The organism is Acidithiobacillus caldus ATCC 51756 (assembly GCF_000175575.2).
Taxonomy (GTDB): Bacteria; Pseudomonadota; Gammaproteobacteria; order Acidithiobacillales; family Acidithiobacillaceae; genus Acidithiobacillus_A; species Acidithiobacillus_A caldus.
In genome coordinates, this window is record NZ_CP005987.1 from 114,220 (window position 1) to 170,866 (window position 56,647).

Sequence of the window (56,647 nt, forward strand, 5' to 3'; positions counted from 1 at the left end):
GCCCGACGATTTCCTGCTGAAACCCCTCCGTCCAGAGCTGCGGGTTTTCCAGCTTGATCTGGTTGATGAGGTCGATGCCGAAATTGCAGTGCATGGACTCATCGCGCAGGATGTACTGGTACTGCTCCGCTGCCCCCACCATCTTGTTCTGCCGGCCCATGGCCAGAATCTGGCTGAATCCGACGTAGAAGAACAGGCCTTCCATGATGGTGGCAAAGACGATCAGGGAGCGCAGGAGTTTCTGATCGTTCTCCCGGGTCCCCGTCTGAAAGTCTGGGTCCGCGAGGGTTTCGATGAACGGGATGAGAAACTCGTCCTTGGCCCGTACCGACGGGACCTCGTGGTACATATTGAAGATCTCGCCCTCGTCCAGCCCCAGAGACTCGACGATGTACTGATAGGCGTGGGTGTGGATGGCCTCTTCGAAGGCCTGCCGCAAGAGATACTGCCGGCACTCGGGCGCCGTGATGTGGCGATAGGTGCCGAGCACAATGTTGTTGGCCGCGAGGCTGTCTGCGGTCACGAAAAAGCCCAGGTTGCGCTTGACGATGCGCCGCTCGTCCTCGGTCAGGCCCTTGGGGTCTTTCCAGAGCGCGATATCGCGTGCCATCTGCACTTCCTGGGGCATCCAGTGGTTGGCACAGGCGGCCAGGTATTTGTCCCAGGCCCACTGATACTTGAAGGGCACGAGCTGATTCACGTCGGCCCGGCCATTGATGATGCGCTTGTCCTCAACGCGGACGCGCGCGGTCGCGAGGTTTTCCATGGAAAACTCCTTGGTCGATTGTACGAACGATATAACGGGATTGGATCTTCTCTCGAAGGCGAGAAAAGACCGTATTGCGCAGCCGGTACCAAACGGCGGTTTTCCAGAATACTGGATGGTGGTAAGAGCCTATACCATACATCCCGTTAAGGCCTTTCGCAAGAGCGACACATCGTGGTCTTGACGGGGAACCGCATAGGTCGTCACGCGACCGGCGGCGAGCCACTTCTGCAGACGGCTGGTTGGGACCGGGGCGCGCTCTGGCCGCATCCGTTCTCCATCGACAGGCGGTCCATCGTACACCTCGCAAAGGCTTCCAACCGGACGATAGAACCGCTGTCCATCCGTGAACCAATGCCCTTCCAGGTTCGCCGCGGCCTGGGCCTCGGCTTTTTCGCGCAGCGCCGCTTCCTGCGGCGATAGCGTCGTGGCAGGGCGTTTGGTCTCCCAGACCGGCTCGTCACCGGTGGTCATACGCCGTAAGGTGCCCAAGAGGTAGGCTTGCGGGTGTGTAGCCTGCCGTAACCGCTCACCGATGGCGAGCAGCACCGCGCTTAGGGTCGTGCCTGCCTCCCGAGCCCGCTTCATGCCTGTTGCGAGTACCGCAGGCGCAATGCCTCGATCGACCCAAGGCTGGAGATCCGCAGGCAACGTATCCTTTCGGGCAAAGTGCGTGCGCGCGTTCGCGACTGTGCTTTTACTGATTTTGTTCTTAATGGTTGTGTTCTCTATAGCGTGTATCTCTGAGATACACGGCCGTGTATCCAAGCCATCCCCGTGGATAGCCTGTTCGGTGGTGTCTGAGCGCAGGTTTTGCCCGGCGCTCTCGGTGGCGCTCAAAGCCTGTGTAACGGCCTGTGGCGCGTTTTTTGGGAGTGTGGTGTGTGGCGGGATTGGCTCGGCCAGGGCGGAAACCGGCTCGCCGGGCTGCAGGAGGCCTGCGATCTGCAAGACCGAATCGGAGATTCGGGTGCGCACGGTACGAAAGTTCCCCGTCCGCTCGGAGTGTTCCTGATGGAACCGTTCGATCAGGCCAGAGCGATGGAGCCGGACCAGGGCGCGCCGCACGGTTACGCAGGCCAGATGGAGTTTTTCCGCCAGAACCGCGGCGCGAGGGTGCACGGGCTCCCTGGGATTGCGCAGGGAGACGTAAGAAAGCAGCTCGATGAGGACGGACTGCTCGGTCCGGCCAAGGTCGGGCAAGGCGGTGTGGCGCAAGGTGTTCATTGCGCGCAGAACGACTGCAGGAGGTGCCATAGCGAATCTCCATGATTTTGGGCAAAACCTCTCCCTTGACACGGATTCGCTCTTTTGAAAAAATTGCAGCTGTTCTGGGTTGCAATTCTTTTGAGCGGTTTGCTCCAGTGTCCAGCTAGAGCGGTCCGTATCTCAGGTACCAAAGTCAGAGGCTGGGGTTTCCAAGACCCTAGCCTTTGATGTTTTCTGTATCTCTTCTTACGTCCTCATCTATGCCTCCTGGTGCCCGTATTCAGTGTTCGACTGAGCAGGCGCTAAGTGTGAATATAATGCATAGCACTTTATCTATACAACAGTATATGAGCTCCTGTGTCAACAAAGCTGGCCACGGCGTTCGCATTTTCACGGTTATAATCTAACTATCTGATTTATATGAGTTAATTAAAAATAGTCTGAATCACCAAGCGAAATTTGGCCAATCATTAGCCAGGCGGTTTTAATAGTATCTATGGCTATATGTCTTGATCCTGTATATCTGATTTTTTCTTTTAACGATAAACCATAACGGAATATATGATCGACCTATATTCATGGGTCTGTTTAGCATATTGCTCTCCATGCGGTCCTTGCGACGTGGTAAGACGGTTCTTCGGTGCGGTGTGACGTTGGTTTTTGCGACGTCGAAAAAAACGCGACTACTGAGGTAGGGTGTTTGTCTGTGGCAGCGGCCCGATACGGCGGAGGTCTGCTGGTGTTGGCTGTGCCTTGACGGGCGATTGGTTTTGCGACGTGGAAAGACGGTTCTTCGGTAGGGGGCTGCGTTGGTTTTTGCGACGTCGCAATAAGCGCGGCTACTGAGGTAGGGTATTTGTCTGTGACAGCGGCCCGATACGGCGGAGGTCTGCTGGTGTTGGCTGTGCCTTGACGGGCGATTGGTTTTGCGACGTGGAAAGACGGTTCTTCGGTAGGGGGCTGCGTTGGTTTTTGCGACGTCGCAATAAGCGCGACTACTGAGGTAGGGTATTTGTCTGTGACAGCGGCCCGATACGGCGGAGGTCTGCTGGTGTTGGCTGTGCCTGACTGGCGATGGGTTTTGCGACGTGGAAAGACGGTTCTTCGGTAGGGGGCTGCGTTGGTTTTTGCGACGTCGCAATAAGCGCGACTACTGAGGTAGGGTATTTGTCTGTGACAGCGGCCCGATGCGGCGGAGGTCTGCTGGTGTTGTCTGTGCTTGTGGGCCATGGGTTTTGCGACGTCGCAAAAATGGTTGGTTTGGTTAAGTCTCCTCAGACACTTCTTTATCGTGGCCGGCGTCTTTTTCATCGGCAGAGAAGTCTTTCAACAACCGAATTGCTGCTTCCCTCAATGAGTCCAGGATCTTTCCCTCGTTATCTTTATCTGTGTATGCCGATAACAAAAACTCAACACGTCCATATCCATCAAAAACTGCGCTTGCTCGAATATTTTTTGATTCTACAATGTTTACCCTTTTTGTTTTTCTACCGTTAATGTCCTTTTCTGCAAGCCCACGTGCCAAAACTTCTTGTAACTGTTTGATAGTTACCGACTTAGAACTGACTTTCTCTGCCAATTTTAGTCCAACATCTGCGCCATGTCGTTCCTGTATTTTGAAAATCAGTTCTGCGAAGTTATAAGTAAATCTTTCAGGATTCTGTAATACGATCTCCAATATTTCTTTGGATAATTTAGTATAGCAAAGCATTCTGGAAACCATGCTATCCGTCGTGCCCATTGCTCCTGCAAGATCGGATTGAGACTGGAAAACTCCATCGTTTATCAATTTTCCCCAATACAAACCGATGTCAACATCATAATGATCGTTTCTTTTTTCATTTTCCATGAAAGCGAGAACGGCTATTTCTTTCACATCCTTGCTTTTGTGAATTATTGCAGGTATCGCTTGCAAAGATGGAATATCTTTTAGGTATTTCGTAATCGCTTTTAGTCTAGTACGTCCAGCTATGACTTGGTAGAAGCCACTTTTTTTGTCATCCGGTACGACGTGTATTGGGTTTATAAGTCCATGAGCCCTGATCGAATCGGACATCATTTTTATTTTATCTTCTTCGTACACGCATCGTGGATTGTATTTATAGTCGATCAGTTTGTGGATGGGGAGAAGGTGTACGATATCTTCTTTCTGATCTGCCTGGCTTTCTGAGTTTATGTCGGTTTGGTAATCCGCGAGACCGCGAAGACCGGAATCAGCTGCTTTAGCTCCGGAAACTGGAAGTGGTCTTGTCAATCCCATCGGCTTATCCATGATTCTCATCCCCTCTGTCCAACATTGCTAGGGTTTCTATTTCTCGAGAAAGCTCAATAAACTTTTGCGTTGTGAGGGATAGTGGTTCCGCCTCCAGCAGCGTCTTTTGACCATCCTCGTGGCCTTTTGGTCTCGCCAACCCGACGTATTCGGGTATGACCGTTGCGGTTATCCCAACCTTCGATGACGACTCTGAGTCGATAGATGCCCGGATAATGTCTAGCGTACTGCGGGTGTGGGGCTTTCCGCCATGCAGCATGTTCGGTATAAAGGTTATTGGGACAACTCTGCCTGTTCCTTTTTTCAGCTCTCTGGCTAACTTGAATAAGTTCCCTGACGCTTTTATTGCCATCTTTGATAATTGAACGACAGATATGATTCGGTTCGATGCTGCGACAGCGGAAAAAGAAAGACTATTCACAGATGGTGGGGTATCTATGAGTACAAAATCGTATTCTTCGAGCAGCGCTTGATTGCAAATGAAAACTTGCTCTACCAGCTTCTCCCTATATTGTGCCTGCACCATTAGCATGTCGGTCCAGACAAGACGATTGTCCGCTGGTAACAAATCTAACTGAAGGTCTTTTATTGGACGAATAAGACCCTTTCGGAAGTCTGCCGGTTTGTCGTGTATAACCGCTTCTACGGCATCCCCCAATGTGTAAATCTCCTGATCGACGTCGACGTCGAAAAGTAGCGAGAGTGATGCTTGAGGATCTGTGTCGATTAGCAGAACGCGGTTCCCTGCGGCCGCCAAGGTGACACCTATGTTCGCGCAAATAGTAGTCTTGCCGACGCCGCCTTTCGAGTAGAAAAAAGCCAAGACTTCCGGTCTGTCAAACCTTGGTAAAGGCCATGGCGCGTCAACCGCTCGGATCTGTCTAGAATCGTCCGCCGTGTAGAGTTTCTTCCCGCCCTGTACCGGATAGGAGCCAGCCTGGAGTTTTTCGATGTGCTTGGCTAGCCGGCTCTCTCCTTCGAGACCATATCCAGTCAGGTTGGCAAGCACCCGGCGCTTGAAGTGTAAGACCCTCTCTTCCACGATGTTGTCTCCGTTCTCCTAGACATGTCTAGGCTACACGTTTTTGGTATCGCTGGTCAATAAACGGAGACGCGATGATTATTGAGTTCTTTGGCGATCTCATGGTTATAAGCTAATATCAAACAAAACAGGCAGTTATGTTTTTTTTGAAATATAGATGCGGGATCGGTTTTCGTTCTACTGACGCGGTATGGTGGTCTGGACCCCGATGTGTTCGAGAGTTTTTTCGACCTTTCTCACGGTTTCCTCCGCCTCCCGAACCCAGTCCGGATGCCGCTCCCAGGCCTTGTCGCTGGTGTGAAAGTGTTCGGGCTCGAGGTCCGCGGCCACGCCGAACCGGCGTAGCTGGCCGCGAACATAGTCTTCGATCTGCTCGGGGTCGTAGGGGAGGAGGGTGAGCCGCTGGCCGTTCGGGCGGAGTAGCCCGCCCGTTGCCAGCGCCTGGTGATAGCGCATCCAGTAGTGCAGATACGCCGTGAAATACGGCTTTTTGGCGACCTGTGTACGCGGAACCCCATCGCGCTCCCAGGCCTCGAAGACCCAGCGCTCGATGACGCTGCGGGGCCGAGCTGGAAAGAGTCCGTCCTCTGGCACTCCTCCGGCTTTCTCGTACAGGGAAACACACGCCGGCACCGGATGGCGCACGATCACTACCCATTCTGCCAACGGCCCAAAGGTTTCGCGGAAGAAGTTGCCCATGTACACCATCTTGGTGGCCTTTTTGACCAGCGTGGGCAGGCCGTCCACGGGCCGCTGCAACTGCTCGCGGAAGAAGTAATCGGCCATCACCAGCCATTCGGCGGTCTGCTGGATGGTCGTTCTCGTGGCCGGCACGTCCTGCCCGTCGCGGCTGGTGTACCAGTTCGGGCTGCAATCGGGAAAGCCGTCGTGGGCAATGTAGTTCGGTACCTGGCTGGGATCGATGCCGGTTGCCCGATACAGCTCCTTGGTGAGGTACGATCCACCGTGGCGAGGCGCGCTCACCACGAAGATATGCCGACGCTTTTGCAGGTTGGCCAAAGTGCCGGGATTGCCCACCAGAAGATCCCCAAAAAGGTTGTACGCTCGCATGGTGAGATCCCGCCCAACGGGCGTATTGAAAGCTCGGTTGGCCGCGTCGCGGACGATCTGGCGGAACTCGGGCAAACTGGCCCCGGGTCCGTGCATTTTTTCGGTGATCTGATCCCCCCAATCGAGGTTTGGCGGGATGCTGCTCTTGCCGAACGCCGCGAGCTCCAGAAATAGCGCAAAGGTGCTGGAAACGGGGAAGTGCTCGCTGGTGAAGTGTAGGCCGGGGACGACGCGGGTCGGATTTCTGTTTTGCAAGGATCAGTCCTGTGGTGTGGGCGGCGCTAATGGGCTCGAGCGCCGCCTCTAGCGCGCTGGCTCAGAAGTTGATGCCGAGCCCGCCGCCGTAACTGACAAAAGACCCGCCGCTCGCAAACTGGTGTGCGACGACATCGATGCCGAGATGCAGCCAGCGCCATGGGTAGTACAGCGCCGCCAGTTGTTCCCGGTATTCAGTCGTCGAACGGTACACGGTCGTGTGGGTGTCCGTGGTGTTGTCGAAAGCGTAGTATCCCTGCCGGTAGAAGCTCGCATCGAACTTCGGATTGATGACGAGATAGTTCGTTGGAGCCCACTGCACGCCGAAGCCGCCGCCCAGATTGTAACCAAAACGCACATGTGCATCGTTGGTTCTGTGTAGACTGCTCCCGGCATAGGTGTCCTGCGCAACGCCCGCTACGCGGACGTAGGGAACGATCGCCAGGTTGCGGGTGATCGGGAAGATCCAACCGGGCTCGAGCCCCAGACTGTAGCGGTTAGCCTTAAAACCGTGGATGCGGCCGAAAGCAAAAGAGACCGAATCGCCGAGATAGAAATTGCCGAAATGGGAACTGCCGAACGCCCGGATTTGCGGAGTGCTTCCGCCGCCGCTATAGGTGGTAGCGCCAAACGTGATGGTCTCGGAATCGTTGTATCGATTGAGTATCCTGCTCAGACCATCGTGGGCGAAAGCCGCTGGCGCGATGGCAAACAGGGCGGCTGCGGTGATGATTGCTTTCTTCTTCACTACATTTCCTCTTGTTGCTGAGTGGTTGGAATGCCAGCGCGCTGGACTTGCTGTGCGCTGGCGGTAGACCGCCTCAGTGGGCGGAAACGCTGGCCGGGACGGTGACGCCCAGATCGGCGGGCGGGGTCTTGCCGGCGGCGCGGAACAGGGCGTCGATGACCTGGGGGTCGGTGACGATTTGGTTGACGGCCTTGTTTAGTAGATCCTTTGCAATCTGTGACCGATAAGCTACCGTTGAAAAGTTGAGTATATTATCGTCAAAAAGTTTTTTGTGGACGAGGACCTTTTTTGATAAAAAAGTTTTTTTGTTTGACTTTACCGTTATCGTTATATCCGCTTCTCCTTTTTGCGTTAGACCGGAAAATCCATTTGTCTCATGTGAAAAGAAATGGTTTATCACTACTACCATTTTGTCGCCGTGATCCTTCGACATGGCAAATCCGCGATCGGTAAGCGCGGCCTCCAAAGCTGTCTTGAAATCTTTGGCGACGTGCATGTAGACTCCGGCCATTGGAATATCGTAACCGTCCTTCTCGACGCTAATTTCGTTTTTATGTTTTTTATCATTTTGCACCAAGACGTACACGCGAACATTTGACGCGGGTGCGATCCTTGTGTCGGCCGTGTTCGGCGTGTACGTCGGGTGTACCGTATCCGGCACGAACGCGCAGCCAGCAAGCATGGCAGTTGAAATGAGGATTGCCGCCTTCGCGGTAATGGTTGTCTTGCGGGACATGGTTTTCTCCTTATTTTCGGGTTGCCTTTAGCTATTATACCATGTTACGAAGGTCCTCCCGATCCGCCGACCGTCCCGGCTGAACCACCGCCGAAGAACGGATTGCCCTGGGCGTCCTTCTCCGCGAGTTGGCTCATCTGTTGCAGGCTTTCGCCTTTGGCCGCTTCCGATTTGTTGTTTCTAAACTCCTGGTATCCCGCACCGAATCCCGCCGGATCCTGGTTCGGATTGCCCTCGGTCTCGGCGGCTGCCTGCGGCTGGTAGTCCCACTGGCCGGTGGATTGGGTTGGGTTCGTATCCACAGTCAACGACTCCGCCCTAAAGGACGGAGCTTGCATCCAGGCTCCACCGCAATTCCGCGTATCTCGAAAGACGCGCGGCTTTGGTTTCATCGCCTGATGCTTCAGGGGCGGCTGACAATCGCCCCGTCCTCACCCAGTCCTGCCGGATGAGGAGCGTTCGCATGCTGATGTTTCTGGCAGCCACTAAATCGGCATGGAGAGTATGACCGCATTGGGCACACACAAACAGCAACCCATGATCGGGCCGATTCTCCTGCCCGATATGTCCGCAAATTGGGCACGTTTGGCTGGTATAATCCGCATCTACCCAAATCGGTACGCCACCCGACAACCGGGTTTTGTATGCGGTTTTGGCTTGTACATCCGCAAAACTCCAACTGCTCACTTTGCGATTGGCCTTGCGCCGTCTCACCGAAGCTTTCTTCGAGTGCCGACGCTCGGTGCGATTGCGGATGTCTTTCAGCCACTCCAAACCCACCATCGCGTGTGGCTCCGCGATGGCCTTGCTCACACAGTGCGCGGTATCCGCGTTCAGCCGTCTTTCTCGCAGTACCAACTTTCGCAAAACGGCTTTGGCCCCGCGAGTGCCCTTCGCTTGCAGCGCACTCCGTGTACTGGCGACACGTTCAGCAAGATGCCTCCAGTATCCGCCAGGATAAAAACGACATTCCCCTCGTGTATTGGACTCCACTGCGATGTTCCGGCGGTTCAGGTCCACACCCTTGACGGTGGTTATGCTGTCCATCGCCATGGGGTCCAGCGACTTTTCGATGGAGACCAGCAGATACCACACCTTGGATACCGGGTCTTGCCAGAGCTTGGCGGCACCCAGGGTAATACCGTGGTCTATCGGGTGTGCAAGCCATTCCAGATGCCGGTTCCAACCTTCGTACCGGCACCGGATTCTGCCGGTCAGCGTGCCAATACTATTAACCAGGCCCTTAAATATCCGATAGTAGTTTGCTATACTGAGGGTCATGGAGCGGGTAGATGTGCGTAAATTGACGGTGGATGGGCGCAACATACTGCGGCAGATGGTGGTGCGGTTGCGCCAACAGTCGGGCATGCGAGTAGAGGACTTGGCCAAGGTGTCTGGTGCCCATCCCTCGACGATTCGCGGTTGGTTGGCGCGAGCCAAACGAGAAGGAACCAAGAGCCTTGAGGAACGCCCGCGGGGGCGGCCGGTTGGGGCTTGCCGTAAATTGACTCTGGCGGCAGAGGCTTGGATTCGGGACCAGATCGTGCAAAAGGATCCACGGCAGTTGCAGATGCCTTTTGCGCTCTGGACGCGGCCTGCCATCCGGCAACTGATTCGGGAGCGTTTCGGGATCGATTTGCAGGTGCGATTGGTGGGCAAATATCTCAAGCGCTGGGGGTTTACTCCCCAACGTCCGGTCAAACGAGCGCTGGAACAGAACCCGGAAGCTGTACGGCAGTGGCTGGAGGTGGAGTACCCCAGGCTTCGGGCGCGTGCCCTGCAGGAAGGTGCGGTCATTTACTGGGGCGACGAAACCGCCGTCAAAGAGGATGCCCACTGGGTCCGGGGATATGCCCCCAAGGGGCAGACCCCCATCCTTGAGCATCCGGCACGCTGGACCACCCTGTCGATGATTTCGGCAATTTCCCCGCGCGGAGAGATCGCCTTCGAGATCGTGGAGGGCAGTATCCATGCGGAGCGTTTTATCGCCTTTCTGGAAAAGCTGATCACCGGCGCGCCGCGGAAGGTCTTCCTGGTAGTGGACAACCTGCGGGTACATCACGCCAAGGTGGTAAGCGCGTGGCTGGCCGACAAACAGGACCGCATTGAGCTCGTATTTCTGCCGCCCTATGCGCCAGAGTCCAACCCCGACGAGTATCTCAATCGCGATTTCAAAACCGCTCTGCGTACGGGCCCCATGAGCACAGATACCCAAAGCTTGCTGGAGAAGGCAACCACTTTCATGAACGGGCTACGCCAACTGCCCGAGAAAGTCGCGCGCTATTTCCACCACCCCGCAGCACGCTACGCGATGTTAGATATTTAAGGGCCTGGTTAATAACGGTTTGTTCTTTTCCCAAGGACCAATCCCGGCGATAGTTCAAGGTAACGGTCAGAGCGGTGAATCTGGGGGCCTTGTCGAGGCCCTTGTAACGGCGTTTGGTCCAACCCTTCGCTTTATGTGCGACATTGGCTCTCGCCCGTTCCCAGAGGGTTTTGTATGCCGCTGCCACTTGCCGTGGGGCGTTGCAGGCCATCTGGGATGGCAGCCCGAAGCGTTTCCGCAACTCCTGGTACACCAGCGTTTGCAGTTTCATGCCTTGCGACATCTTCCCATTGGCAAAGGCGACGGTGGAGGCATGGTTCAGCGCGTTACGGTACGCCAACGCCGTGCGCCGGACCGCTTCTGCCTGCTCTTGGGTCAGCAGCAGTTTCAGCTTGCACGTCAACGACTGGGTGGTTGGCAATTCATCCATGTTCACAATAATGCCAATTTATGCTGTACTTGTGAAGTAACGCCGCTGTGCGGATGCGCTATCCCTCCCCGCCCTGAACGGCGGGGACTCCCGCGCAAAGTGGTTGATATAGCCTTCCTGGAATCCATCATATTATTGCTGAGTGGTTGGAATGCCAGCGCGCTGGACTTGCTGTGCGCTGGCGGTAGACCGCCTCAGTGGGCGGAAACGCTGGCCGGGACGGTGACGCCCAGATCGGCGGGCGGGGTCTTGCCGGCGGCGCGGAACAAGGCGTCGATAAACCCCTGATTAGCGAACACCTTGCTAACGATGTGACTTAGCATGTTTTTGGCTGTTGCTTCGCGGTACTGTGTAAATAGCCCGCTAAGATCCCGCTTTTCGTAATTGTAGTTAAACGATCTATTGTAAATTTGTTTTCCGTCTTCCTCTACCTTTACAGAGATATTGGCATTCCCCGTTTGTGAGCCCGACCAGAGGCCTGGGTGAGGAGTAAAATAGAACTTATGTACTACCACGACAACAGTTGCACCACTATTTTTCTGCGTTTGAAAGCCTCTGCTCTTCATGGCTGTTACAAATGCACGCTTAAAGTCCTTTCTGACGTGCATGTAGACCCCGGGTGCGCCATAAAATAGAATTTATTAACAGCAATTATAACCCGCACATCGGCATTGCTTGAAACATGGAACCCCCTCTCTGAAAGAGCCTTTATAAAGGCGTTTCTAAAGTCTCTTTTTATGTGCATATAAACATTGGCCATTTTAATCCCGTACGCGTCTTTCGTTACGCTAACAACCGAATGGTTTTTCTTGCAGTTTTTTGCGGTTATGGAAACCAAAACTTGATCTGCCTGTGGTATTTGGTTGGCTTGAGGCAAGTGTGTGTACGTCGGGTGTACCGTATCCGGCACGAACGCGCAGCCAGCAAGCATGGCGGCTGAAATGAGGATTGCCGCCTTAGCGGTAATAGTTGTATTGCGGGACATGGTTTTCTCCTTATGTTCGTTGCCTTTTGCGATTATACCATGTTACGAAGGTCCTCCAGATCCGCCGACCGTCCCGGCCGAACCACCGCCGAAGAACGGATTGCCCTGGGCGTCCTTCTCCGCGAGTTGGCTCATCTGTTGCAGGCTTTCGCCTTTGGCCGCTTCCGATTTGTTGTTTCTAAACTCCTGGTATCCCGCACCGAATCCCGCCGGATCCTGGCTCGGATTGCCCTCGGTCTCGGCGGCTGCCTGCGGCTGGTAGTCCCACTGGCCGGTGGATTGGGTTGGGTTCGTGTCGACATTGATATAGCCTTCCTGGAATCCATCATAGTTTTGGGACGCGGAGTACGCCGCCGGAAGCGCTACCGGCGTGGCTCCAAAGCCGGACGCATTATGCTTGCCGCAGTTGCCGCCCAACAGATGGGTTTGCAATGTGGTAAAACCTGGGGTGCCTTTTGCGGCAATATCGTAGGTCATGCCCATGATAAAGCCGCCGATAAATCCTGCGGCGGCAGCTTGGGTGGCCAGAACACCGCCCATCAACGGCGCCGCCGCCCCTGCTGTGACCGCTGTGATCACGCTAAGAATGATGTCGAAGAAGAATCCGGTGAATCCCGACTGCGTGGTGGAGTGGAAGAACGATTCAAAGTCGGCTGTTGGCAGTTGCGCGCCCACGCCGGAGGGGACGTAGGCATAGCCGCCGGTGACCTCAAGCTGCCCTAGATACTGGTTGCCGAACTGGGCCACGGCGCTGGTGACAGTGCCGATGGTGTGCGCATTCGTGTCCGCGCTAACCAGAGCGACGGCCCCTTGTTCACTGGGGCTTGCGGATCCCGGGACCGGCAGAAGATAGCCATAGCTGCCACCGATTGCCGCGCCCTCTGGTACTACGGCGGTCCAGGTCGGCGAGGTCTGCAGGCTCTCCTTGTGCGTAACCGAAACCGTAAAGAGACTGGACGAGCTCGAGGTGCTCATGTGCGCGTGGTTGTTATCGGCGGCGATCCAGCCGACATCTGGGGATCAGATATATCGGTACCCGGAGAGTGCATGGGCTGAGATCTGATGTGGGCGGCCCTGCGGTCAACGATCAAATATCCTTGCAAATAAGTGACTAAGACTCCATAATTGCAAGGATAATTACCCGATTGCTTATGGAACCATTACGGCGGGCCGTTGCCGAGTCACCGGCCGTTTGTCTGCTGGGCCCGCGACAGGTGGGCAAAACCACGCTTGCCCTCGATCTTGCCGAACCGCTCGGGGCTGTGTACCTGGATCTGGAATCCGAGCAATATCTGGCCAAGCTGCAGGAGCCGGAGGCGTATCTCGCGATGCACCGAGACCGTTTGGTTATTCTGGATGAGGTGCATCGCCAGCCTGGCCTTTTCCCGATCCTGCGCGGGCAAATCGATCGATCGCGGCGATCCGGGCGGAGAACTGGGCTATACCTGCTCTTGAGCTCTGCGTCCTTGGACCTTTTGCGGCAATCCGGCGAATCGCTTGCCGGCCGTTTGCGACTTTTGGAAATGGCCCCTTTGTCGGTTATCGAACCTACCGGGGCCTCCGTGGAGCGCTTATGGTTGCGGGGCGGATTCCCGGAAAGCCTGCTGGCCGCTAGTGACCTGCTTAGCCTTCGCTGGCGACTGGATTTTATCCGCACCTATCTGGAGCGGGATGTTCCGCAATTCGGGCCGCGCATCGCTGCTGAAACTTTGCGTCGATTCTGGACGATGTTGGCGCATCGTCAGGGTGCCCCCCTCAATGTGGCCGAACTTGCCCGGAATATTGGAGTGGACACCAAAACCGCGGGTAGATATATTGATCTTTTGGTCGATTTGCTGCTTGCCCGCAGACTGCCCTCCTGGCACGCCAACGTGGGGAAACGTCTGGTGAGGGCTCCGCGCTTATACTGGCGCGACAGCGGGATGTTACACGCGCTGTTGGGTATCCAGGACCTGGAATCCCTGCTTGCCCATCCGGTAATCGGGGCCAGTTGGGAGGGGTTTGTTATCGAAAATCTCATTGCCAGCGCCCCGGAGGGTACGCAGGCGAGCTATGGTCAAGATTGGTGTATGAGCATTTGCTAACACGATTCAGGCGGCGTCCTGTTGAGGATCCAGCCGGGTTTCGTTGGCAGGCATCCCATCGACAAATGTCACCCCGGCAAAGAGCTCGCGCAGTCTTTCCGGATGCTGAATCCCGCGCCAGTGTCTCTCTGCCTGCTGGATGAGCTTGTAGCTCAGGCCAAGGAAAGTGGCTCGAGAGACACAGTTTTTAGTGCGGCTGCTGCGTTGCCGTACGGTGGCGAAGGTCGATTCGATGGCGTTGCTGCTGCGGATATGCCGCCAGTGCTCTGCCGGGAAGTCGAAGAAGGTCAGCAGCACGTCCCGGTCCTTCTCGAGCTTTGCGACCGCTCTGGGATATTTGGCCTGGTAGTCCCGCACGAAGGCTTGCCAGGCTTTCTCCGCAGCTTCACGGGTGTCGGCCATCCAGATCGCCTGCAGGGCGGCCTTGGCTTTCCCCTGAAGGCGCTTCGGTAGCTCGTTGAGGATGTTGGCCGTCTTGTGCACCCAACAGCGCTGATGACGGGTTTGTGGGTAAATCTCGTCCAGGGCGGCCCAGAAACCCATCGCCCCATCTCCTATGGCCAGTAGTGGCGCCTCCTGCAGCCCGCGGTCGCGCAAGTCCCGCAGGATCTCTAGCCAGGAGGCTTTGGACTCCCGTAAACCGTCGGTGACCGCCACGACCTCCTTCTTGCCCTCGGCCGTCACGCCAATAATGACCAAGAGACACATCCGGGGATCGTCCTCCGCCCGCAGCTGGGTATAGACCCCGTCGGCCCACCAATAGGCGTAGCGTTTTCCCTGTAGAGACCGGCGCTGCCATTGGGCATGCTCTTGCGCCCATTCGACTTTCAAGCGTCCCAGCACGGCCGGAGAAAGCCCCTTGGCCTCCTCGCCCAGGAGAACAGACAGCGCCTCGTGCATCCGTCCCGACGATACCCCGTGCAGGTACAACCAGGGNAGCGCTGCGGCCACGGTCCGCGACTTGCGCACGTAGGNCGGTACCAGGNAAGAACGGAACGCCCGAACCGGAGCGGTCTCGCACCTTGGGGACNTGTACAGGCACGGGGCNGACCGCTGTCANGATCTCCCGCTCCGGCAGGATATCNCGTACACCAGATTCGATCATAGCTCTACGCAGGCATACTACTATCGGACAAGTGGTGGCGCGGAGATTGATCTCTTGCTGGCATCACCTGGCGGTAGTAAGTGGGCCATAGAGGTAAAGCGCAGTTTTACGCCGCGTCCCGAGCGAGGATTCTATGCAGGCTGCGAAGATGTGTCGGCGTCTCATCGATTTGTGGTCTACCCGGGAACGGAGAGTTTCCCGCTGCCGCATGGTGTGGAGGCGGTCTCCGTATCTGAGTTTGCTCGTCGATTGCATTTTGGGGGCCATGATGGGTAAATCTGGGGTTATGAGCAAAACTCGGCTTGGACATCCGGCTTCTTGTGGTTCAGCCTCTGCTGGGAAGGCGGGGGAGTTCCGAATCTTTTATCTCAGAAGCGTCGGCAGTTTGGCGGAAGAGGCCCAACGCGGGGTCCAGGCGGGGGAGATAGTCCGAGTGGGACGAGCGATGGGACGCCCCAACGACTACGTATTCCGGGTTCTTCGATTCTCTCCGGCCACCGCGAAGCGAAAGCTCAAAAAGGCGGAACGCATGTCGCCGGAACAATCCGAGCGCGTGCTGGGTCTCGAACGCATCATTGGCCTGGTCGAGGTGATGCTAGAAAAGTCTGATGTGCCGAGTGAATCGTTCGATGCCCCGGTGTGGGTCGCGAATTGGCTGGATCGGCCATGCCCGGCCCTGGGCAATAAATGCCCCGCCGAGTACATGGGCACCCGTATGGGTCAGGAACTCGTTGAGGGGATTCTGGCCCAGATGCAGTCTGGGGCCTATGCGTGATCGTCTGGCGGATCGCTGGGCACGGTGAGCCGCCGGGAGTACGACCGGTGGATCTAACCGATCCCGTGAGCGTGGTCGCATTGTTTCTTTGCCTGCTCTATTGGCCCTCGCCAGCGCCTGTGAAAATACGGAATGCTGTCGCAGAGATCGCCCCCGATCCCTGGCGCGTAAAAGTCGAGGTCACACTGCCGATCGTCGGACGGCAGAAAATAGGGTAGCACAGGCTGAGGTGCAGGCGGGCGGCTTTGAGCCGCCTGGTTCTTGCTGCACACCGTGGAGCGATGGTTTACAACACAGAGATTCATGGTCTCTTCTGCAGGGAGTCGTCATCATGTCGGACAAGTCTTTGACAGTGAAGATTATGGCGAATTGGGATGGAGGGTATCATCAGCTGGCCAGCGGCTATGAAATATCGTCCCTCCGCTTGCTAACGCGAGCTCGGCCAACGGCTGCTGTTTCTTCCGACACGAGCGATGAAACGGCCGCCCGCGTTCTCAAGGCGCTTGAGCGATTTCGCACGGATGAAGATTTTGCAAAAAAAATGATGGTTCGTGCTGGTATTATTGACGAAAACGGTCGTTTTCTGTAACTAAGGACTAATGGTGCGGTGGCATAAATATCAAAAAAAGCCATCTGTTGTGCCAGGATTTCACGGGACCACAAAAACCATTGCCGAATCTGTTTTATGCGATAGCGGGGCGCTCGAAATTTCCAACAATGATTACAATTGGCTGGGCAAGGGCATTTATTTTTGGGAAGGGGATCCTTCCCGTGCTATGCTATGGGCAGAAAATAAATGCGCCCGGCGTGTTCCTGTTGAACAGCCCGCTGTGGTTGGGGCGATCATTGATCTTGGAAACTGCTTAACACTACCAATCAGAGTCGTCTACGATAGCCTTGAGGAGAAGGGTATCTCTGCGGTCATCCACCCGTACACGAATTTGCCCTGGTCCCGGTACTGGATCAGGTGTAGCCCGGCAGGACCGGGATGTACCCAGAGCACGTGGCCGGCGCCGTTGGTGTAGCCCGATACTAGGTGTTGCGCCGCGCTGAGATTGGATCCCCAGGCGGGGGCTGGCAAGATCAAGGGTCCCCAGAAAAGTCGCCGCATGGCGGTCTCCTCCAACAAAAAAGCCCGAACCATAAAAGGTTCGGGCAATCGATCAATGTGCGGTGATGCCGCCTTTCTTCATGACCGTCAGAACATCCTTTAGGAGCTCCGCTTCGGTGTCGAAGGTGCAGACCTCTACCACGCTTCCCAAGGCGGTGATCACCGCCAGATGTGCTCCCGACACCCAGAAGCGGGCGCCGTCCTCGGTGTTGAGGGGCACTTCGACGAAGCCTTCAGGAATATCGCTCCAGTCTTCGTCGCCCTCGAGAAAGCCCAGGTGCTGGCCCTGCTCTTCTCCCGGGTGCGGTGTGTAGCGCTGCACGAAAGTTTCAAAATCCATCCTTTTTCCCTCTTTACTTGGGTAGCCAGCCGGTTCCGGTCAATCGCCCGCCTATGGGCCCGATAGGGTCTCGCCGGAACCGTTGATCAGCGTTTTATCTGTAAACTTCGTGTTGCGCTCTCGACTTCTGCGTCATACAGCGGCCCACGAAACAGCACCTGGGCGTGCGGCCCGGCGGTGTAGTAGATGGTCTGGTGGCCGCCATCGTCCGCCAGATACCCCTGCAAACCGCTTGGACCCGAGAACGTGCAGACGATGTCTGGGGCTTGTGGCCCGAGCAGGTTCGCCGGCAGGTGCGTTGGCGGCAAGCACGGAAGGGCAGAGGCCGCAACCATCCCAGTCGACATATGCACAAAATACCGCTTTGTGCATTTCGTCGAAATTCCCTTTATTCCTATACGGGCTATTGCTAGACTCCTTCTATCGCCATCGCGAAACTTTTCTGAACAGGAGGATACAGTATGCGAAAGACTACCGGAAAGACCGCAACCCCTCGGAAGACGGCAGCCGCTGCGGTTACGGAGCAGCCACGCAAGATCATTCATCGGAACCGCCGCACGCAGGAAGAGCTGCATGCCGCACTGGAAGCGCAGCTGCAGAAGCAGTTGGAGCGGGCGGAGATGATCCGCAAGAAGATCGAGTCCCTCGATAACGCGCGCTTCAGCACGATCGCCGTTCTCAGTAAGGCGCTGCCGGATTTCAAGCGCGAGGCCGGTGAGGATGTGGTGGTAACGCCCGAATTCCTGGTCGGTACCGCGGTGTATCTGCGCAAGGCCATGAACGAAAAACGGGCCGCCTACGATGACGTGGTGGCCTTGGGGCGGCAGCATATCAGCAAGCCGGCCGAAGAACTCTTGCAGATGGTACGCCGGCGCTGAGATCGGGCGGAATGCGGAAAAGGGGCTTCGGCCCCTTTTTCTATTTGTGGGGTCTGCTTGCGGTACACTGTTGGTATGTCTCTGGTTTTGCTGAGGACCGTGCGCCATGTCCCCCATCGTCGCCCTGCTGGCTTTTCTTTCTCTTTTGTATGTCGCCAAGAAACTTCTGAAAGGCATGCTCTATCTTGCATTTTTTGTTGTGATGACGGTCGTGGTTCCGGGCTTTGCCTTGCACACAGCGATCTGCCGGCGGATAGCGGCTCTACAGCGTCGACGAACGGTCTGCTTGTTCACGCCGAACATTGAGGCGTCCTCCTGGTCGGCGTGGCTGTTATCGCTCCGGCAGCGCGCGCAGGGTTCAATTTGTCGAATCCTATAGGGAATAGGCCAATAGCCAGCGCAGGATGCTGAACCACCAGGACGGGACCCATGGGAAAGCATCAAGAAAGAGAATAAAGAGGAGAACGGCAGAACGGATGCGTCGCATAACGGTTTATGCTCCCAAAATGCGGTATCCTGTATGCTATCACTATTTGATCGAGCGAGGTATTTGATATGCCAAACATCAAGAGTATCCGCGACGGTAGCGTGCACCTGTATGGGCAGAACGCGGCCATCGATCGTGTGGATCGTGCGGTCCGCCGCGCCTTCAGCGGCCTGCTCGATACCAAGGGGAAGCCCCGCCTGAGCATGCTGCTGCTGGGCCCCTCCGGTGTCGGCAAGACCGAGACCGCCAAGGCGCTGGCGGAAGCCCTGTACGGCAACCGCGACAAGGTAGCCCGGTTCAATGCCAACGAGTGCGCCACCGAGGGCGGCCAGTTCAAGGCCTTCGGCCCGCCCCGGGGTTACTTGGGGTCGGACAAGGGCGGCCAGCTCACCCAGGACGTAAAGAAGTTCCACGGCCACTGCGTCATCCTGATCGACGAGATCGAGAAGGGGAGCCAGGAGATCTTCGACGGCCTCATGACTGGCCTCGATGAGGGATATTTCGAGGACGCCTCTTTTGGGGAACGGATCTCCATCGAGAACTGCGTCCTGGTAATGACCAGCAATATCCTCGCGGATCGGGACCTGTCGGAGCTCGACGATACGGAGTTGCGCACGGCAATCAGTGGGGCGCGAGTCACCAACACGCGGAATCAGAGCACGACCCCGTTTCGTCCGGAGTTCATGGGTCGCATTCAGGAGGTGATCTGCTACGACCAGCTGAAGCCAGAGGACATTGCTTCCATTGTCGCGCACAAGTATCAGCGCAGCATCGCCGTAAACATCGCCGTGCAGACCAAGCTGCTGATGCTGGATCTCAGCCCCATCGCGCTCGGCTATATCACGGACCAGGTCACCGGCAGTCGCTTCGGTGTGCGCCACGTCGATCAGGTGCTTTCCCGCGAGATCGTAGACCGGGTGATCGACATGGGCGACGCGCTGCCCACAGACCGCAAGTGCTGGTACGTCTGGGACTACCGCGACGGGAAGCTCGAACTCATCAACGTCCACAAGCAGGGAATCGCCTTCTTGCGCGAACAGCGGGGCGAGGACCACCAGACGACGAACGACTATCTGCTGCGCCTGAGCAAGCAGCTCATCGCCCGCGCCCGCGAGGTGCAGAATGCCACGCCGCGTTCCGTGGCCGCAAAGACCCCGCAGCCGGTGGGCGGCAAGCCCGCGGAGCCGAGCCGCTACATCGTGCGCTGATCGGAGGAAATCGTGTCTGCCGATTGGATCTTCTGGGGCGGCCTGGCGCCCTGTTTTTGTTGCTTATCTTCGTAAAGGGCCTGCGCGATCTGCTCACCATGCTGGTACGTGCCGGCTGGGAATTGGGAAGACTGATCGGACTGATGGCCTACCATTCCCTCAAGTCATCAAGATTTCCCTGGTGTTCACCATCCAATCCTTTAGCATCATCCGACGGGATGCGGAGCGGCGGGACGCCGAAAAAGACGTAAAGACGGGTGTGTCGAAAAAGCGGAGACCGTTACGCCGATGAAGGAGAAAAAGGAAAAGGTATTCCGGACCTTTAATCAGTACATCCGGCCTAAGATTCCGCAAAATATTGGATCAAGATACTATCGCGGCAACAACAAGCCAATAGACGTTTGCCGTTATCACGATACCTACGATGTAGGCATAGGTTATATATTCTCTGATTATACCGTTATTCTCCACAAGGAATATTCACTAAAAAAGGACGGATTCTCCGTTGTTCGCAGAAAATGCGCAAATCCATACTGTCGTTTTTGTCCGCATATACGGCACTTCAGGCTCGCGGACGGAAAACTCTACACTTCACCTACCGCCGCCGACTTTCGCCGGACTTTGCCGGACGGTCCGCGCATGGTCAATACCTATATGGATATGAAGCGCAGGGTCGAAAAGTTGATACGGTTTGAAAAAGAAATAAGCTGGCTCAATAAATTTGAAAAGAACGCAATGGAAGAGCTGAGCCTGATCATCGATTACTTTAGCAAGGAAATGCGGGAAGCGGACCAAGAAACGCATCAATATGACGCCTATCATTTCCGCTGGGCACAACTGCAGGATCTGCCAGAGCAGGAGATCGTTGGTCCATATACACCCTTGTGGGGGGCACGTCTCGATCAGGCTCTCGTCCTGCTGAGAGGGGCGTATGAAGAAGTACGGAGGGGGCTGCACGCCTTTTATTATGGCCGATTGGGTGGTCACAGCAACAAGTGGTCGGAATTGCTTTTCCCAGTTCCAGCACATCGGACGGTGGGGGATGTTCCAAGATATCAGTGGCGCTACATCGTTTTCTCTAAGACCACAAGGACGATCACATACAAGAGCCACCTACTTGTTGGCGGGAAGGGAGGGGTGAAGATCAAAAGGCTGCTCAAGGGACAGTATCCCAGTCAGGCCGACCTGGCGCCTTGGAGGTATCAAGGGTTAAGAAGCAACATCCTCGCCTACGCGCACAAGACCCGGCAATTGGATCAGCTTGGGGACCTCCTCAACAGGCTGATTCGCAGCGCCAAGAAAGGGCTTCCAGCTCTTGGCAAAATAAAACATGCCTCTGAATCATTCTCAGCAATCAAGCTCTAACTCTCTGTGAGGCATAGAGAAAGGAGGTCTGAGATGAAAGCTGAAGCGACGAACCTCTTGCAGTGGCAAGCGCGGTTTGGCACGGAAGAGGCCTGCTTGGAGGCGCTGAAACAAAAGCGCTGGCCCGAGGGGTTTCGATGTCCGAAATGCGGCCATGACCGCGGATACTGGATCGCCGGACGAAAACTCTTTCAGTGCGGGCACTGTCGCCATCAGACCTCGGTGACGGCCGGCACAATTTTTCATTCGTCCAATGTGCCCCTGGTGCAATGGTTCCTGGCCATCTATTTGATGGCGAGCGACAAGGGCGGATTGTCCGCCCTGCGGCTGTCGAAGCAGATTGGGGTCTCCTGGATCACGGCTCACCGGATGTTGCGCCGCATGCGCCGCGCCATGGGCGATCGCGACAGTCTGTATCGCTTGGAAGGGCTGGTAGAGTTGGACGATGCCTTTGTCGGTGGACGCCGGTCTGGGGGGAAGAGCGGTCGAGGGGCCGAAGGCAAAACACCGATCTTGGTTGCCGTGGAAAACCGGGGCAAGAAGGCGGGCTTTATTGCCATCGAGACGACGCCTTCGGTCTCTGCCGACCGGATTCGCGAATTCGCGCGGCGACGCTTGCGCCCCAAGCAACCTACCCGCACCGACGGCTTAATAGCGCTGCGAGTTCTCGGAGAGAGCCAAGAGCATGAGGGGCGCGTGACCAAACCGCATCAGGTGGACGAGTGGTTGCCGTGGGTACACATCGCCATTGGTAACCTCAAGGCCTTTCTTTTGGGCACATTCCATGGGGTATCCGGCAAATATCTGCAGGAATATCTGAACGAGTTTGTCTATCGCTTCAATCGCCGTTTCTGGGAGCCAGAACTGCCCCTGAGGTTGCTCAATGCCTGTATGGAACATATCCCGGTCCGGCTTGTTGCTGAGAAAGGTTAACAGGCATGTTCGTGAATGATGATCTCTTCACCAATACGAGTGAACGGGGCGATGAATGCAAATCCATCACCATCTTCCGATGCCGCGATGAGATTCAGTGCTTCTCCCCGATTCGGCACCTCGGCAGCATGTTGAAAGGGCTGACTCTGTTGAATGGTTGCAGTCCACGCCTCGGAAATGCATATAAGTGCGCGAGCCTGTATGCGCTTCACTTCTGAAGCAACTGTGCGCCACATTCTGTACTTGTCAGATCGATCCTCAGGCCGTAGTTCAAGGAAGACAGCCTGTTTGCTCTGATTGAAGAGCATCACTATAGACACGTGATGGCCGTCCACTTTCAGCATGGTCTTGGCCATCTCAAAGAAATACGTTGCCATGTCGCGCAGTTCATTCCCTGTCTTTGGCAACGGCGGGACGCCAGCGAGGCCGTATTTCTCAAGAACTGCGGCTTGGTTAGTAGGATCTCTGCATTCTTTCGTAATCGAGGCGGATGATACGGTGTCAAGGATGGACACTTCTCCTGTAGAAACCTTTACCCAAATTGATCGATACTCGCCATCGTCGACCATGCAAGGTGGCAACCCCCATCCATCAGCAGGTGGTGCTCCGGTAGAGGCGTTTTGTAGATCGTTGAGAATTCGAGATAGGAAGGTCCAGCAGTAGGCAAGCAACTCAAGGAATTCGGCTTCAGGGAAGTCACTGATGACCCAGCGACGTTCAATCCGCAATTGAGAGTGTTTCAGATACTCGGCGGGAATTCCTTTGCTCCGAAACTCAGCGAGAATCTTAGCGGTAGTGATTCTTGGAGAGTATTCAGCCTGAAGAGTCGGCACCTCCGACTCAATATAGCTGCCGACCAGAGACGCCCTCAATTTGCTGTGCAATTCGAGGTCTCTTACCTTGACGATTTTGTTTCGTGCCTCTACTGACCATTTCATTCTGGCGTCAGCACGCAATTTGGATCGCCACGCGCCATACCATTGATCGAAGTCCGGAATACGTGCCTTGTCCGCTTGCAAGACAAAGGTCACGCTCCGCAACGCCTGAATGCAGGCATTGATTTCGATCCGGAAGTCTTCCGGGGAAAAGTACGCTTCTAGGGCGCGAACCCAGTGCTTGCGCGCATCGAATAGCCGCTTATACGCTGTTGATCCTGGAGCGTCTGCGCTTTTCGTGTCCATCGGCGAATGTTCTTAGGTGGCTAACGTGTTTTGGGCTGCACTATAGGCGCAGCGTAACACTTCGCAATGCAGCATAACATCCTGAGTCGTCCTCATTTGCAAGTAGCATAACGGCTTAATAGTACTTCCTTCCGATATAGATGGGAACGACAGCTTCCGCTGCATCACCGCCCATTCCCTGGCCATATTCTTACCGAGGTTTGAGGGTTTCGTCCAGCAAGGTCATCTGGTATGCTCTCCGGCTCGCTGCCAGGACGTGGACCAAGCCGCTCACGGTGATCCCCAGTAGGCGCACGGACGCGCTCTTGGGAACTGCTCGGTCTAGTAACTCTGGTAGCAATGCCGCGATAGCGTCCGCGCTTCCGATGCCCTCGGTCGCCGTATATGCTCGGGTGACCGTGGTGTTACGTCTTTCGTTATTTCAGAATCAGCGAAGCGAGTTATCCCGCTTTCCGTTGGAGGGATTATGGGAAACGGTTCCTGGATAAACTGGGACAGCTAGGAGGGTAGGAAGGGCAGACTCCCCTTGGGTATGGTAGGAAGCTTTCGAGACGTTCCAACCTGCTCAACCTGGAGGATCTGCCCTTGAAGCGCATCGTAGCTGGTATTCTGTCCTTACAACAACACCGGGAAACCCTTGCCCAGTATCCAGAACGCTATCGTCCAGCGCATTGCCCCCATTGTGGGTCTGGTCACCCCTGGCACCATGGCCACTATGAGCGCAAGGCGGACCGTTCGCCTCGGGGGCCGGAAAACCCCGTCTGGATCCCTCGCTTTTATTGCCGACGCTGCCGCCACACGTGTTCCCGACTGCCTTCCTGTGTAGCCCCACGACGCTGGTATGGCTGGGCCATCCAGCAGTGCGTCTTGCTGTACCTGTGGCTGAGTTTCTCCTTGTCGTTCACCAGCCTGCGCTTTGGACCCAGCCGAGATACTTGCCGCCGCTGGTTGCGCTGGCTCAAAGGCCGGCATCCCCTCTGGCAATTCCGTCTGTGTACCGATCATCCCCATTGGGGGCGCACACCCGGCTGGCCGGAGTTTTGGGTCGAGGTCCTGGATCGGCAACCGCTCTCTGAACTGGTTGCTTGGCTCGATAGCCACGATGCCACCGTCCCCTGATCTTTGGCACGCTGATCCTGGCGAGACGGAGGAAAACCCACCCACAGATTGACCCCACACACTTTACCCTCTCCCCACGATGGGGGCGGTTCTGGTGGCATGGGGCTGCGTTTTTGCCCCATGAGGAATTGCCATGACCAAACCGATCGATCCAGTGGCCTTGTTCCGCTTGTCGGTACTCGGCCCCTTGTTGCACCGCTCCTTGAACCGGGGAGAGTTCCAGCGCCTGGTCCGGGAGTTGGCCGAGCGCCACTACGAGGTCCCCGGTTCCCGCCGGACCCTGCTCAGCCCCAAGACCATCGCCGCTCGGTATTACGCCTATCGGGATCATGGGATCGATGGCCTCGCGCCCCGTCCCCGTCGGGACCGCGGCCGGTCCCAGATCGCCGCCGAGGTTCAGGAACAGATCCTGGTGCTCAAGCGGGAGAATCCCCGCCGCTCTTTGGGGCAGATCGTGCTGCTCTTGGAAAGCAGCGGCCAAGTCCCCTTGGGGAGCGTGTCGCGCTCGGCCATCCACCGCCTATTGCAACATCATGGCCTGTCCCGGCCCGAGGAACGGGCGCCAGAGGAAAAACGCAGCTTCGTCGCCGCCCATGCCGGGGATGTCTGGTATGGCGATGTGCTGCATGGCCCCCGGATCTCCCTCCATGGGAAACCGCGCAAGGTCTATCTCGTCTCCCTGATGGACGACGCCTCCCGGCTCCTCACCCACAGCGCCTTCTGTCTCGGAGAGACGGCCCTCGATATCGAGGGCGTCCTCAAACAGGCTTTGCTCAAGCGGGGCGTGCCCCGGAAACTGGTGGTGGATAACGGCGCCGCCTACCGCTCGGCCTCTTTGCAAGGTATCTGCGTCCACCTGGGCATCGCGCTGATCTACTGCCGCCCCTATGCCCCCGAGGGGAAGGGCAAGCTGGAGCGCTGGCACCGCACCTTCCGCGATCAGTTCCTCAGCGAAATGGATTTACGGGCCATTCGCGGTCTCGACGACCTCAACGCCCGCCTCTGGGCCTGGCTGGAGCAGGTCTATCACCAGCGGCCCCATGGTGGACTGGCTGGAGTGTCGCCGTTACAGCGTTACCAGCAGGACCTGCCCCACATCCGCAGTCTGGGCATCCAGGCTCCCCGGATCGATGATCTCTTCTATCACCGGCTCCCCCGGAAGGTGCGCAAGGATGGCACCGTCTCCTGGGAGGGGCGGCGCTTCGAAGTCCCCTACGAACTTGCCGGCAAAGCCGTCACCCTGGTCGTGGATCCCCACGGCAAGCGCGTCCTTCGCGTAGAGAAGGAAACCGGCGAGGATCTGGGCCCGGCTACTCCCTTGGATCTGGAAGCCAACGCCCAGCGTCGCCGCCACAAGCCCAGTCCGGCCCCAGATGCACCCGAAAAGCCCAGCAGCAGCCTGGTCGAGATCGCCCATCGGCAGTATTACGGCAAGCAGGAGGATTGACCATGATTCTCCAGCACTTCGGTCTGAAGCATCTGCCCCTGAGCAAAGAGTCCCCGGAACTCTGGGACGACGGCAGCCTGGCCAGCCTGCGCGAATCCTTCCAATGGCTCCTGCACACCCCCGGCCTCGGGCTGCTTACCGGCGACCCGGGGGTGGGCAAGACGGCCACCCTGCGCCTGCTCACCGAGCCACTCAATCCCCATCGCTACCGCATCATCTATCAGTCCGATACTGACTTTGGCCGAGTCGATATCTACCGCACTCTGGGCCGCGCCCTGGGCGTCGAACCCCACTACCGCCGCGCCCATTTATGGAAAGACCTCAAGGAACGCATCCAGGACTTGGTCGAGAACAAGCAGGTCCTACCCGTCTGGATCCTGGACGAAGCCCAGAACCTCCCCCCGGACTTCTTCCGCGATTTCCCGGCCTTCCTCAACTTCGCCTTCGACTCTCGGGATCTGCTGACCGTCTGGCTGGTGGGCCACCCGAGCCTCGCACAAACCCTGGATCGGGTTCCCTATGCCGCCCTGGCCAGTCGCATCCGGGTCCGCTATCACCTGCGCCCGGTCCTGGAGCGAGAGCGCTTCGCCGCCCTGATCACCCATGCCTTCCGCTCCGCCGGCTGTTCGCACACCCTGCTGTCCGACTCCGGCCTGGAGCTGCTCCACCAGGCATCCAAGGGTTGCCCACGGCAGGCCGGCAACGTCCTCCACACGGCCCTGCGCCTGGCCGTGCCCAAGGGGGGCTGAACCATCTGCCCGACGACCTGATCCAGACCGCCATCGAGGCGTTACGATGAAGGCTCCGCCAATCGACGAGGCCGATGCCCTGCTGGAGGATTGGGACCGGCTGTTCCCGGCAGGGCTGTCCGATGAGGCCGCAGCGGCGCTGCTGCACTTCGTCGACGCCTTGGGGAGTCTGCTGGAGAGCCGTTACGGCGCACAGGCCAGGGCCCATCAAATACGGTCCGCGGACCCCCACCCACCGTTCTGAACCCATCCGCCGTCCCGTGCTCTTCCAGGGGTGTGTACTTCCCAAATCCGCATGGGACGCACCCGCCTGTTCGCCCTCAAATAGCTCGGAACAAAACGCCTGATTTATCGTGGGACGTAACACCCCCAAGACCCTGCGGGTATGGGTGAATCAAGCCGCAGTAGAGGCCGGCAGCCGGCCCGGGATGCCAGCGTCGGAACGACAGCGCATCCAGGAACTGGAGCGGGAGGTCAAGGAGCTGCGGCGAGCCAATGAGATCCTGAAGCTGGCCAGCGCGTTTTTTGCCCAGGCGGAGCTCGACCGCCGATGCAAGCGCTGAGGAGTTTTGTCGACCAACACCGCCGGTCCTACGGGGTCGAGCCTATCTGCCGGGTCTTGGAGATAGCTCCATCGGGATACCGTCGCGCCGTGGCGTGCCAGAGGCATCCCGAATTGAGAAGCCGGCGAGCCAAGCGGGATGAGGAACTCTTATCCGCTATCCGCTCGGTCTGGGAAGGTAGCCGACAGGTCTACGGAGCCGTCAAGGTTTGGCACAAACTGCGCAAGGAGGGAGTCACGGTGGCACGCTGTACCGTCGAGCGCCTGATGCGCTCTCAAGGTTGGCAGGGGGTCCGACGCGGCAAGCGGCAAAGGACGACGATTGCTGACCAACAGCAGCCCTGTCCGCAGGATTTGGTGCAGCGAGATTTTCGCGCCGAGCGGCCCAACCAGCTCTGGGTGGCAGACTTCACCTATGTGTCGACCTGGGAAGGGTGGATCTACGTGGCCTTCATCATTGATGTTTTCTCCCGCAGGATCGTCGGTTGGCAAACCAGCACCACCATGCACACGGACTTTGTTCTGGATGCTCTGGAGCAGGCCATCCACTCCCGGCGCCCCGGCCAAGGACTCACGCACCATTCTGACCGAGGCTCACAGTACCTTAGCATTCGCTATTCGGAGCAGTTAGAAGAAGCGGGTATTGCGGCTTCCGTGGGCAGCAAGGGGGACTCCTACGACAACGCCTTGGCCGAGACCGTCAATGGTCTCTACAAGGCCGAAGTCATCCATCACCGCGGTCCCTGGACGAACCAAGTATCTGTGGAGTGGGCTACCTTGGAATGGGTCCACTGGTACAACGCGGATCGGTTGTATGGACCCCTGGGATACATCAGTCCAGCAGAAGCAGAGGAGAACTACTATGCTCAGTTGAAACTGCCGACCTCAAAAGCAGCATGAGGAACGAATAAAGCCCTCCACAAAACTCGGGGGGATTCATACCTCACCCCGATTGCGCCCACCTTATAGACGTACCCCTCATCGGCTAACAGGTCTTTCTTCACCACCGTCCTATGCGCAACATCCCGTCTGACTCAATGCAATCCGGTCTACCGCCATTCCATCACCACCCGGCCTGGGTTTTCGACCTCCTCAGTACACCAAAACAAATTGCATCAGCAAGGTGCGCTAGGCACACATATGGTGCGAAACGCACTGATTTTGGGATATATAGTTGATGGGCTGCCAGGTGTTGAAACAAAACATTTTTATATTTTCAAACAGATACAAAATGCTTGGTCCATGGCATGTTTCCTGCTTATTAAAATTATACACTCGGAGGAAACGCCATGGTGACAAATATCCAAACCACGCAGTCCCTAAAAGGATCGAGTCTGGGTTTAATGGAGGCGGTGGGTCAATCGCTAGCAAATATATCACCAACACTAACTCCAGCGTTAAATATGGGTGCTGTGGTCGCGCTGGCTGGACAGGGTACGTGGTTGGTGTATGTGGTAGCGACGATCGCGCTTATTATAGTAGGCCTAAATATGTCTATCTTGGCAAGCAGATTTGCTGCTGCCGGGTCATTTTTTGTTTTTATTTCACGATCTCTCGGCCCGATGATGGGAGGCCTTACTGGATGGGCCCTAATACTGGCGTACATAGGGACCGCCATGGCATTGTTGGCAGGGCTTGCGATTTTTGTAAACAACACGTTAGCCCCTCTTGGTCTAACCATACCGCCGATTGTGAGTTACTTAATATTCGGTGCATTAGCTTGGTATTTGGCATATAGGGACATAAAGCTTTCGTCCAGAATAAGCCTTATAATAGAGGCTATATCAGTCACCGCTATATCCATCTTGGTTTTTTCTGTGGTTGGGAAAAACTATTCACCTTCAGTTATAGGTACGCAGATCACAATATCTGCTATACCGTTGAAAGGAATGTTTGAAGGAGTTGTTCTAGCTATCTTTTCATTTGTCGGTTTTGAGAGCTCGGTAACGCTGGGAAAAGAGACTAGAGATCCAACAAGAAATATCCCCCGAGCTGTGATGGGGAGTATGTTATTCGCAGGACTGTTTTTTACCATAATGGCTTTTGCTATGATTACGGCATTTAAGGGCAATGCGACTGCGTTTGGTAATGATCCTGCTCCGCTGGAGACGCTTCTCGGCTATCTCCATCTCGCTTTCTTGTCAACACCGGTATACGCCATCGCCTCTTTAAGTTTATTTGCCTGCGTTCTAGCATCCATAAATGCCGGATCGCGGTTGCTCTTTTCTATGGGCAGATATCAGTTTGTACATAAATCAATGGGCTTCGTGCATGCTTCACATCAAACCCCACATGTTGCGATAACAATTAGTTCTGTACTGGCAGTATTGGGCCCTATATTTCTGATTGATAAGGGCGCAATGAATACGTATGATATAGCTGGCACTATAGCGACATTCGGCTTTATCTTTGTATATCTTCTGGTCAGTATTTCCGCGCCACTATATTTGGCCAAAAATAGATCTGGTTCCATGTTGTCTGTTCTCCTGGGACTGATAGGATCCTGTCTAATGGCTGCCGCGTTTTTTGGGAGCGTATATCCGGTTCCAGCTTACCCATTCAATTTGCTACCGTACATTTTTATCGCGTATTTGCTCATTGGAATGGCGATGTTATTTCGTCTTAAGTATGTATCTCCTGCTATACTTGAGAGAGTCGAACTTGATTTGGAAGGCAATGAAGGAGCAATAATTGGAAAGAAATAGGGTTCGGTATCTTTGTATTGATTTGGAATGCAGCATGGCCAGGATTGGAGCGATGGGCGCATTTCAGGTAGAAACGCAAGGCCAATTGAGCCATATATTTCTCGGTGCAGAGGGTGGTATCATCGGCAACACGCATTGAGTGATTTTGGCTATCTTTGATAACTCACTGAAAAATCATGGAGGTCCGTTGAGCACGATGAGCATCGCCGTCAGTCACTTGTCGAGCTGGCTGTAACTTCTTCTTCGGGTTTCGGGAGTAAAGAGTTGTTATAGGGTGTTTACTCCGGACGGCAGGCGATCGAATGGCCAAAGATTTCTCGTACAGTTAGTTTGGTAGACTTATTATGACGGGTTATTTTAGGTGCAAATGGTTTTTAGAAATAATCGGGAGTAGACGCGTGCCTTCTGGGCAGTACAAGCTTTTCCCGGTTCGTTTTGGCTTAGGCACGCAGTGAGAAGTTATACTCTGAAAAAGGGTTCTTTGAAGAAGGAAACTTGTTGGAGAAATGAACCTTGCATAAGTGCTTCCAGTCCAAGGACCTTGAAGACTGAGATGGCGATCAGTCGGATTCCCGGGGACAGATCCGTTGTAACGAAATGTTCGAACCTGTTATTAACCCAGGCACTCGCCGCTCAAGGAAGGGATCTGGCGAAGCGTCGCGCATGGCGTGTTTTAGGCATGCGTTCTCTTATGTTCGGTGCGGATAGATTGCCGGAGAGTGGGTTATCAACGCCGTTCGGGGTACAGTAAACGATGCTTCCGATCAAGTCGTGGACGCTCTTGTTCGAAACCGGCTTAACGTTCTCGTTACGGACGTGGGCTACGAGTACTACGTCTTCATTCCGGATCTTGGGTTTCGCCAAGTCGCGTTGCGCGTGGCAGCTATGCGCGGGGGCACTCCAGTTGATTGATGCTCTAAGCTTTAAGTCAACCGCGCAAAGTGTATTCGTAGCTGTCGGGGGATTAAGTCTATCTTCGGCTGAACGAAGATCGTGGAAGGCATTCCTCAAACACTATTGGTGTTGGTCGTATGAAGTCGCATGTTTAATCAACGCGTATGTTTGTTGCCTATTTTTATGCATGATAATAGGTCAAGTTTTCGATCAACAGGCTTCGTTTCTTTTATAAGATTATGCAAAATATGCAGGGAGGCATACGTTACTCGACAAATTCGCGAATAACGGTCGATCAGTTTATCGACTTGCTTAGACAGTCATCGCTCGGTGATAGGCGCCCAATCGATGACTTGGGTCGTATGACCGGAATTCTTTTGAACACAAACCTGTTAGTTACGGCCTGGCACGGAAGACTATTGGTTGGGTTGGCTCGATCTATCACTGACTTTTATTTCTCTTGCTATATTTCAGATCTGGCGGTTCGTAGTGAGTATCAGAATATTGGGATAGGAAAATCTCTTATACGTTTAGTTCAGCGATCGTTATCGCCGGAGTGTAAATTGATCCTGATCGCCGCGCCTTCAGCTAACTCATATTATAAGCATCTTGGATTTGAACAAAACTCAAGGTGTTGGACATTGAATCGTAAAATATAGGAGATTCTTTTATCCAGACCGGTCTTTCAGGAATATGCCCGTGAATCGTTCTCTGCGCTTGTATTATAACTGTTTGTTTGCCTTTAGAGTCAGAGAGTTGGGGTGAAGGTGGAGCCGTGAATCTGATGCAGTGACAGGAACGTTTTGGAACGGAAGAAGTCTGCAAGAAGGTGTTGAGGCGGCTGCACTGGCTCAACGGCTTTCAGGGCCCGAAATGTGGATATGGCCTCGGCCATTGGATGGTGAATTGGAAGCTCTATCAGTGTGAGCGTTGCCGCCATCAGATTTCGGTGATGTCATGGCTTGTGCGCTCTTTATATTCCATCAATGTGCCTCAGGTGCAGAGGATTGTGGCCATCCATCTGATGGTCTGCGACAAAGATGGGGTATCGGTGTTGCGACTGTCGAAGTAGATTGGGCTGTCCTAAATCACGGCATATCGGATGCTGCGAAAAATGCGCCACTCCACGGCTGATCGGAACAGCGTGTATTGTCTGGATGGCCTCGCGGCGGTGGCTGATGACCCTTTCGTTGGTGTCCGGATTTTCGGAGGCAAACTCGGACGCGGGGCGGAGGGCATGACACCACTATAGTTTGTCAAGCGGCATCTGCTTTCCTGACAATCCGCACGCACTGATGGCCTGATGGCACTGTGAGTGCTGGGAGAAACCCAGCAGCAGCATGAAGGCCGGGTGATGAAGGCGGTGCAGGTAAACGAATGGCTTCCATGGGTCGATATCGATATTGGTAACCTCTGGGCTTTTTTGTTGGGAATGCCGCACGGGATTTCTGCTGGATCTATCGTCCGGAATATCTGACGAATTTGTCTATCGCCTCAATCGCGCTCTGGGGTTGCCGAGTTTCTAATGTGCCTGCTTGATATGTGGATGAACCATTGTCCTTTTCGGCTAGCGGCTGAGAAAGGTTAACGATCATGGGGCTTGAAGCTCCACCCCTGATGATGAAAATAGTCCTGACCATTGGCGTTGCCAGTCGCTAGAGGCACCACAGCCGGGCGGTGCTTGGCTTCAGCGGGTTTATGGTGGATCGCTCTTTCTTCTCTTTGCAAGCCTCTGGTGAGGTCTGCGGGGCAGGTGTGCCCAGCGTTCTGCCGTTTTTTCACAGTAAGTGTCAGTCATGTTCGCCGTAAACAATCATTGAGAGAAAAAGAATGGGTAGTTGCAATAGGCTCTCCGGCCCGTGCGGGACATCGCCCCGAAAGGTTAGGGCGTCGCCGGGCTCCAGCCGATAGGTATAGTTGCCATGGCGGTATTCGATAATTCCCTCCAACATGTAGATGAACTCCGTGCCGGGATGCTGGAACGTGGGGAACACCTCCGCCGCGTCGTCCATGCTTATAAGAAACGGCTCAAATCGTTTTTCTGGACCTTGGTCATAGGCAAGCAGATGATAGGTATGTCCACGCCTCGTACCACGTCGAACCACCTCCATCCCCTCACCTTTTTTGACGAGCTGGGCGCTGCCTTCCGGTACGTCATAGTTCCTAAACAGTGCTGAGAGGGAGACCCCCAGCGCTTTGGACAATCGGGAGAGTGTGTCCAGGCTCATTGCGGTCTGTGCATTCTCAATTTTGGACAGCATGCCCTTGCTTATTCCTGTCAGCTTGGCGACGTCCGCGATGGTTAGACCTTGGCGCGCTCGCAACTCTCTGATAACGCTACCTATATAACGTTCAAGATCGCTACCGGGTTCTATCGCTGCCAAAAGGGGCTCCTGTGTTGCTCGTGTTTCGTGTCAGGAAAAATTCTTGCATGAAGATAAACACCTGTGTAATGATCATACCATGCTTGGCTAGTGGACAGGATAAGAGATCCTCATGTTGGAGAAAGCGCATTACACCCTGACCCTCTCGTGTCCAGACCGAGTAGGCATTGTTGCGCGGGTTGCTGGATTCTTGGCGGAGCATGGAGGTTGGATTACCGAGGCAAGCCACCACGCAGATGCGGGGACCGGTCGCTTTTTTCTTCGCCAACAGATTCAGGCGGATTCTCTTCCTTTTGATTTGGAAGGGTTTCGAGGAAAATTTTCGGAGATCGCACACACGTTCGACATGCAATGGTCCATAACCGACTCAAGGCGGCGCAAGCGGATGGTCCTGATGGTATCCCAGCAAGGACATTGTCTATACGACTTGCTTGGACGGTGGCGGAGTGGTGAGTTGGCAGTGGATATTCCAGCCGTCATCTCGAACCACGAGACGTTCCGCGATTTTGTCGAGTGGCATGGGATTCCATTTCACCACATTCCGGTAACACCGGAGACCAAGTCGGCGGCATTCGCCGAGGTGTCTGCTATCTTTGACCGAGTAGGGGGTGATGTCTTGGTGCTGGCTCGTTACATGCAGGTCCTGGATGCGGAGACCTGCGCCCGCTACCCCGGGCGGATCATCAACATTCACCACAGCTTTCTGCCTGGCTTTGTGGGTGCTCGGCCCTATCATCAGGCCTACGCGCGTGGCGTAAAGTTGGTTGGCGCCACCTGCCATTATGTGACAGAGGATCTTGATCAAGGGCCCATCATCGAGCAGGACGTTTTGCGCGTGGATCATGGAGATATGCCGACCGATCTCATCCGCTCGGGACGCGATGTTGAAAAAACGGTGTTGGCTCGAGGCCTTCGCTACCACCTCGAAGACCGGGTGCTACTGAATGGTCAGCGCACGGTCGTATTCCGATAGGAGAATCTGCCATGCCGTTGTCGCTACTTCGCTTTGCAGCATCCAAAACGCATCCAGAACCCCGCATGTTTCGGCGCTTCAACCAGTTAAAAGAATCCTACGATGTGGTCATTATCGGTGCGGGAGGACACGGGTTGGCAGCGGCTTATTATTTGGCACGAGACTACGGTATTACCAATATCTGCGTCCTGGAAAAGGGGTATATCGGCGGTGGTAACACAGGTCGGAATACCACTATTGTACGCTCCAACTACCTTACTCCCGAGGGTGTGCAGTTCTATGACGCCTCTATTCGCCTCTGGGAGGACCTCGCGGAGGATTTTGATCTCAATCTCTTTTATTCGCGACGCGGGCATTTCACCTTGGCCCACAGCGATTCGGCTATGCGCACCATGCGCTGGCGAGCGGAAGTCAACAAACATTATGGGGTGGAATCCGAGGTAGTGGACGCCGATTTTGTCCATCGGGTCCTACCCATGATGGATCTGGAATGCGGCGGGCATGCGCCCGTATTGGGAGCTCTCTATCACGCACCGGGGGCTATCGTTCGGCACGATGCTGTGGCTTGGGGATACGGACGTGGCGCAGACCTGCGGGGGGTGGAAATTCACCAGCAGACCGCCGTCACGGGGATCGACGTGCGATCCGGTAAGGTGGTCGGGGTAAACACTACACGAGGATACATCCATACCGACCGAGTACTCTCTGCTGTAGCTGGGTCTACCCCCGCCATATTAGACATGGTGGGATTGGAGTCCCCCATTTTCGTACATCCTCTGCAAGCAATGGTGAGCGAACCGACCAAACCTTGGTTGGATCCCATTATCGTATCTGGCAGCCTGCATGTGTATGTGAGCCAGTCGGCGCGGGGGGAGCTGGTCATGGGTGCGTCTCTGGACCCCTATGAGCTCCACTCGACCCGTTCCACTCTGGACTTTGTGGAGGGACTGGCCGCTCATATGCTTGATTTGTTTCCATTCCTGTCGCCACTCAAGGTCGTTCGGCAATGGGCGGGCATGGCAGATATGACGCCGGATTTTTCCCCGATCATGGGGAAAACTCCGGTCGAAGGATTCTATTTGGATGCCGGATGGGGCACCTGGGGTTTCAAGGCCACGCCCATTGCTGGAAAAACCATGGCACACACCCTGGCGGAGAACCAGCCGCATCCGTTGATTGCTGGATTTTCCTTGGATCGCTTTACCGATTTTTCCCTCACCGGCGAACGCGGCGCCGCCGCTGTGGGACATTAAGGGGAGGAGACCGCCATGAAGATGTTGCCTTGTCCGATTTGTGGCACCCGAAATCTTGCGGAATTTTTGTATTATGGGGTACGTCGCTCGATGCCAGATCCGACACAATGCAGCGACGCTGAATGGGCGCGCCACCTCTTCTTCCGCCAAGGCGCTGCGGGGGTCAAGGAGGAATGGTGGTGCCACCTGCCCTGCAACGAGTGGTTTGCGATCCGGCGGGATACGGCGACTGATGAGATCTTAGGCTCGGCCCGGATGGGGGATCCGACATGAGCGGACGAAGATTGGCATCCGTTCCAGGCGAATGGATCGCTCGTGACCGACCAATTTCCTTTCGCTTCGAGGGCAATCCAGTCCAGGGTTTTGCCGGTGATACGGTATCCAGTGCCCTGTGGGCGGCCGGTCAGCAAGTCCTGGGACGGAGCTTCAAGTATCACCGACCGCGCGGAATTTTCTCCCTGGCCAATCATGATGTGAATACCCTCATGCAGTCTGGACGGCAGCTGAACCTGCGTGCCGACGTCTCTCTGCTCCAGGAGGGTATGGATCTGTATGCGGTAAATCACCGCGGAAGCCTTACCCGAGACCCAATGCGTGTCCTCGATCGCCTTTCTGCTTTCCTGCCAGTTGGATTTTATTACAAGGCGTTCTACCGAAAAAGCTGGTTTCCTCTCTGGGAGCGTATGTTCCGTCGTGTTGCCGGTTTGGGGGTTTTGGACCTGCACGGATCCCGGCAGCAAACCCCCAAGGATTACGACTTTTGCGATGTTGCTGTTGTCGGAGCAGGCTTGTCCGGGATGGCTGCGGCATTGGCGGCTGCCGAGCGAGGTGCGCAGGTCTTGCTGATTGACGAGAACCTCCACGCGGGGGGATCCGCGCAGTATCAGCGTGGGCGCCGAGCGGAGGGATACGAGCGGTCGCAAGACCTTGTACAACGGGTGCGGGAGCATCCGCAAATCCGCTTGCGTTTGAGCACGACCGTGGTCGGGTATTACGCTGACCATTGGTTGGCTCTTGTAGATGAAAAGAGGATGACCAAACTTCGCGCCCGTGCGATGGTTGTTGCCACAGGTGCGATTGAACAACCCGCCGTTTTCCGAAACAACGATTTGCCTGGGGTCATGCTGGGTTCGGCTGCGCAGCGGCTGCTGTATCGCTATGCCGTGGCTATTGGCGATGCACCGGTAATTTTGGCAGCCAACGATGACGCTTACCGACTGGCGGAAGATCTGATACTGCATGGTATCGTGCCGGCTGGTGTGGTGGAAATGCGCAGCTCGGCCATGGCCGACGCGGCTCCGCGCGACTGGTTGCGAAGCCAGGGCGTTCCCATCTTTGATCAGTATACGATTGTTGAGGCGGTGCCCGATGCCAACGCTGTGGTGGTTACGGGAGCTCGAATTGCGCCCTGGGCAAATGGTCGAGCAGACACCTCCCAGATACAGACACTCCCGTGTGACAGCATTTGCCTGAGCGTTGGCTGGGCACCGGCAGCCCATCTGCTCTACCAGGCGGGAGCCCGCATGCGCTATGCCGACGAGGTGGAGCAGTTTGTTCCCGCCACGCTGCCCCCTGGGATACTGGCCTGTGGGCGAGTGAATGGCATGTATACGGCCGCCCACAAACAGGAAGATGGCACACGCGCCGGGGAAGAGGCTGCGGCTTTCTTGGGTTTTGGTACGCCTTCCCAGCGGCGTGTGGCACCAGAAGCCCAGTCGCCGAGTCATCCGTGGCCGATCGTTGAGCATCCCGATGGCAAGAACTTCGTTGATTTGGATGAGGACCTTCAGCTTAAGGATTACGCCAATGCCATGCAGGAGGGTTTTGATAACATCGAACTGTTGAAACGGTTCACCACCAACGGAATGGGTCCGAGCCAGGGGAAACACTCAAATATGAATGCGCTGCGTATTCTTGCGCGCGCGCAAGGTTTATCACACGAGAAAGTCGGAACGACTACGGCGCGGCCTTTCTACCACCCAGTTCCGCTGGCCATCTTGGCTGGCAGGGGATTCCACCCCTATCGTCACACCCCCTTGCACGAAGCCCACGTGGCGGCTGGAGCGCAGATGAGTCAGGCCGGGGATTGGTGGCGTCCCGACTTTTACCGCACGGAACGCGAGCAAGAGCGTGGGGCGTGCATTCTTGCTGAGGTAAAAAATGTGCGCAACGGCGTTGGCCTGATCGATGTCAGCACACTCGGCAAGATCGAGGTCCGCGGACCCCAGGCAGTGGAGTTTCTTGAGCGTGTGTACATCTCCCGTTATGCCAAACTCAAGGTGGGGATGACGCGCTACGGGGTGATGTGCGATGAGGCAGGCACGGTCATCGATGACGGCGTGGTGGGTCGCCTGGCGCCAGATCACTTTTATGTGACCACGACGTCTTCGGGAGCGGCTGCTGTCTATCGCGACTGGAGTCGCTGGAACACGTGGTGGCGTCTCGATTGCGTGATCACCAACCTGACCGGGACCTTTGCCGCGATGAACCTGGCCGGGCCAGAATCTCGGGAAGTACTGCACCAACTAAGCGACCTCGACCTCAGCGGCGATGCCTTCCCCTATCTTGGCATCCGCGAGACGCACATCGCGAATGTCCCGGCACGGGTGCTCCGGGTAGGATTCGTCGGCGAGTGGGGCTACGAAATTCACGTTCCCGCGAGTTGCGCCATGGCAGTATGGGAGGCGCTCATGACAGCCGGGGCAGCGTTCGGAATTCGACCCTTTGGTGTGGAAGCCCAGCGTGTATTGCGTCTCGAGAAAGGCCATATCCTTTTGGGTCAAGACAGCGACGGTCTGACTCATCCCTATGAGTTGGGTCTCGACTGGGCCGTCAAGATGGATAAACCATTCTTTGTCGGCCAGCGTAGTCTGCAAGTTTTACAGAACCACCCACAGCGACGTCGATTGCGCGGCTTTCGATTGTTGCCTGCTTACCGAGAAACACCGCCTCTCGAAAATCACTTGATTATCGTTGACGATCGGATTGCCGGACGGGTGACGAGCGTCGCCTTTAGCCCAACTCTGGATGCCCATATCGGTTTGGCGCTCTTGGACAGAGCGTTCGCAGACGTAGTGGCGACGCTCCCGATACGGCTGGGCGATGGGCGAATGGTGTATGCGGAAGTGGTGGATACACCTTTCTATGATCCCGATCACCTGCGACAACGGGAGGTGATGGTATGACTATTGCTGCCAAACGACGGAGCCCTCTGCAGGGCTGGTCGACGCCCTTCGTAACTGCTGTCGATCTCTCTCTGGAGCCGCGTTGGGGGTGTAAGGGGCCCGGGGCAGCTGCCTGGTTGCAGGAGCAAGGGAACCCCGTCCCGTCGTTGCCGAATACCTGGGATTCGGGCGATGCAGTTGCAGTGTACCGGCTCGGTCGAAGTGAATTTTTATTGGAGGGTCAGAAAGACGTAATCGATGGTCTCAGAGAATCTCCGATCCCCTCGGGCGTCTTCCCGGTCTTGCGAGATGGAGCGGCATTGCGTCTGCAGGGCGATGGAGTTCCGATCCTATTGCGGCAGATTTGCGGTGTGAACTTTGCCGCTCTCGACCTGGGTACACGGCCCGTCGTTTTGACGAACATGATTGGGGTATCGGTCATAGCAGTCCCCGAAAGCGAGCTGCGAAGCTTGCGCTTATGGTTTGATGGAAGCTTTGGACACTATTTTCAGGAAACCCTGCGCGCACTCGCCGGGGAGTTACGGCCATGAGCTTGAAGGAGGGAGTAGGGCGATGACGTACGAAGAAGCGTTGGAGTTTCTGCAAGAGCGGGATATTCGTTATGTTCTGGCGCAGTTCGTGGATATCCACGGTGCAGCCAAAACCAAGTCCGTGCCGGTCAAACATTTTGCCAGTATTCTCGAAAACGGTGCCGGTTTTGCCGGTTTTGCCGTGTGGGGACTGGGCATGGAACCCCACGGACCGGATTTTATGGCCGTTGGCGACCTTTCTACCCTGTCTCTGGTTCCCTGGCAGCCGGGATATGCGCGCATCGTTTGTGATGGCCATGTACACGGCAAACCCTGGCCTTTTGACACCAGGGTAACGTTGAAAACGCAAGTTCAGCGCCTGACTGAGCGGGGCTGGACCCTGTATACCGGATTGGAGCCGGAGTTTTCCTTGCTGCAGCGAGACGACCACGGGCGTATCCATCCCTGTGACCCGAGTGACTCTCTGCCAAAACCGTGTTACGACTACAAGGGGCTCTCTCGATCGCGAGCGTTCTTGGAACGGCTGGTAAGTAGCTTGATCGCCTGTGATATCGATGTCTATCAAATTGACCACGAGGACGCCAATGGGCAGTTCGAAGTCAATTATACCTATACCGACTGTTTGCGCTCTTGCGATCAATTCACCTTTTTCAAAATGGCAGCGGCGGAAATCGCTCACGACATGGGATTGATCTGTTCTTTCATGCCCAAGCCCTTTCCCAATCGGCCGGGGAATGGGATGCACATGCATCTCTCTATCGGCAATGCTGAGGGCCAGAACTTGTTTGCCGACGCGGGCGACCCCAAAGGCCTTGGCTTGTCTTCCGTCGCATACCATTTTCTTGGCGGGTTGCTTGCACACGCACCGGCTCTCGCTGCCTTCTGTGCGCCTACGGTCAATTCTTACAAGCGGCTCGTGGTCGGCCGTTCCCTGACGGGCGCCACCTGGGCTCCAGCCTACATTAGCTATGGCGATAACAATCGGTCCTCTATGGTCCGCATTCCTGGTGGGCGTTTGGAGTTACGCCTTCCAGATGGATCCAGTAATGCCTATCTGGCTACCGCCGCGGTCATTGCGGCTGGCTTAGATGGAGTCGATCGAAAGCTGGATCCTGGGGCTCCAGTGAATGCCAACTTGTACGATTGGTCACCTGAGGCACTCAAGGAAGCAGGGATAGGGGTCCTTCCACAAAACCTGCACGAGGCCTTGCTGGCCCTTGAGGCGGATCCAACCGTGCGTCAGGCCCTCGGTCCTGTAGCTGAGGAGTTTCTGCGTCTCAAGCACATGGAATGGGTGGAATATATGCGCCACGTTTCGGATTGGGAGCTACAGAGTTATCTGGAGTTCTTTTGAGCAAGCAAGCTCGTGCCGTTGGGCACGGAGAAAGGAGAATGCAGCCATGTGTGGGATCGTTGGTCTGTTGATCAAAAAAGAAGAGTTGTATCCCCAATTAGGGGGCTGGATGCTGCCCATGCTGCAGGGGATGACGGAGCGTGGGCCAGATTCTGCGGGTGTCGCCGTATTTATCGATAACGTCTCGGAAGCACAGTCTCAGATCAGCTTGTATGTTGGACAGGCTGCAGGATATGGGTGGGCAGCCCTGGCTAAACGGATGGAGGACGATCTGCAAACGAGGGTGACTATACAGTCGTGCGCCAACCATGCGATTTTGCAGAGCGATATCCAAGCTACCCAAAAAATTCAATCTTGGGTACGGGACAATGCCCCGGAGGTTCAAATGCTGGCTCTAGGCCATCGGATGATCGTCTACAAGGATGTGGGACGCCCGGCCGAAGTGGCCGATCGGTATGCCCTGGGAACGGTGCAGGGGAGTCACTTGGTGGCACACACACGCATGGCCACAGAATCCGCTGTTACCCCGGATCGGGCGCACCCCTTTACGGCGGGAAAGGATTTTTGTTTGGTGCACAACGGCTCCCTGTCCAACCCTTACAGTCTCCGCCGTACCCTGGAAGCCGAGGGGATCGTCTTCGCTACCGACAACGATACCGAGGCCGCATGCCGCTTTCTGGAATGGCGTTTACGCGAAGGCGATACGCTGGAAGCAGCCATTGAGAAAAGCTTTTCGGCGCTTGATGGGTTTTTCACTTTCCTGATGGGGACGACGGATGAAATGGCTCTAGTACGCGATCCTTTTGCCTGTAAACCCGCCGTTGTTGCTGAAACTAGCGATTATGTTGCCATCGCCTCAGAGTTCCGAGCCCTCGCGCATCTTCCGGATATCGATCATGCGCATGTCTTTGAGCCAGCCCCGGAGGAGATTTACCTATGGAAGGTCTGACCTTCGATCTGCGCAACACCTCGGTGCGTGAGATCAATCAATATTTGCATCAAACTATTGCTCAGGATACTGGCGGGACCGTCGCCATTGAACATCCCGATGGGGCGCACAATTTGGCCGTGGGCTTGAATGCCCCATGGAAGGTGCACATTCTTGGTCACGCAGGGTATTACGCTGGCGGGATGAACCAAAAAGCAACCGTTATGATTGATGGAAGTGCCGGCACTGGTGTCGCAGAAAACATGATGAGCGGACGGGTACACGTTCGTGGATTTGCATCCAATGCGGCAGGGGCATCCGCTCATGGAGGGCTTTTAATTATCGATGGAGACGCCGGACTGCGCTGTGGAATTTCGCTGAAAGGTGGGGATATTGTTGTTGGGGGTTCGGTCGGTAGTTTCAGTGCATTCATGGCGCAAGCAGGACGTATGGTTGTCTGTGGTAATGCGGGCGATGCTTTTGGAGATTCGCTCTACGAAGCAGTGCTGTATGTAAGGGGTAAAATTGCGTCTCTGGGGGCAGATGCGCAGGAGGAGCCAATGCAAGAAGCAGACTATCAGGCCGTTGACGCTTTATTGCGTGCAGCGGGAACGGACTATCGGCACTACGATGCGCAACAATTCCGCAGGATCGCCTCGTCACGCAAACTTTATCATTGGAATGCCGACGCACGACACGACTACTGAGAGGATTTACAGCATGAAAACCGCGAATCACCACGTTCCTGCACAAGAAATATCCGCCGGCTACGACCCGACAGTTCTTAGTTATATCCAACAGGCGGCGACGCATGGTCTCTACGAAATCCGTGGGTTAGGTGCAAAACGCAGAGTGCCGCACTTCGATGACTTGTTATTACTGGGGGCCTCAATGTCGCGTTACCCCCTTGAAGGGTATCGTGAAAAATGCTCTACACAAACAGTGCTTGGGACACGGTATGCCAGCAAGCCCATCGTCTTGGATATTCCGATCACTATCGCCGGTATGAGTTTTGGAGCCCTTTCGGCGTCGGTGAAGGAAGCGTTGGGGCGGGCTGCCTCTGCTGTCGGAACTTCAACCACAACGGGCGACGGTGGAATGACGGAAGAGGAGCGGATCGCATCAAAAATCCTCGTGTATCAATGTTTACCTTCGCGCTATGGATTCCGGCCAGATGACCTACGTCGTGCCGATGCAATCGAGATTGTCATTGGCCAAGGTGCGAAGCCAGGGGGTGGTGGCATGTTGCTGGGACAAAAAATTAATCCTCGCGTGGCGGCCATGCGTACCCTACCGGCCGGGATTGACCAACGTTCTGCTTGCCGCCATCCCGATTGGACTGGTCCAGACGACCTTACGATAAAAATCCAGGAGCTCCGTGAGATTACGGATTGGGAGAAGCCGATATACGTTAAAATCGGTGCGTCTCGCACCTATCACGATGTAAAACTTGCTGTCCACGCCGGTGCCGACGTAATCGTGTTGGATGGGATGCAGGGGGGAACAGCCGCAACCCAGCAGGTCTTCATAGAACATGTGGGCATTCCCACCCTGGCTGCGCTGCGTCAGGCGGTGCAGGCTCTGGAAGATTTGGGAATGAAAAACACGGTGCAGTTGGTAATTTCTGGAGGTATCCGCACCGGCGCGGACGTTGCCAAGGCGTTGGCAATGGGGGCAGACGCGGTATCCATAGGACAAGGAGTGCTCATGGCGATGGGCTGTAATGCGCCGACATGGACGGACCTCGCTGGAAACGCAATAGACGCACAGGAGGACTACCAAACCCTGGGGACAATGCCGGGAGCATGTCACCACTGTCACACGGGGCGTTGTCCCGTCGGCATAACGACTCAGGATGCCATTCTGGAGAAACGATTAACTCCAGATTGGGCAGCGAAGCGGGTTCAGAATTATCTGCAAACGCTCACTATGGAGTTAACTACTCTGGCACGTGCATGTGGAAAGAGTAACGTCCATCATCTGGAGCGAGAAGACTTGGTAGCGCTCACCGTGGAGGCGGCCGCAATGGCCAGAGTACCGCTTGCAGGAACAGCATGGGTGCCTGGACTGGGAGGTTAGATATAATTCTCAGAAACTGCCCAGCTAATCATATGGAGGCACTATTATCACCACCGTAATACAGGATTGACAGATACCATCTTAACCAATTCTTAGGATACACCTAATGACCGCAAACATACTTGATGGAAAGTCTCTAGCCAGATCAATCATCAACGATCTGAGTAGACGTGTCTCTCAACTTACTTTTCATAAGCTCACACCGGCTCTCGCCGTCATACTTATTGGAGATGATCCAGCATCGGCATTATATGTTAAAAACAAGGCAAACGCCTGCGACCAATGCGGAATAAAGAACATTATCTACCGCTATAATAACAACGTTTCACAACAACAAATCATAAATGATATATACATGTTAAATGATGACCCAACTATTCACGGTATTCTAGTTCAGCTACCACTTCCTAAACATATAGATATACCGCATATAATCGAATCTATATCGCCACGAAAGGACGTTGATGGTTTTCATCCATATAATGTTGGGAGATTGGCCGTTGGATCACCAACGCACCTCTTGCCATGCACCCCAAAGGGCGTAATCAACTTACTTAAATATAATCATATATCTCTATCTGGAGCAAACGTAGTTGTTATAGGAGCGAGCAATATTGTTGGTAAGCCATTATCTAACATGCTTATAAATGAGGGCGCAACCGTCAGTATATGTCACAAACTGACAACCAATCTGAGTGATCACACCAGAAATGCTGACATATTGATTTCAGCCACTGGACATGCCGGACTAATCTGCAGCGAAATGGTAAAGCGAGCGGCCGTTGTTGTTGACGTGGGCATATCGAGAAATGCCGATGGCAGAATCATTGGTGATGTCGATTACGAAAACGTGCGCAAAATAGCATCATGGATAACCCCCGTACCAGGCGGTGTTGGCCCAATGACTATTGCCATGCTTCTTGAAAACACTGTTTGTGCCGCAGAACGGCTCCTCAACATTTCGAGTGCGTAAGGCGAAATTATTGTTCTATGAGAAGGGCAGCTAGATGAGACAAAGGATGGATCAAGTAAATCAGCTGTTCACTAAGGCACTGGGATTGGTTCTATCGTGGGCGGTGGACGACGTGCGGTTTACCGTAGAAGAGAAACGGCTGGACCTGCACGGCAACGTCCCCAAGGGGAGTCACTTGCCATGCCCGGTCTGCGGTCAGGATTGCCAGGTACTCGACACCCAGGAGAATTTCTGGAGCCAATTGGATTTCTTTCAGCGTGTGGCGGATCTCCGCGTCCGCGTACCTCCGTTCCAGTGCCAAGAACAGGGAGTGCATTTGGCGCCTCTTCCTTGGGCGCGGGAAGGCTCGGGGTTCAGGTTATTCTTCGAGGCTCAGGTGATGGCTACGGTCCGAGAGATGCCTGTGCTGACAGTCGTCCACTCGGTCCGTGAGACGGATCATCAGCGGCTCTGGCGTGTGCACGATCATTTCGTTTCCAAAGCCCGCGCGGCCGTGGACCTGTCCGAGGTACACGCTATCGATGTCGTCAAAACCAGCAGGCGACGGAGCCATGATTACATTGCCCTGTTCGTGGACCTGGAGGCCAAACGCCTACTCTTTAATACGCCGGGCAAGGATGTCAGGAATCTCACGACATTCGCCGAAGATCCGCAGACCCATGGCCGCAGGGCCAAGGCCATTGCAGAAGTCAGCATGGACCTCTCACTAGTCTACGAAAAAGGAGCTGCAGCAAACCTGCCGAACGCCCAGATCACCTTAGATCGCTTCCACATCAGGATACTTATCTATGACGCCGTGGATACCGAGCGCAAGGTGGTGGAATGTCTACTTCCGGCCGAACCTGGAAAAAATCCGTTGGCTGTGGCTCAAGAGCCCGGAAAAGTTCTCGGCCAAGCAACGCGCCAGGTTCCAGGAGCTCCGAAAAAAATAGAACCTCAAGTCAGCTCAGGCTTATCAGTACTACCTGACTTTCCAGGGAATCTTCAAATCAAAAACCACCATCAAGACGAAACCCTGTTGAAGACGTGGATGGAAAACATCAAAACCAGCGGATTACCGCCCCTGATCAAGGTTGCTTACACCATGATGAATCATTGGGACGTGCACCGCGATGGTACGAGAGCCAGATTGCCAATGGCATCCGGGGGCAGCACGTCAACAGCCACCCCCAATCCGTCAAAACCAAAGCACGTGATTACTGCGCCCACATGAACTACCCAAAATGGCTTACCGCATACCCGGAAGCTGGATCTTAGGCTACTCACATGAAATGTCGAAGAACCACTTGTCACGGTGTCATGAGAAATATTTGCAACTGCACCTGGATGAGTTTGTTCACTGCTGCAGCGGACGATTTTGGGGAGCAGCGCTCAGGCTGCATCTCGTCCATGCGTCCTGAACCACATGCTCCAAGATTTTTCGACGAATATCGCTCGTGCGTCTATTTATGAAAAAACCATATAGAGATACTTTTGAAATAAATTACATTAAAAACCAGAGCTACTGTCGTGTTGCTCATTATTCCATATCAGCGAGTCAAAATAAAACCAATCAAGATTATATAGCTTATGCTGACGGAGGAGCCAGCCTGCGACAAACCCGCGGCAATATTTGGGTGCTGGCCGATGGTATGAGTGGTGGAAAAGCTGGAAGAGTAGCAGCAGAGTTGTTCGTCCGTCAACTAATTGATGGGTACACTCACCTTTCCCCAACCATATCAATTGCGAGCGCCCTAGGACGAGCAGTTGATGCTGCGAACAGATCAATACATTGGTTATCACGCAACGATCCCAATCTTGCTGGAATGGCAACAGTCTTTTGTGCGATAGTAATGCGCGGATGGGAATTTTATGCGTGTTATGCGGGGGATGTTCACTGCTACCGATGGCGCAACAGAAATATTACTCTACTAACTGTTGATCATACTATTAAAGCTATGATTGGCAATATTGTATACCGAGCGGCGGGCATGAATGATGTCTTGAATACTGATTTTCACAAGTTAGATATAGAACAAGATGACATTATTATACTAATGTCTGACGGCTGCTATCGTTATCTTAAAGAACGAGAAATTAGAGAAATCATGATTTCAGCCAGTTCACTTGCAGATGCTGCAGAGAAAATGGCCAATTCCGCAATTGTTAACGGATCTCAGGACGATGTCACGATTGGCTTATTAGAGGTACTTTGGCTCCCATCAAAAACGATGAGCATTTTTGAGCACGAGTTTTTTTCAATACCGATAGGGAGACCGCCAAACATTGGCGCCAATATTGATGGTTATCATATCTTGGAGCACATATATGATGGGTATCAGAGCGTATTATTTCGGTCATTTGATGAAAAGAGCAATACTGAGAAGGTCTTAAAGTTTCCAAAGCGGCAATTAAATGATGATGATGCAATCCGGCGCACATTTGCCACTGAAGATTGGGTTTCATCGATTGTGTCTAGCCCGTGGTTGGTACGCACAGCACATGACGGACGCTGCCGCAGCCAAGTATATACTGTAATGTTATCATATAAAGGTCAAAATTTATCAATGATAATTAGATCGAAGACGCTGACCGTAAGGGAAGGACTAGAAATCATGAAGCAACTCGCAAAAGCTGTCTACGCTTTACATAAATTAAATATCATACATCGAGATATCAAGCCAGACAATGTCTTCATCACCGACCGTGGCGATGTGTTGCTGCTTTTTGCTCTCGTACCTGGCACAATAGACCAGAAATCAAATCTTATGCTAGGAACACTGGCATATATGGCACCAGAAATAATTGCCGGTGCGCCAGGAGATAGTCGTTCAGATGTGTATTCACTTGGTGTTACTTTCTATTATATGTTCTCTCGATGGAAGCCCCCGATCGACGCTGAAGGTTACAGATCGCTGCGCCGGTATCGTCCTGACATTCCAGACTGGCTTGATAGAGTTATAAAAAAAATGGTCTCAGCAAATCCTAGAGATCGATATTCGGATACACTTGAAGTTCTTTATGATATTGAAAGCCAAGTAGAAATGTTTGGTCTTGAAGGTGTTCAAAAAAAATCTAAGCTCATTATTAGAGAAGTAGTTTTGCTTAGAGTGGTTGTGTTGTTGCTTATTATTATAATTTTCGGCTCTTCGACATTTTGAGTGGGTAAGGCGGTATGATTGCCTAGTGGAGCGGTCAGCAAGCCGAGGGGATTTATGGACCAAGGGAATCAGCTGTTCACGCTGGCATTGGGCCTAGTTCCACCGTGGGCGGTGGACGCGGTTCGGTTTACGGTGGAGGAGAAGCGCCTGGACCTCTATGTGAACTTCTCAAGAGGTAGCCACTTCCCTTGTCCGGTCTGCGGTCAGGATTGTCCCGTCCATGACACGCAGGAGAAGGTCTGGCGCCACCTCGACTTCTTCCAGCATGCGGCCTACCTCCATGCTCGGGTGCCGCGGGTCCAGTGCCCGGAACACGGTGTGCATTTGGTGCCCGTCCCCTGGGCGCGGGAAGGCTCAGGATTCACACTGCTCTTCGAGGCTCTCGTCATGGCCATGGTCCGGGAGATGCCGGTGTTGACGGTTTCCCGATTGGTCCGGGAGACGGACCAGCGACTCTGGCGGGTGATCGACCATTATGTCTCCAAAGCCCGCGAGGCGGTGGACATGTCGGAGGTTCAGGCCATCGGTGTCGACGAAACCAACAGCCGGCGCGGCCACGACTACATCTCCCTGTTCGTGGACCTGGCGGCCAAGCGCTTACTCTTCGCCACCCCAGGCAAGGATGCTCAGACCTTTGAGAAGTTCTGCGAAGATCTGCAGGCCCATGGTGGTAACTCCGAGGCTATTGCGGAGGTGAGCATGGACCTCTCTCCAGCCTTCCAAAAAGGTGCCGCAGAACACCTACCCAACGCCCAGGTCACCTTCGATCGCTTTCACCTGATGAAGCTCATCAATGAGGCCGTGGACGTCGTGCGCAAGGGAGAGGTGTACTCCCAACCCGACCTAAAGAAGAGCCGCTGGCTTTGGCTCAAGAATCCAGGAAAGCTCTCGGCCAAGCAGAGCGCCAAGCTCCAGGAGCTCCTCAAGAACCAGAACCTCAAGACGGCCCAGGCCTACCAGTTCCGCCTGACCTTCCAAGAAATCTTCACGATCCAGAATCGCCACCAGGGCGCTGTGCTCCTCAAGGCCTGGATGGAAAACGCCAAGGCCAGCGGACTACCCCCTCTGGTCAAAGTCACCTACACCCTCATGAACCACTGGGATGGCATCCTCCGCTGGTTCGAGAGCCAGATCACCAACGGTATCTTGGAGGGCTTCAACAGCCTCCTGCAGTCTGCCAAGGCCAAGGCCCGTGGCTACCGCACCCACAAGAACTTCATCAATATGGCCTATCTCATCCTGGGTAAGCTCGATCTCCGGCTACCCACATGAAACGTCGAAGAACCTAATTTTCTCGATTGTTTCGTGATAAGTTATGCTCATAATTCGTTCGCAACGATAATAATCGTTTTATAATGCGTCTTTGTGTACAATATACTATAATGCGACAGAGATAAATAGTTTAACAAAATCGCCTGCGAATTTGTTGCCAGCCTCTCTCACAACTAATTTGGGATTGCGCGAGTCCGGCAGTGAATATCTGCGGTTTACAGCATTCCGATCCATGCTATCCTAAAAATAGAGCACGGATTGGAGTATGCTTTGATGGCTACCACAGGCAAGCATTGGCTAAATCAGAACCGGATTGCCCCGAGTATAGAACCGTCCATAAGTAGCGATATAGAAGCCATAAGCGCGCTGCGCGCTGCGCTTCGGACAGTAACCGACAAACTCGAGACACTATATCTGGATGGCCCGGAGAAAAAAGAGCGAACAAAAGATGATCGCGACAGGTATTCAGGCTGGATCGACGAAATGTACGGCAGCATCGCCAAAGCGCGCGCCATACTAAACGCTACCGAGGATTATGCGGGGGTGATCGAGCGGCGCCGCGCGGGCCGCCCAGCAGATCGATAACCAAGGAACATCGTCGGCCCTGCTTCCGTCTAACGTGCTGTTGGCCATCATCGCTAACGCATCCAGGTACTGCATCGCGGCGTAAAGGCCATCCGGATGCCAAGCGTCGTTCCGCGGCAGGCAGACAGGAGCACTCCATGCGTACAACGATACCGTTTCTCTTGATTGGCGCGCTGGCATTGGCCGGTTGCGCGAACAATCCCTATGCGAGCAATGCCACCACGGCGGATGCCAGCGGCGGGGCACTGTTGGGAGCCCTCGCTGGGGCTGTGATCGGCAACCAGACGGGTGCGCCATTGGCCGGCGCCGCTATCGGTGCCGGTATGGGCGGTTTGGCGGGCTACGCCGTTGGGCATGGGCAGGAAACCCAAAATGACGTTCCACCACCCGGCTACTACGCGCCACCACCCAATAATCCGGTCTGTCCGGCAGGATACACCTGTGTCCCAGATCAGCGTTGATCGCGAATAAAACAGCGGGACACTCACACCGGCCGCACCCCAGCCGGCGCGGCAATCACGTGCTCGTAGACCCGGAAGGTAATAGCCAGGTCCTCGTGGCCGAGCCAGGCCTTGACGATGGCGGGCGCGATGCCGGCGCGCAGCTGACGGGTCGCGAAGGTATGCCGTAAGACGTGGGGGCCGTAGGCCGGTTTCTCGATGCCGGCACCACGGATAGCCTCCGAAACGGTCGTGTAGGCCCAGGTCCGGGTGAGCGGCGCTCGGTGCTCACCCACTTCCTGCCGAAGCTCCTGCTAGGTCCGTCACACCACGCCTGGCCCATGCTGCGCCACACGCCCCTGAGCTTTTCGCTGCGGGCCTCGGCTGGGTCTGCCTGGTGGTCTTCCGGTTCCACCTTGCTTCGCCACAGCGGTACCCTGTTCTCACTGCTCGGGGGTGCCGAAGCTTCCCTGCTCAATGCCGGTATCGCTCTCCTGGTGCTTTATGCGCTGCTATAGCAGGGCGAACCGCTGCAGCACGCCATCGTCGAGCGGGTGCGCCGGTATTTTGGCGAGACGACCTGGGAGATCCTGTCGCGTGGGGTCCGGATTCTCCGCGGTACCTTCTTTAGTCTGGTCATTACCATAATGCGGCGTAAAGCCAATGCGTTTAGGTATGGGGATATGAACCGCATTATGGTAATGACGCACGAGCCAATACACAGCGCTGGGAAACCACAAAGCATCGACGGGAATCAGGGTATAGGCTCCGGCGTGCAAGGCAATGGCATCCAGCCAAAAGGGCAGTCCCACGCGGAGCCGAAACATACGCTTAACACACGCAATGCGTGTGTTATCCTGTATCTGCAGTTGAATGTTGAACCTTGAAATGGGAAAGGAGAGCATCATGGAAGTTACTACCGAAAACAAGAGGTATCGCGGATTCTGGTCTAGCCAAGCCTTCTATGGCCAGCGCTACAGAACATTAAAAGAATCCGACCTGCCTGGATTCTTTTGCGAAGAATATGGATACAAGCCGGAAGATCTTGCAGCTATCCAAAACCTGAAAGTCGGTGAAGTTTGGGAGTCCCAAGACTATGGCATGTATCACACGGTGAGGCGTCAGAAGTAGTCGCATGGCAGACCGTTATCCAATATCTGAAGAAATACGGGCTGTTAGATCAGAGCGCGGATTAACGCAACGTCAGGCTGCGCAAACCATCTTATCAGCCGAGCGGACATGGCAGGATTGGGAGCGCTGGGTGAGAAAGATGCACCCTGCGCTTTGATGGCTTTTTCTTCATGGTGGCGTAACAAATGAGCGGTCTGATGGTGCGCGCCTCGATCGTACATGCCTTACACCGGCCGCACCCCCGCCGGTGCGGCAAACACATGCTCATAGACCCGGAAGGTAATAGCCAGATCCTCGTGGCCGAGCCAGGCCTTGACGATGGCGGGCGCGATGCCCGCGCGCAGCTGACGGGTCGCGAAGGTATGCCGTAAGACGTGGGGGCCGTAGGCCGGTTTCTGGATGCCGGCACCGCGGATCACCTCCGAAACCGTGGTATAGGCCCAGGTCCGGGTGAACGGTGCTCCGACCGCCGTCGAAAAGAGCCAATCCCCGTTGCGCACGAAACGCTGCCGCCTCTCGAGGTAGCCCTCGAGCACGACCTGCAGGGTCGGGGATATGGGCACCTCGCGCTCCTTGTTTCCCTTGCCGATCACGCGCACGACGGGTGGATCCGCCTCGAGACGCACCTGGGCGAGAGAAAGGGATAACGCCTCCGACACCCGCAAACCCGTAAAGAGCAAGAGATGAAGAAAAACCCGCTTGCGATAGACGGAGAAGGGCAGCAGGTCGTCTAGCGGAATAGTCGCCAGAAATCGCGTTTCCTCCTCACTGTCCAAAACCGTCGGCAACCGCTTCGCCATGCGCGGACCAGACTTCCCCTTTTTCTTGCGGTACTGCACCGACCAGGAGCTGGTGGGATTATCGTCGGCAAGGCCACGATCCTGCAGAATCCCATATAAAGCACTCAATGCCTGCATGTAGGCCAACTGGCTGGATCGCGACAGACCCCGGTCATCGAGGAAACGCTGGAGATGGGCTGCCGTGACGTGATCCGGGTGGAGACTACGATTAGCGCACCAATGCAGGAACGTCCGCGCAACCGTGATATACTGCTTTTGCGTGTTTTCGGCGTGATCTGGGTATTCAACGAACTCCAGCATCGCGTCCGGGTTGAAGGGCAGAGCAGAGGATTTGGCGGTTTTGGGCATTTCTCGGACCTCAAAAATGCGGTTGGAGGGGGGTTCAGGGCCACCGGGGCGGATCGTAGGCTCCGGGTGGCCTCTGGTTACTGCCTCGATACCGCCTATCGTAACATAATTGGCTATTATGTATCGATAGCAGGCCATCGTGTGGGGTCCAAGGACCAGACGGCAGCCGCGAAGCGGCCAGGAACTGCAGAATTATTATGTTAGGATAACGATTATCACGGCGGAACATATCCATCATCGCGGAAAGACAGGAGACAGCGCATGAGCACCGAAGAAAACACCACGCAGGAAGAGCAGGTTGTACCGGAAGAGCCACACTTCGTCGAGCCGTCCAAGGTCGTCAGCTATGCAGCCAAAGGGGAGGAATACCTCGAGTTCCAGTGGATCAGCGATCGGCTGGTGTTCCCAGGGAAAATCGCTGCACGCCAGAGAGACCGGGAAATCGTCAAGCTGGCTCTTTTCTGTCTCAAAGCCAAAATGCAGGAAATACAGGAGAAGAACGGACGTCCGTTCGTGCCCAGCGAATCGCTGAAAATAGATGACTGACGATTTGGGCCGACATTCCGTAGCAGACGCGGAGTTCGGGGAAATGCGAGCATCCGTTTACACCGGGGAACGCTGGGATCCGTTCGGCGCCCGGCCGGTTGTCGGAATGGGACAGATCTGTGGCGCACTCCCAGCAGTACAAACAGAGCAAGGTACGCCATGGGAGTAACTCGCAACCCCAGCACGCCAAGTGGCGCCGTTACTCCGATTTGCAACGATTGCGGTATATGCCTGTGTTGGGATATATCAGAAGAGCAATACGATACCGAAAAAGACTTTTGGGATGCCTGGATCTGCCAGGATTGCCATGGCGGAGTACCGTTATCCCGAAAAGCGTACTACGCGCAACGGCAGAGGCGACCGGAGCGCCAACCCAGGCGTGCGCGATATGGAGAAGAAGATGGGTAAGCTAGAGATCCAGCACGAGATTCCATCGCAGTTCCAGGACACGATGACCCTGCTGCACACGCGCTGGCCCGAAGCATTCTCGGGGTTCAAGCCTTTGGAGATTGGTGTTCGCGAGAAAATCCTGCAGGAGCTCGGCACCGAGCACAAAGACGCCATCAACGCATTTTTGCGCTGGTACACCAGCAGCTTGCCGTATTGCGAGCAGGTCCTCGCGCGGGAACATCGAGTCCGCCTGGATGGTACGCCGGGGGATGTGCTTACCACAGCAGACAAGCGATTTGCCCACGCCCGACTGTACCGCAATGCACCGCCCAAGGGAGAAAAAAAGCGTAACCGCCGTTTGGTCGCGCCGGATCTGTCGCCAGATTTGCTGGCCAAACAGCAACGCCTGGGGGACCTCGCATCCCGGTGGTCGGCCGAGGCAAGGAAAGCCCAAGCCCATTTGCCCAAAAAGAGAAACAAAGTCGGCGATCTCGCCTTTGTGCATGCCGATAAGGCGTACCGGCCGGTACTGTTCTATCGCGTGGACCGCACCGCGAACGGCGATATGGTGCACTGGATAACCGCAGACGGTGCCTACGGCCGGGCGCTGGCCAAAGACCTGTATGCGGTGCCGCCGGAGAAAGGCCAATCCCCGGCCGCATCGGAACGAGAACCGCCGGCATCGCCGACCGAGGCCTCCGCACCCGAGCCGGAAAAGGAGTTGCCGACGCGAGGCGCCCAACGGTTTGGGAGCGTGCTGCGCCTCAAAAAGAAGGATCCGGAAACACCCACAACGAGGAAGACCTCCACAGCCGAACCCAGCGGCGACTCTGGGCAGACGGAAAAATGAGCGATTAACACCATGGCTACATTCGAACTGATCAAGCTCAAGCGCGCCCATCAGTCTCAGAAATTCACGCTGGAGGCCATTACGGATACCTTCGGCCTGAGTTAACCAGAAGAAGGAAGTGTTAGCATATTCTTGACCGTAACTCAAAACGGTACGATTAAAGAGTACGGATTGTCCATCTGTTCAGCAGACTACAACAAACGCTGGATAAAAAAATTCTTTGACGCATTTATTGCGTTGCCCGAGTGGAGAGAAAACTTTGCGAGCTCGGAGATTGATCCGAAACAAATTCACGAAACCGTAGACATTGAATTAAAAGAAGGAACCGTTGCGGTAGATAAAGAGATCGCGGCAGCTATCAAAAAACTCAACGATCAAGGTATAGAAACCGCATTCTCGTGTCAAGGCGGGAATGGTGGTCCGATAGCCTATATCGTTCTAAAAAAAGGTTCACGATTCCCAGAGGAACTCCTGTCGGCGTGGCGCGGGGCGGGTTGGCAAACCAACGGTTGGGACGTCCACGCCGACGGACTTTTCGGGCAGGAGGATATAAACGCACAACGGTTTGTGCAATCCCTGAAAGATTGGGTCAATGGGGAGTTGGATACCAGCGGACAGAAATACAGAGTCTTGGAACCCAGAATCAACTCGCTTCCGAAAATACCGCCATTTACTCCGCCAGTAGACGAAAATAACACTTTGGAAATTCAGATAAAAAGGATAATTAAGAAAGGGCGGAAAGCAAAGTTCTCGGACCTCACCCGGCTGAGATCGGGCAGGGACCGGTACAGCACGATGCCGCTGGAACAACTGGCCGAACTGGCAGGAGAAGCGGCAGCAAAAACGCTCAGGATCGCCTTTACCGATGACGGCGCGCTGGCCAGCGCGATGCGCTGGGTGCTTCGAGGTCTCCCGCCCCAGCTCGCGATAAAGAAAGTAAAGGCGGATCAGACGATCGCCGCCAACGCAAAGAAACAACGACGCTGAATGCCTAACACCGGGTTGGATGGACAGAAAAGCAAGGGGATCGCCATATACCTGAGCTCCGCACACCACGATTTGGCTTTTGTACATATGGCGATATACTGCAATGCACCTATTGGCGAGAGTGGCCATGCCGGACCCGACGGAAGACACACCAACGACGACGCTGTACCAGGAGCTGCAGCAGGCGTTCGAGCATTTTAACCAGGCGCTCTTCGTCCGCGAGCTGGGCAAGTCCCTGAATCCCTGCATTATCACCCTGCAGCGCAAGCGCCGGTCGCATGGCTTCTTTCACAGCCAGCGCTTCTGCCACCTGAGCAGTGGCGCCCAGGCCGACGAGATCAGCCTGAATCCCACGTACTTCGCGCTGCACACCATCGAAGAATCGCTCTCGGTGCTGGTGCACGAGATGGCGCACCAGTATCAGGCGCTTTACGGCAAGCCTGGTCGCCGCGGGTACCACAACAAGGAGTGGGGCGGCATCCTCAAGAAAATCGGCCTCTATCCATCGAGCACCGGGCAGCCCGGAGGACGCGAGGTGGGCGAACAGATGAGCCATTTCATCGTCCCCGATGGTCCCTTCGTGCGCGCCTGCAACGAACTCATCACCCGCGAATACCGCCTGTCGTGGATGGATCGCTTCCCGGAGCTCGATGACGACGAGTACGAGGACCCCAGCCTCTGGGAACCGATCCCGGCCGAAGACGCCCCGGAGCCCTCCAGACCAGAAGCGGATCCATTGACCAACGCAGCGGACCCGGAATCGGACGAACGCAAGTCCGCAGAGGAAACCATCCATCCGCCATTGCGGGTGGACCGCGCGATCATCCCCGCCCTGCAGCGACCGGACCGGTTTGTCCTGCCAAGCCAGCTGCCACCCAAGACGCCCAATACGCGCCGCAAGTACCGATGCCCGAGCTGCGGCAACCAGGTCTGGGGCAAACCCGGGATGCACCTCCTGTGTGGGGAATCCCGATGCAGGCAATCAGCAATGGAAGAAAAGGAAGCTTGAAACCTTTCCAAAAGGGATTTGGTGCTATACTGGATTTCGCCAATATGGAATTACCTCAAAAACGAAGGAGACCCTTATGCGGAAAACCGCCGTGCTCGCCGCACTCTGCACCTTGAGTCTCGGTGCATCCGGACTGGCCCTGGCCGCCACCAATCCCAACATCCTCGCTGCCAACAACGAAATCGGCCTGTCCGTTTCCGGCAATTTGCTCAATTACCAGGAGCACATCACTCCCGGCGATACGGAATCCGGCTGGACGCCGGGATTTGGCGTGAAATACAGCCTGATGCAGAACCTCGCCGGCATCCACAACGCCTACGTCGCCGTGCGTTTCGGCTGGAGCCGCGGCAACGTCGCCTATCACGGCTTCACCCAGCGGCCCACGGCCAATGGCGTGGTCTACAGCCCCTATCGGGGGACCGATAACGCCACCATGTACCGGGTTATCGCCCGCGTTGGCATGGGGCTCAACATCCGCCCAGGCGCCATGGTCACGCCCTTTGTCTTCGGAGGTTACCAGCACTGGAACCGCCATCTGCTGGGGCCGGAGGGCTACACCGAGGACTATCACGCGGGCGTGGTGGGCCTTGGAGCCATGGTCCAGGATGCCGTCACCCGCAAGCTCGTGCTCACGCTCACGCCCGAGTTCGGTGCCGTGGTGGGCGGGGGCCTGCACACGAACCTGTTCCATGGGCACATCACGCCGG

At 55.4% G+C, this 56,647-nt stretch carries 54 protein-coding genes, 6 pseudogenes and 1 other annotated feature (2 of these 61 running past the window's edge); of the genes and pseudogenes, 39 read left to right on the forward strand and 21 right to left on the reverse strand.

From position 1 onward, the window contains the following. The 9 genes from ACAty_RS14280 to ACAty_RS14320 all read right to left on the reverse strand — a co-directional run. Positions 1-766: the 5' portion of a ribonucleotide-diphosphate reductase subunit beta gene (locus tag ACAty_RS14280; RefSeq protein WP_004867720.1), read on the reverse strand. The gene continues 272 nt to the left of window position 1, outside the view; 766 of the gene's 1,038 nt are visible here — the first part of the coding sequence; the start codon lies at positions 764-766; its stop codon lies off the left edge, out of view. 129 nt (positions 767-895) lie between these two features. After that, positions 896-2,023, reverse strand: coding sequence for a hypothetical protein (locus ACAty_RS14285; RefSeq protein ID WP_004867717.1), 1,128 nt, complete (start codon positions 2,021-2,023; stop codon positions 896-898). A 1,216-nt stretch (positions 2,024-3,239) separates the two neighbouring features. Continuing rightward, the gene (locus tag ACAty_RS14290) at positions 3,240-4,247 is read right to left on the reverse strand and encodes a ParB/RepB/Spo0J family partition protein (RefSeq protein ID WP_226824272.1); all 1,008 of its coding nucleotides are present in this window, start codon (positions 4,245-4,247) and stop codon (positions 3,240-3,242) included. Further along, positions 4,240-5,289, reverse strand: a complete 1,050-nt coding sequence (locus ACAty_RS15010) for a ParA family protein (protein WP_051620896.1) — start codon at positions 5,287-5,289, stop codon at positions 4,240-4,242. The genes ACAty_RS14290 and ACAty_RS15010 overlap by 8 nt, the downstream gene beginning before the upstream one ends. A gap of 177 nt (positions 5,290-5,466) precedes the next feature. Then, positions 5,467-6,615, reverse strand: coding sequence for a sulfotransferase family protein (locus ACAty_RS14300; protein ID WP_004867714.1), 1,149 nt, complete (start codon positions 6,613-6,615; stop codon positions 5,467-5,469). 61 nt (positions 6,616-6,676) lie between these two features. Beyond that, on the reverse strand, positions 6,677-7,363 hold the full coding sequence (locus ACAty_RS14305) for a hypothetical protein (RefSeq protein WP_004867711.1): 687 nt from the start codon (positions 7,361-7,363) through the stop codon (positions 6,677-6,679). A gap of 73 nt (positions 7,364-7,436) precedes the next feature. Beyond that, positions 7,437-8,099 carry a YajG family lipoprotein gene (locus tag ACAty_RS14310; protein WP_040131382.1) on the reverse strand — a complete coding sequence of 221 codons (663 nt, stop codon included), beginning with the start codon at positions 8,097-8,099 and terminating at the stop codon, positions 7,437-7,439. 44 nt (positions 8,100-8,143) lie between these two features. Continuing rightward, positions 8,144-8,437 (reverse strand): hypothetical protein, encoded by a 294-nt coding sequence (locus tag ACAty_RS14315; protein ID WP_040131384.1) that lies wholly within the window; start codon positions 8,435-8,437, stop codon positions 8,144-8,146. Next, positions 8,418-9,380, reverse strand: a complete 963-nt coding sequence (locus tag ACAty_RS14320; protein WP_051620898.1) for an RNA-guided endonuclease InsQ/TnpB family protein — start codon at positions 9,378-9,380, stop codon at positions 8,418-8,420. The genes ACAty_RS14315 and ACAty_RS14320 overlap by 20 nt, the downstream gene beginning before the upstream one ends. Between ACAty_RS14320 and ACAty_RS14325 the strand changes: the two genes are divergently transcribed. Continuing rightward, a complete protein-coding gene (locus ACAty_RS14325) occupies positions 9,379-10,425 on the forward strand; it encodes an IS630 family transposase (protein WP_040131386.1) in 1,047 nt (348 codons plus the stop codon). The genes ACAty_RS14320 and ACAty_RS14325 overlap by 2 nt on opposite strands. Here ACAty_RS14325 and ACAty_RS16015 read toward each other — a convergent pair. From ACAty_RS16015 to ACAty_RS16250, 4 genes are all read right to left on the reverse strand, one after another. Further along, entirely contained in the window at positions 10,340-10,855 is a 516-nt protein-coding gene (locus tag ACAty_RS16015; RefSeq protein ID WP_153801867.1) for a hypothetical protein, read from the reverse strand. The genes ACAty_RS14325 and ACAty_RS16015 overlap by 86 nt on opposite strands. Positions 10,856-11,049: 194 nt before the next feature. Next, a complete protein-coding gene (locus ACAty_RS14330) occupies positions 11,050-11,463 on the reverse strand; it encodes a YajG family lipoprotein (RefSeq protein ID WP_082179325.1) in 414 nt (137 codons plus the stop codon). Further along, the gene (locus ACAty_RS14335; protein ID WP_040131390.1) at positions 11,427-11,840 is read right to left on the reverse strand and encodes a YajG family lipoprotein; all 414 of its coding nucleotides are present in this window, start codon (positions 11,838-11,840) and stop codon (positions 11,427-11,429) included. Before ACAty_RS14335 ends, ACAty_RS14330 begins: the two co-directional genes overlap by 37 nt. 42 nt (positions 11,841-11,882) lie before the next feature. Next, positions 11,883-12,815 (reverse strand): hypothetical protein, encoded by a 933-nt coding sequence (locus tag ACAty_RS16250; protein ID WP_040131392.1) that lies wholly within the window; start codon positions 12,813-12,815, stop codon positions 11,883-11,885. Between the two features lie 158 nt (positions 12,816-12,973). On the opposite strand from ACAty_RS16250, the pseudogene ACAty_RS14345 reads away from it, so the two are divergent. Next, positions 12,974-13,894: pseudogene (locus ACAty_RS14345) on the forward strand (ATP-binding protein); the annotation flags it as partial. 36 nt (positions 13,895-13,930) lie between these two features. Here the strand turns inward: ACAty_RS14345 and ACAty_RS14350 are convergent. After that, a pseudogene (locus tag ACAty_RS14350) lies at positions 13,931-15,005 on the reverse strand (IS256 family transposase); the annotation flags it as partial. A 69-nt stretch (positions 15,006-15,074) separates the two neighbouring features. On the opposite strand from ACAty_RS14350, the gene ACAty_RS16560 reads away from it, so the two are divergent. The 3 genes from ACAty_RS16560 (at position 15,075) to ACAty_RS14360 (ending at position 16,393) form a co-directional block, all read left to right on the forward strand. Continuing rightward, positions 15,075-15,305, forward strand: a complete 231-nt coding sequence (locus tag ACAty_RS16560; RefSeq protein WP_238323841.1) for a hypothetical protein — start codon at positions 15,075-15,077, stop codon at positions 15,303-15,305. A gap of 10 nt (positions 15,306-15,315) precedes the next feature. After that, complete coding sequence (locus tag ACAty_RS14355) at positions 15,316-15,804, forward strand: antitoxin Xre/MbcA/ParS toxin-binding domain-containing protein (RefSeq protein WP_141738352.1); 489 nt, start codon at positions 15,316-15,318, stop codon at positions 15,802-15,804. A 331-nt stretch (positions 15,805-16,135) separates the two neighbouring features. Continuing rightward, positions 16,136-16,393: a hypothetical protein gene (locus tag ACAty_RS14360; RefSeq protein ID WP_040131396.1), complete on the forward strand. Its 258-nt coding sequence runs from the start codon at positions 16,136-16,138 to the stop codon at positions 16,391-16,393. A 297-nt stretch (positions 16,394-16,690) separates the two neighbouring features. Here ACAty_RS14360 and ACAty_RS15015 read toward each other — a convergent pair whose 3' ends face one another. Together ACAty_RS15015 and ACAty_RS14365 are read right to left on the reverse strand one after the other, a co-directional pair. After that, a complete protein-coding gene (locus tag ACAty_RS15015) occupies positions 16,691-16,915 on the reverse strand; it encodes a hypothetical protein (RefSeq protein ID WP_051620900.1) in 225 nt (74 codons plus the stop codon). Positions 16,916-16,967: 52 nt separating this feature from the next. Next, the gene (locus ACAty_RS14365) at positions 16,968-17,255 is read right to left on the reverse strand and encodes a hypothetical protein (RefSeq protein ID WP_040131398.1); all 288 of its coding nucleotides are present in this window, start codon (positions 17,253-17,255) and stop codon (positions 16,968-16,970) included. Positions 17,256-17,716: 461 nt separating this feature from the next. Between ACAty_RS14365 and ACAty_RS14370 the strand changes: the two genes are divergently transcribed. The 5 genes from ACAty_RS14370 (at position 17,717) to ACAty_RS14390 (ending at position 22,126) form a co-directional block, all read left to right on the forward strand. Beyond that, entirely contained in the window at positions 17,717-18,133 is a 417-nt protein-coding gene (locus tag ACAty_RS14370) for a hypothetical protein (protein WP_014003840.1), read from the forward strand. Between the two features lie 106 nt (positions 18,134-18,239). Then, on the forward strand, positions 18,240-18,512 hold the full coding sequence (locus ACAty_RS14375; protein ID WP_040131400.1) for a hypothetical protein: 273 nt from the start codon (positions 18,240-18,242) through the stop codon (positions 18,510-18,512). Between the two features lie 176 nt (positions 18,513-18,688). Beyond that, positions 18,689-19,828: an AAA family ATPase gene (locus tag ACAty_RS14380; protein WP_040131402.1), complete on the forward strand. Its 1,140-nt coding sequence runs from the start codon at positions 18,689-18,691 to the stop codon at positions 19,826-19,828. Between the two features lie 288 nt (positions 19,829-20,116). Then, a complete protein-coding gene (locus ACAty_RS16565) occupies positions 20,117-21,193 on the forward strand; it encodes a hypothetical protein (protein ID WP_004867675.1) in 1,077 nt (358 codons plus the stop codon). Positions 21,194-21,226: 33 nt separating this feature from the next. Continuing rightward, positions 21,227-22,126, forward strand: coding sequence for an IS1595 family transposase (locus ACAty_RS14390; RefSeq protein ID WP_014002140.1), 900 nt, complete (start codon positions 21,227-21,229; stop codon positions 22,124-22,126). Here the strand turns inward: ACAty_RS14390 and ACAty_RS14395 are convergent. Both ACAty_RS14395 and ACAty_RS16805 read right to left on the reverse strand, forming a co-directional pair. Further along, on the reverse strand, positions 22,123-23,307 hold the full coding sequence (locus tag ACAty_RS14395; RefSeq protein WP_004867668.1) for a hypothetical protein: 1,185 nt from the start codon (positions 23,305-23,307) through the stop codon (positions 22,123-22,125). The genes ACAty_RS14390 and ACAty_RS14395 overlap by 4 nt on opposite strands. A 190-nt stretch (positions 23,308-23,497) precedes the next feature. Continuing rightward, a pseudogene (locus ACAty_RS16805) lies at positions 23,498-23,698 on the reverse strand (DNA polymerase IV); the annotation flags it as partial. A gap of 194 nt (positions 23,699-23,892) precedes the next feature. Here ACAty_RS16805 and ACAty_RS16570 point away from each other — a divergent pair. The 8 genes and pseudogenes from ACAty_RS16570 to ACAty_RS15640 form a co-directional block, all read left to right on the forward strand. Beyond that, complete coding sequence (locus tag ACAty_RS16570; protein ID WP_226824223.1) at positions 23,893-24,426, forward strand: DUF6431 domain-containing protein; 534 nt, start codon at positions 23,893-23,895, stop codon at positions 24,424-24,426. 133 nt (positions 24,427-24,559) lie between these two features. Continuing rightward, positions 24,560-25,873 (forward strand): DDE-type integrase/transposase/recombinase, encoded by a 1,314-nt coding sequence (locus ACAty_RS14405; RefSeq protein ID WP_004867658.1) that lies wholly within the window; start codon positions 24,560-24,562, stop codon positions 25,871-25,873. A gap of 2 nt (positions 25,874-25,875) precedes the next feature. Beyond that, positions 25,876-26,672: pseudogene (locus tag ACAty_RS14410) on the forward strand (ExeA family protein). Next, positions 26,669-26,866, forward strand: a complete 198-nt coding sequence (locus tag ACAty_RS14415) for a hypothetical protein (RefSeq protein WP_004867653.1) — start codon at positions 26,669-26,671, stop codon at positions 26,864-26,866. The pseudogene ACAty_RS14410 and the gene ACAty_RS14415 overlap by 4 nt, the downstream one beginning before the upstream one ends. 124 nt (positions 26,867-26,990) lie before the next feature. After that, positions 26,991-28,084 (forward strand): annotated as a pseudogene (locus ACAty_RS14425) (IS3 family transposase); the annotation flags it as partial. Beyond that, positions 27,140-27,256, forward strand: a sequence feature (AL1L pseudoknot). Its footprint overlaps the pseudogene before it by 117 nt. Before the next feature lie 389 nt (positions 28,085-28,473). Beyond that, positions 28,474-29,889, forward strand: a complete 1,416-nt coding sequence (locus ACAty_RS14430) for an APC family permease (protein WP_004867644.1) — start codon at positions 28,474-28,476, stop codon at positions 29,887-29,889. Positions 29,890-31,145: 1,256 nt separating this feature from the next. Continuing rightward, a complete protein-coding gene (locus tag ACAty_RS15635) occupies positions 31,146-31,442 on the forward strand; it encodes a GNAT family N-acetyltransferase (RefSeq protein ID WP_215881656.1) in 297 nt (98 codons plus the stop codon). A 134-nt stretch (positions 31,443-31,576) separates the two neighbouring features. After that, positions 31,577-32,371 (forward strand): annotated as a pseudogene (locus ACAty_RS15640) (transposase); the annotation flags it as partial. Between the two features lie 202 nt (positions 32,372-32,573). Here the strand turns inward: ACAty_RS15640 and ACAty_RS14435 are convergent. Beyond that, positions 32,574-33,167, reverse strand: a complete 594-nt coding sequence (locus ACAty_RS14435; RefSeq protein ID WP_040131405.1) for a helix-turn-helix domain-containing protein — start codon at positions 33,165-33,167, stop codon at positions 32,574-32,576. Between the two features lie 112 nt (positions 33,168-33,279). On the opposite strand from ACAty_RS14435, the gene purU reads away from it, so the two are divergent. The 14 genes from purU (at position 33,280) to ACAty_RS14500 (ending at position 49,900) form a co-directional block, all read left to right on the forward strand. Next, positions 33,280-34,140: a formyltetrahydrofolate deformylase gene (gene purU / locus ACAty_RS14440; protein ID WP_004867634.1), complete on the forward strand. Its 861-nt coding sequence runs from the start codon at positions 33,280-33,282 to the stop codon at positions 34,138-34,140. A gap of 11 nt (positions 34,141-34,151) precedes the next feature. Continuing rightward, positions 34,152-35,393 (forward strand): FAD-dependent oxidoreductase, encoded by a 1,242-nt coding sequence (locus ACAty_RS14445; RefSeq protein ID WP_004867631.1) that lies wholly within the window; start codon positions 34,152-34,154, stop codon positions 35,391-35,393. A gap of 15 nt (positions 35,394-35,408) precedes the next feature. Continuing rightward, entirely contained in the window at positions 35,409-35,666 is a 258-nt protein-coding gene (locus ACAty_RS14450) for a sarcosine oxidase subunit delta (RefSeq protein ID WP_040131407.1), read from the forward strand. Further along, positions 35,663-38,578 (forward strand): 2Fe-2S iron-sulfur cluster-binding protein, encoded by a 2,916-nt coding sequence (locus tag ACAty_RS14455; RefSeq protein ID WP_004867629.1) that lies wholly within the window; start codon positions 35,663-35,665, stop codon positions 38,576-38,578. The genes ACAty_RS14450 and ACAty_RS14455 overlap by 4 nt, the downstream gene beginning before the upstream one ends. 552 nt (positions 38,579-39,130) lie before the next feature. Beyond that, positions 39,131-40,462: a type III glutamate--ammonia ligase gene (gene glnT / locus ACAty_RS14465; RefSeq protein ID WP_040131409.1), complete on the forward strand. Its 1,332-nt coding sequence runs from the start codon at positions 39,131-39,133 to the stop codon at positions 40,460-40,462. A gap of 46 nt (positions 40,463-40,508) precedes the next feature. Continuing rightward, complete coding sequence (locus ACAty_RS14470) at positions 40,509-41,411, forward strand: class II glutamine amidotransferase (RefSeq protein ID WP_040131411.1); 903 nt, start codon at positions 40,509-40,511, stop codon at positions 41,409-41,411. Further along, the gene (locus ACAty_RS14475; RefSeq protein ID WP_040131413.1) at positions 41,399-42,097 is read left to right on the forward strand and encodes a GltB/FmdC/FwdC-like GXGXG domain-containing protein; all 699 of its coding nucleotides are present in this window, start codon (positions 41,399-41,401) and stop codon (positions 42,095-42,097) included. The genes ACAty_RS14470 and ACAty_RS14475 overlap by 13 nt, the downstream gene beginning before the upstream one ends. 13 nt (positions 42,098-42,110) lie before the next feature. Continuing rightward, a complete protein-coding gene (locus ACAty_RS14480; RefSeq protein ID WP_004867620.1) occupies positions 42,111-43,469 on the forward strand; it encodes an FMN-binding glutamate synthase family protein in 1,359 nt (452 codons plus the stop codon). A 106-nt stretch (positions 43,470-43,575) separates the two neighbouring features. Then, positions 43,576-44,442, forward strand: a complete 867-nt coding sequence (gene folD / locus ACAty_RS15645) for a bifunctional methylenetetrahydrofolate dehydrogenase/methenyltetrahydrofolate cyclohydrolase FolD (RefSeq protein WP_004867617.1) — start codon at positions 43,576-43,578, stop codon at positions 44,440-44,442. A 46-nt stretch (positions 44,443-44,488) separates the two neighbouring features. Continuing rightward, positions 44,489-45,655, forward strand: a complete 1,167-nt coding sequence (locus ACAty_RS14485; protein WP_004867612.1) for an ISL3 family transposase — start codon at positions 44,489-44,491, stop codon at positions 45,653-45,655. Positions 45,656-45,890: 235 nt separating this feature from the next. Next, positions 45,891-47,582 (forward strand): bifunctional protein-serine/threonine kinase/phosphatase, encoded by a 1,692-nt coding sequence (locus tag ACAty_RS15650; protein ID WP_153801868.1) that lies wholly within the window; start codon positions 45,891-45,893, stop codon positions 47,580-47,582. 54 nt (positions 47,583-47,636) lie between these two features. Then, positions 47,637-48,854, forward strand: coding sequence for an ISL3-like element ISAtc2 family transposase (locus ACAty_RS14490; protein WP_014002536.1), 1,218 nt, complete (start codon positions 47,637-47,639; stop codon positions 48,852-48,854). Between the two features lie 273 nt (positions 48,855-49,127). Further along, positions 49,128-49,439, forward strand: coding sequence for a hypothetical protein (locus ACAty_RS14495; RefSeq protein ID WP_040131415.1), 312 nt, complete (start codon positions 49,128-49,130; stop codon positions 49,437-49,439). 137 nt (positions 49,440-49,576) lie between these two features. After that, positions 49,577-49,900, forward strand: a complete 324-nt coding sequence (locus ACAty_RS14500; protein WP_004872513.1) for a glycine zipper domain-containing protein — start codon at positions 49,577-49,579, stop codon at positions 49,898-49,900. A gap of 23 nt (positions 49,901-49,923) precedes the next feature. On the opposite strand, the gene ACAty_RS14505 is transcribed toward ACAty_RS14500, so the two are convergent. Beyond that, entirely contained in the window at positions 49,924-50,175 is a 252-nt protein-coding gene (locus tag ACAty_RS14505) for a tyrosine-type recombinase/integrase (protein ID WP_004872515.1), read from the reverse strand. Here ACAty_RS14505 and ACAty_RS16030 point away from each other — a divergent pair. Both ACAty_RS16030 and ACAty_RS14515 read left to right on the forward strand, forming a co-directional pair. Beyond that, positions 50,164-50,397, forward strand: coding sequence for a hypothetical protein (locus ACAty_RS16030; RefSeq protein ID WP_153801869.1), 234 nt, complete (start codon positions 50,164-50,166; stop codon positions 50,395-50,397). The genes ACAty_RS14505 and ACAty_RS16030 overlap by 12 nt on opposite strands. Positions 50,398-50,785: 388 nt before the next feature. Then, positions 50,786-51,010 carry a hypothetical protein gene (locus tag ACAty_RS14515; protein WP_040131419.1) on the forward strand — a complete coding sequence of 75 codons (225 nt, stop codon included), beginning with the start codon at positions 50,786-50,788 and terminating at the stop codon, positions 51,008-51,010. A gap of 224 nt (positions 51,011-51,234) precedes the next feature. Here ACAty_RS14515 and ACAty_RS14520 read toward each other — a convergent pair whose 3' ends face one another. Continuing rightward, the gene (locus ACAty_RS14520) at positions 51,235-52,158 is read right to left on the reverse strand and encodes a tyrosine-type recombinase/integrase (protein WP_004872520.1); all 924 of its coding nucleotides are present in this window, start codon (positions 52,156-52,158) and stop codon (positions 51,235-51,237) included. A 261-nt stretch (positions 52,159-52,419) separates the two neighbouring features. On the opposite strand from ACAty_RS14520, the gene ACAty_RS14525 reads away from it, so the two are divergent. The 5 genes from ACAty_RS14525 to ACAty_RS14545 all read left to right on the forward strand — a co-directional run. Then, positions 52,420-52,704, forward strand: a complete 285-nt coding sequence (locus ACAty_RS14525) for a hypothetical protein (protein ID WP_004872523.1) — start codon at positions 52,420-52,422, stop codon at positions 52,702-52,704. A gap of 307 nt (positions 52,705-53,011) precedes the next feature. After that, the gene (locus ACAty_RS14530; protein WP_004872525.1) at positions 53,012-53,944 is read left to right on the forward strand and encodes a ProQ/FINO family protein; all 933 of its coding nucleotides are present in this window, start codon (positions 53,012-53,014) and stop codon (positions 53,942-53,944) included. A 132-nt stretch (positions 53,945-54,076) separates the two neighbouring features. Further along, on the forward strand, positions 54,077-54,931 hold the full coding sequence (locus ACAty_RS14535) for a hypothetical protein (protein WP_040131421.1): 855 nt from the start codon (positions 54,077-54,079) through the stop codon (positions 54,929-54,931). 127 nt (positions 54,932-55,058) lie between these two features. After that, positions 55,059-55,940, forward strand: coding sequence for a SprT-like domain-containing protein (locus ACAty_RS14540; RefSeq protein ID WP_040131423.1), 882 nt, complete (start codon positions 55,059-55,061; stop codon positions 55,938-55,940). A 76-nt stretch (positions 55,941-56,016) separates the two neighbouring features. After that, positions 56,017-56,647: the 5' portion of a hypothetical protein gene (locus tag ACAty_RS14545; RefSeq protein ID WP_040131425.1), read on the forward strand. 245 nt of this gene lie beyond the right edge of the window; 631 of the gene's 876 nt are visible here — the first part of the coding sequence; it begins with the start codon at positions 56,017-56,019; its stop codon lies off the right edge, out of view.

Excerpts from the sequence above, each read along its gene's own strand:
- ACAty_RS14285 (WP_004867717.1), bottom strand. The coding sequence starts at position 2,023 with ATGGCACCTCCTGCAGTCGTTCTGCGCGCAATGAACACCTTGCGCCAC.
- ACAty_RS14290 (WP_226824272.1), bottom strand. The coding sequence starts at position 4,247 with ATGGATAAGCCGATGGGATTGACAAGACCACTTCCAGTTTCCGGAGCT.
- ACAty_RS14310 (WP_040131382.1), bottom strand. The coding sequence starts at position 8,099 with ATGTCCCGCAAGACAACCATTACCGCGAAGGCGGCAATCCTCATTTCA.
- ACAty_RS14315 (WP_040131384.1), bottom strand. The coding sequence starts at position 8,437 with ATGCAAGCTCCGTCCTTTAGGGCGGAGTCGTTGACTGTGGATACGAAC.
- ACAty_RS14325 (WP_040131386.1), top strand. The coding sequence starts at position 9,379 with ATGGAGCGGGTAGATGTGCGTAAATTGACGGTGGATGGGCGCAACATA.
- ACAty_RS14320 (WP_051620898.1), bottom strand. The coding sequence starts at position 9,380 with ATGACCCTCAGTATAGCAAACTACTATCGGATATTTAAGGGCCTGGTT.
- ACAty_RS16015 (WP_153801867.1), bottom strand. The coding sequence starts at position 10,855 with ATGGATGAATTGCCAACCACCCAGTCGTTGACGTGCAAGCTGAAACTG.
- ACAty_RS14330 (WP_082179325.1), bottom strand. The coding sequence starts at position 11,463 with ATGCACGTCAGAAAGGACTTTAAGCGTGCATTTGTAACAGCCATGAAG.
- ACAty_RS14335 (WP_040131390.1), bottom strand. The coding sequence starts at position 11,840 with ATGTCCCGCAATACAACTATTACCGCTAAGGCGGCAATCCTCATTTCA.
- ACAty_RS16250 (WP_040131392.1), bottom strand. The coding sequence starts at position 12,815 with ATGAGCACCTCGAGCTCGTCCAGTCTCTTTACGGTTTCGGTTACGCAC.
- ACAty_RS14355 (WP_141738352.1), top strand. The coding sequence starts at position 15,316 with ATGAGCAAAACTCGGCTTGGACATCCGGCTTCTTGTGGTTCAGCCTCT.
- ACAty_RS14360 (WP_040131396.1), top strand. The coding sequence starts at position 16,136 with ATGTCGGACAAGTCTTTGACAGTGAAGATTATGGCGAATTGGGATGGA.
- ACAty_RS15015 (WP_051620900.1), bottom strand. The coding sequence starts at position 16,915 with ATGCGGCGACTTTTCTGGGGACCCTTGATCTTGCCAGCCCCCGCCTGG.
- ACAty_RS14365 (WP_040131398.1), bottom strand. The coding sequence starts at position 17,255 with ATGGATTTTGAAACTTTCGTGCAGCGCTACACACCGCACCCGGGAGAA.
- ACAty_RS14370 (WP_014003840.1), top strand. The coding sequence starts at position 17,717 with ATGCGAAAGACTACCGGAAAGACCGCAACCCCTCGGAAGACGGCAGCC.
- ACAty_RS14375 (WP_040131400.1), top strand. The coding sequence starts at position 18,240 with ATGTCCCCCATCGTCGCCCTGCTGGCTTTTCTTTCTCTTTTGTATGTC.
- ACAty_RS14380 (WP_040131402.1), top strand. The coding sequence starts at position 18,689 with ATGCCAAACATCAAGAGTATCCGCGACGGTAGCGTGCACCTGTATGGG.
- ACAty_RS16565 (WP_004867675.1), top strand. The coding sequence starts at position 20,117 with ATGAAGGAGAAAAAGGAAAAGGTATTCCGGACCTTTAATCAGTACATC.
- ACAty_RS14390 (WP_014002140.1), top strand. The coding sequence starts at position 21,227 with ATGAAAGCTGAAGCGACGAACCTCTTGCAGTGGCAAGCGCGGTTTGGC.
- ACAty_RS14395 (WP_004867668.1), bottom strand. The coding sequence starts at position 23,307 with ATGGACACGAAAAGCGCAGACGCTCCAGGATCAACAGCGTATAAGCGG.
- ACAty_RS14405 (WP_004867658.1), top strand. The coding sequence starts at position 24,560 with ATGACCAAACCGATCGATCCAGTGGCCTTGTTCCGCTTGTCGGTACTC.
- ACAty_RS14415 (WP_004867653.1), top strand. The coding sequence starts at position 26,669 with ATGAAGGCTCCGCCAATCGACGAGGCCGATGCCCTGCTGGAGGATTGG.
- ACAty_RS14430 (WP_004867644.1), top strand. The coding sequence starts at position 28,474 with ATGGTGACAAATATCCAAACCACGCAGTCCCTAAAAGGATCGAGTCTG.
- ACAty_RS15635 (WP_215881656.1), top strand. The coding sequence starts at position 31,146 with ATGACCGGAATTCTTTTGAACACAAACCTGTTAGTTACGGCCTGGCAC.
- purU (WP_004867634.1), top strand. The coding sequence starts at position 33,280 with ATGTTGGAGAAAGCGCATTACACCCTGACCCTCTCGTGTCCAGACCGA.
- ACAty_RS14445 (WP_004867631.1), top strand. The coding sequence starts at position 34,152 with ATGCCGTTGTCGCTACTTCGCTTTGCAGCATCCAAAACGCATCCAGAA.
- ACAty_RS14450 (WP_040131407.1), top strand. The coding sequence starts at position 35,409 with ATGAAGATGTTGCCTTGTCCGATTTGTGGCACCCGAAATCTTGCGGAA.
- ACAty_RS14455 (WP_004867629.1), top strand. The coding sequence starts at position 35,663 with ATGAGCGGACGAAGATTGGCATCCGTTCCAGGCGAATGGATCGCTCGT.
- glnT (WP_040131409.1), top strand. The coding sequence starts at position 39,131 with ATGACGTACGAAGAAGCGTTGGAGTTTCTGCAAGAGCGGGATATTCGT.
- ACAty_RS14470 (WP_040131411.1), top strand. The coding sequence starts at position 40,509 with ATGTGTGGGATCGTTGGTCTGTTGATCAAAAAAGAAGAGTTGTATCCC.
- ACAty_RS14475 (WP_040131413.1), top strand. The coding sequence starts at position 41,399 with ATGGAAGGTCTGACCTTCGATCTGCGCAACACCTCGGTGCGTGAGATC.
- ACAty_RS14480 (WP_004867620.1), top strand. The coding sequence starts at position 42,111 with ATGAAAACCGCGAATCACCACGTTCCTGCACAAGAAATATCCGCCGGC.
- folD (WP_004867617.1), top strand. The coding sequence starts at position 43,576 with ATGACCGCAAACATACTTGATGGAAAGTCTCTAGCCAGATCAATCATC.
- ACAty_RS14485 (WP_004867612.1), top strand. The coding sequence starts at position 44,489 with ATGGATCAAGTAAATCAGCTGTTCACTAAGGCACTGGGATTGGTTCTA.
- ACAty_RS15650 (WP_153801868.1), top strand. The coding sequence starts at position 45,891 with ATGAAAAAACCATATAGAGATACTTTTGAAATAAATTACATTAAAAAC.
- ACAty_RS14490 (WP_014002536.1), top strand. The coding sequence starts at position 47,637 with ATGGACCAAGGGAATCAGCTGTTCACGCTGGCATTGGGCCTAGTTCCA.
- ACAty_RS14495 (WP_040131415.1), top strand. The coding sequence starts at position 49,128 with ATGGCTACCACAGGCAAGCATTGGCTAAATCAGAACCGGATTGCCCCG.
- ACAty_RS14500 (WP_004872513.1), top strand. The coding sequence starts at position 49,577 with ATGCGTACAACGATACCGTTTCTCTTGATTGGCGCGCTGGCATTGGCC.
- ACAty_RS14515 (WP_040131419.1), top strand. The coding sequence starts at position 50,786 with ATGGAAGTTACTACCGAAAACAAGAGGTATCGCGGATTCTGGTCTAGC.
- ACAty_RS14520 (WP_004872520.1), bottom strand. The coding sequence starts at position 52,158 with ATGCCCAAAACCGCCAAATCCTCTGCTCTGCCCTTCAACCCGGACGCG.
- ACAty_RS14525 (WP_004872523.1), top strand. The coding sequence starts at position 52,420 with ATGAGCACCGAAGAAAACACCACGCAGGAAGAGCAGGTTGTACCGGAA.
- ACAty_RS14530 (WP_004872525.1), top strand. The coding sequence starts at position 53,012 with ATGGCGGAGTACCGTTATCCCGAAAAGCGTACTACGCGCAACGGCAGA.
- ACAty_RS14540 (WP_040131423.1), top strand. The coding sequence starts at position 55,059 with ATGCCGGACCCGACGGAAGACACACCAACGACGACGCTGTACCAGGAG.